Raw genomic sequence first — 57,671 nt, 5'->3', positions numbered from 1 at the left:
CAGGTGGCCTATGTGAATCTGGAGCCGAAAGTAAAAGCCACCGATTTCCTGGATACCTGTGGCGATATCACCAAGGCCAACGGTACCGATTCTTACACCCTCATGAATCAACCTGTCACCATGCTCTGTCAGCCCAGCCCTACCGATCCCAACAGGGCTCTGTTCACCTACTGTGCGGCCTGGGACCAATCGAAGACCTTGAGTTGCAGTGCGGACACCAACCCTCCCGGCGCTGTGCCCGGCACCAAATCCAAGTGTAACTGCGACAGTTTCGCCATCAACGTGTTCATCAGGCCTGAGCCGGCTGCGATCACCAAGACGGTCACCCCCGCCAGCCTGCCCGAGCCGGGTGGCGTGTTCACCTACAACCTGAGCTTTACCAACTCGAGTGCCGCCTCCCTGTATATCGCCAGCCTGAAGGATGAGATAGACATTGGCGGGGATGGCACCTACGACAAGAGCGTGGACCTCTGGGGATCCATCGAAAGCGTCGGGGCTGCGGACGGCATCTACCTGCTCAGCACCACCTGCGCGAAACCCGCCGCGGGCTCGACGACCAAGGAGGTGTTGCCCAGCGCCACTTACAGTTGCCAGTTCACCCTGCATATCAAGGATCGCAATCTGCCCGACGATCAGAGCCCCGAGAAGTACGTCGACAACATAGTGGCCCTGTTCAAGGACAAGAATGGCGGCACGGTCGGCAGCGGCAGTACCTGCCCCGCTGGCTTCCAGGCGGCGGGTAACAACTGCAGCCCGGCGAAGACGGTCGAGATCACCAACCTCCCACCGACCATAGCGGTGGAGAAAACGGCCTCCACCGACGAGGTGCTGGAACCGGGAGCCAACGTGACCTACACCGTCAAGGTCACCAACACCTCGGGTGATCATGACGACCCGCTCACCCTGACCAGCCTGATGGACGACAAATTCGGCGATCTGGATGGACAAGGCACCTGCGACCTGGGCAGCGGCGGCGTGGTATTGGCCAAGGCCTCTCCATTCGAGTGCAGCTTCACCCAGTTTGTGGGTGGCAACCAAGGCGATGTGCATACCAACGAGGCGACCGCCAAGGCCCTGGACGACGAAGGGGACGAGGCGACGGCGGCTGACAGCGCCACCGTCAACATCAATGACGTGGCGTCGACCATCACGCTGCTAAAAGATGCCTTGCCCGTCAGCGTCCTCGAAACCGGCGATTCCGCCGAGACTCGCACCGTGGCCTATACCTTCACCTTCTCCGTCGATGCCGGCGGCGTGGACAATGTCACCTTCAGTACCCTGGAGGACGACATATTCGGCAGTCTGACCAACCTGTGCATGGTGAATAAGAAGGACGGGGTAGGGATCACGCCCACCACTCTCGTCGGCTTCGTACTCAGTCCGGGACACAACGCCAGCTGTACCATCTCCAAAGAACTGCAGGGGAATGCTGGCGACAGTCACACCAACACGGCCACCATCGCAGGCAAGGATGAGGACGATGTAACAGTGACTGACAGCGACGATGCCACTGTGGCGTTCACCGATGAGGAACCCGACATCACCAGGCTGTTCGCCCTCAAGGCCGCCGGCTTTGTCCGCATCAGCAACAATGGGGTAGACACCCTGACCATCACCGCCTTGACCTTCAAGGGGGTCAATGTGGCGGATGGGAACGGGGTCTCGGGCAGCTTCACCCTCTACGATGAGCCCGGGGTGAGCACCCATGAGGCCGACGCCGATGGCTTCGGACCCTTCTCGCTCTGCACCGCAGGCGGCACCATCCTGCCCGGCGCGCACTATGACTGCGCCTTCATCCTGGAGCTCGAGCCTGGTCTGGCCGATCTTGGCAACATCAACCTGCAGGCGACCAACCCGGATCCGCTGGTGGTCACCCTGAAGGATGACGAAGACAACGAGGTCAAGGCCGAAGTGGAGGTCACCATCCAGACAGTGGAGTAATGAGTTGATAATGGCGACCAGAGTACCGGTCGGTTCGAGGGCGATGGCTGAGCCGTCGCCCTTTTATTGGGTCGGCTGCGTGGGGATGCTCGCCGCACTATGCCCGCTGGACGCCAGTGGTGCACGAGCGCTGAAGACGCCCTGCTACTGTGAGATCAACCATGCTGGCCAAGAATGTTAGCCGAGCGAGTAGCCTATTAGCGCTTATGGAACAACAGGACGAACGGCTGACGATCTCATGAAATGAATACAAACAAAACAAAATCAACCAATTACATAGTTTCACCGCCTCTGCGGCAACGAACCTCGCCAACTGGCGTCATCCTCTGTTCCATCCCTGAGACAGCCTCAACAGACCCCCTTTCGCGCTCAGTCTGCCCCGGCGCCAAACGTGCATGAAAATCCGCTTCATTCCGCTAACAACGATCCCGCTTCCCCTCATCCCATCTCAAGCATTTTCACTTTAATTTCAATTGCTTGAAATCTTGGAACGAAGCCTGCACCAATGCAGCGCCGATCCGTCTGCCCAAGAGAGCCGGACGACACGGACAACAACAAGCAAGAGGAATGCAACATGGATACCCGAGCAATGAATCTTTGGCCGCGCTGTTGGCAGCATGGTCTAAAGTTCATGGCCCTGTTGCTGGTGCTCTGTGCACCGGCACTGACCATGGCCGCCACGGCAGAATCGCCGTTCGAACTGGATGCAAATCCGCAGGATAACATCGACACCGGTGCCGTCATGAGCGATGACTGGGACACCCCGCCCGACAGCGGAGGAGCCACCAAGTTCACCGGCATCATCCAGGACACTGCCCCCAGAACCATCTTCGGCGGGGGTGATAAAGACATCCTGGACATCGACAAGTGGAGTTGGAAGGATGGCTCCGTCCCCGACAAGGATGACCTGACCCACGCCTATGCCGCCGCCTACAACGAGAATAGCGATCTGTTGCTCTACTTTGGCGCCGATCGCATCGCCAATGCCGGTGATGCCTTCATGGGCTTCTGGTTCTTCAAACAGAAGGTCACCGCCCTGCCCAACGGCAGTTTCAGCGGTAAACACACAGTGGGGGACACCCTGGTTCTTATCAACTTCCCGCAGGCGAGCAACGCGTTTCCCTACCTGGCCGTGGTGACCTGGGACCCGACCTGTAGCAAGGCCGCCAACAACAGCCCGCAGCCGGGGCAGTGCGCCGCCACCAACCTGCGACTCAGGCTGCAAGGCTCGGGCGCCAACGACGTCGTCTGCGCCAATCAGGGCGGCGCCAACCTCGCCTGCGCCCTGACCAACACGGGTGACGTGCCCGTCCCCGCCAGCACGCTGGCGAATGGTGTCAGCGGCCTGTGGAGCGACTACACCCCCAAGAGTGGCACCAAGGGAACCTTCCCCTTCGAGAGCTTCTTCGAGGGGGGGATCAACCTCAGCCAGATCGTGGGGGGCAGCGACGGCTGCTTCAGCAGCTTCATGGCCGAGACCCGCTCCTCCAGCTCCTTCACCGCGGCGTTGAAAGACTTCGTGCTGGATAACTTCGAGCTGTGCAAGGTCGAGATCACCAAAGTCTGTACCGGCGGTGACCTCAACGAGGCTGAAACCGGCTTTACCTTCAGCTTCGAGGGCACAGTCACCAACGGGGGCTTTGGCACCATCCATGACGTCGTCGTCACCGATGATAACGGCACCCCGGCCGATACCAGCGATGACTTCGTGGTCGCGAACTTCGATTCAATACCGAAAGGAGGCGTGGAGAACTACACCGGCAGCTTTGACTCCGCCGGTAACGGGCCGACCAACGGCATCAGCGTCAAGGCAGCCTCCAGCGACGGTGGCCTGCAGTCGATCACGGCTTCCACTACCGCGGCCTGTCCCAACGTCGAGAGAACCCCTGGGATCAGTGTCACCAAGGCCTGTAGCACCAAGGTCGTGGACACGGGTAGCCAGCTGGTGGTCAGGGTCGAATACAGTGGCCAGGTCTGTAACACCACAGGGGTGGGCGGCGTGCCGCCACTGAACCTGAGCGGTGTTACCGTCACCGACGATCCCAGCGGCAATGTGCATAACATTGGCATCCTGGCTGCGGCCGACTGCAAGGACTACTCAGGCTCCTACACGCCCGCCAGTGCTGGCTCGGAGAACCCGGGTTCCATCGCCTTCAGCGATACCGTGACCGCCACCGGGACAGCACCGCTAGGCTTTGGCAGCGACACAGATACGGCAACCGCCACCTGTCCGCTCTGCCCGACCTGTCCGGATTGCCCAACCCCCTCACCCTAACGGGAGCTAACAAGGTTTAACCACAGGGGCCATGGTATATGGCCCCTTTTCATGGCTGCGGCAGACCGCCGCTCTCCCCTGAGACTTCGATCTTGGTCAGCGCCATTGGCATCGACTCGAGCCGCCGGATTGCTCCGCCGCCTCCCAGGGAGGGCGCCAGGCCCAGCCAGATCTCCCGACCAATCCCACAGAATCCGCTTAGTTATCGATGCGTTAATAGCGCCAGATGTAAAAAATTCCCATTCATGCAGGTTGCCAATTGGGCCGAGGCCCAGCAAGCTAATCGGGACGACAGGAGACACGACGGCCAGCCCTCTGCTCTCCTGTTGATTTATTATTCAAATCAAAGGAGCGGTAGCGGCCGCTCAGAACCCATTTTTGGAGGGGAACATGAGTCTGATTAAAGAGTTCAAGGCCTTTGCGGCCAGAGGCAACGTCATCGACATGGCGGTCGGTATCATCATAGGTGCCGCCTTCGGCAAGATAGTCTCCTCCTTCGTGGGTGACGTCATCATGCCGCCCATCGGCCTCATCCTGGGCGGCGTGGACTTCAGCGATCTCGCCGTGACCCTGAAGGCCGCCGAAGGCGAGGTGCCCGCCGTGGTCATCGCCTACGGCAAATTCATCCAGACCGTCATCGACTTCCTGATCATCGCCTTCGCCATCTTCATGGGGCTCAAGGCCGTCAACACCCTGCAGAAGAAGCAGGAAGAGGAAGCCCCTGCCCCGGCCGGTCCCACCAAGGATCAGGAGCTGCTGAGCGAGATCCGCGATCTGCTCAAGTCCCAGCAGGGCAAGTAACCGCTCATCCTGCCCTGTGATTGAAAAGCCGCCCCATGGTCAACATAGGGCGGCTTTTTTATGACGGCGATAACGGGGTGGCCGAGCAGGCACCAGAAGACGGCAGTCCGGCTCAGGCGCGGGGATGGTGCTCGCCGTGCAGCGTCTTGAGGCGCTCGTTCGCCACATGGGTGTAGATCTGGGTGGTGGAGAGATCCGCATGACCCAGCAACATCTGCACCACCCGCAAGTCGGCGCCATGGTTGAGCAGATGGGTGGCGAAGGCGTGGCGCAGGGTGTGAGGGGATAGCTCACCGGCGATGCCCGCCCGCGTGGCGTAGAGCTTGATGCGGTGCCAGAAGGTCTGACGGGTCATCATCTGCGCCCGCTTGGAGGGGAACACCACATCCGAGCTGGTGCCACCGAGCAGCAGGGTGCGCGACTCCCGGTAGTAACGCTCCAGCCAGTGGATGGCCTCCTCCCCCATGGGCACCAGCCGCTCCTTGTTGCCCTTGCCCACCACCCGCACCAGCCCCTGGCGCAGGCTGACATGCTCGGCGGTGAGCCCCACCAGCTCGGAGACCCGCAGCCCGGTGGCATAGAGCAGCTCCAGCATCGCCTTGTCTCGCAATTCCAGCGGATCGTCCACCATGGGCGCCGTGAGCAACGCATCGACCTCGGCCTCGCTCAGATCGGAGGGCAGCTTCTTGGGCAGCTTGGGCCCCTCCAGCAGCACGGTGGGATCGTCGCTGCGCAATTCTTCGCGGTTGAGATACTGGTAGAAGCGGCGCAGGGCCGACAGGAAGCGAGCCGTGCTGCTGGGGGCAAATTGCCGATCCACCCGCCAGGCGAGGTAGTGCTGGATGTCGTCCATGCCGGCCAGCAGCAGGGAGCCGCCCTGCCCGTCCAGCCAGAGCGCAAACTTCTCCAGATCGGTGCGGTAGGAGCCGACCGTGTTGTCAGACAGTCCCCGCTCCAGCCAGAGGGCATCGAGGAAGGGCTCGATCAGGGGGTGGTCGTGGACGGCGGGGGCTGGCTTGGTCATGGTGCTGGATCTTGGGCAAACGGAGACTCATTGTAGCGGGCCCGTGCCGGCAGGCACAGGGGAGAGACGAAGAGGGGAGCTTGCCCGGTGAAGGGGGCCCGGCAATCTGCTAAACTGACCCCCTCCCCTAGGTTACCCAGCACATTGTTGCCCACTGCGATTCAAGAGAAGAGCGATGAAGATAGGTTTGTTTTACGGCTCCACCACCTGCTACACCGAGATGGCTGCCGAGAAGATCCGTGCCCTCATCGGCCCCGAGCTGGTCGATATCCACAACATCAAGGACGTGCCCCTCGCCCGTATGCAGGAGTACGACATCCTGATCCTCGGCATCTCCACCTGGGACTTCGGTGAGCTGCAGGAAGACTGGGAATCCCGCTGGGAAGACATCGCCGACCTCGAGCTGGAGGGGCGCATCATAGCCCTGTTTGGCCTCGGCGATCAGCTGGGCTACGGCGAGTGGTATCAGGATGCCCTCGGCCTGTTGCACGACCAGCTGGTGCCCAAGGGGGTCAAGCTGGTGGGTTACTGGCCCAACGAGGGTTATGAGTTCGATGCTTCCAAGGCGCTGATCGACGATGGCCGCCACTTCGTCGGCCTGGCCCTCGATGACGCCAACCAGTACGACCAGACCGAGCCTCGCATCGAGCAGTGGGTCGATCAGATCCTGAGCGAGATCCACGAGCTGCTCTGATCTCGCCTGCCCGGCGCCTCCATAAGCGAAACGACTATGTCGTCGGCTGGCCTTGGGCGATGCCAGCCAGGATGACCAGATCGAGCCCCGCATCGAGCCCTGGGTCGATCAGACCTTAAGCGAGCTCCACGAGCTGCTTTCATCTCCCCTGCCGGCGGCCTATATCTGGGCTGCCGGGCGCAGTTATCGAACCGATTACCCCAATCGGTATCATTCAATGACGCTATAGCGACTTTTTTGTGCCGGTCTGCAACAATGACTTCGACCCCAATAACACAATCAGAACGGGTCGGAAGCAAACAGGAAACAGACCAGAAAAGGATATTCCATGACCCAGATTTCTCTGCTGGCATCCACCATTGCCCGCGACGTGCTCGACCACGCGCTGGCGCTGGGCGCCGACTTCGCCGAGCTGTTTGTGGAGCGCAAGCGCCGCAGCCAGCTCAGCCTGCTCTCCAGCCAGATAGAATCCATCAGCGGCGGCCTCGATTTCGGCATAGGCGTGCGCCTGTGTTACGGCCACAAGGTGCTCTACGGCTACACCAACCTGGCCGATCGCGATGAGCTGCTGCGCATCGTCAGCCTGCTGGCAGCCAAAGACAGGCGCGATCCCGTGGTGACCGCCACCGCCTTCGACTTCAGCCGTCTCACCGACCATCACCCCATCGCCCTGCCGCTGTCGGCGGACAAGCTGCTGGAGCAGAAGATTGCCTATCTGCACGCCATGGATGCCGCGGCTCGCGCCGAGAGCAGCAAACTGAGCCAGTTCTCCGCCAATGCGCTGGGCTGGGAGCAGGAGGTGGAGATCTTCAACAGCGAAGGGCTGCAGGTGGCCGATCGTCGCCACTACAACCGCATCACGGCCCAGAGCATAGCCATGGAAGGGAGCGAGCAGAGCGTGGGCTATGAGGCCCCCGGCGCCATGATGGGCTGGGAGCATGCCGCCCTCATCGATCCGCGCGAGCTGGCCCTCTCCGCCACCCGTCAGGCGCTGGTAAAGCTGGGCGCCGCCCCCTGCCCGAGCGGCAAACTGCCGGTCATCCTGGAGAGCGGCTTTGGCGGCGTCATCTTCCACGAGGCGTGCGGCCACCTGCTGGAGACCACCTCGGTGGCCAAGAAGGCCTCGGTGTTCCACGACAAGATGGGGCAACTCATCGCCAACCCTGTGGTCAACGCGGTGGACGAAGGCTTGCAGGGCAATGCCTGGGGCTCCATCAACGTCGATGACGAGGGGATGGCGACCCAGCACACCCAGCTCATCAAGGACGGCGTGCTGACCGGCTTCCTGGCCGACCGCATGGGGGCGCTGAAGACCGGCTATGCCCGCACCGGCTCGGGCCGGCGCGAGTCCTACAAGTTCGCCCCCGCCTCACGCATGCGCAACACCTATATCGAGGCGGGTAACCACAGCCTCGAGGAGATGCTGGCGACGGTGGAGCACGGCATCTATGCCAGGCGGATGGGCGGCGGCTCGGTGCAACCGGGCACCGGCGAGTTCAACTTCAACGTGCAGGAGGCCTACCTCATCGAGCGCGGCAAGATAACCAAACCGCTCAAGTCGGCGACCCTGATCGGCACAGGCCCTCAGGTGCTGAGAGAGATCTCCATGGTGGGCCGCGATCTCGCCATCTCTGCCGGCATGTGCGGCTCCGTCTCCGGCTCCATTCCCGCCTCGGTGGGCCAGCCACAGCTCAAGGTCGACAATATTCTGGTCGGAGGTAACGCCTGATGAGCCAACTCGATATGAATCATCTGCTCGGCAGCCTGCTCAACAAGGTTGCCGATCTTGGCGCCGAGGCGGACCTCATCGCCAATCAGGACAGGGCCTTCTCCCTCAAGGCCGACAAGGGCGAGCTGGGGGAATACAAGGTCACCAGCAGCCAGCAGCTCGGCATCCGCCTCATCAAGGATGGTCGGGTCGGCATCGCCTACTCGGAATCCCTGGATGAGGTCGCCCTCGATGCCATGTTGCAGGATGCGCTCGACGCCAGCCGTTTCGCCAAGGTGGATGCAGATCAGGCTATCCGGGTGAGCAACAGCCACCTCCACACCGACTGCGCCGAGATCAACCAGCCCGACAGCACCCCGGTGGAGGAGAAGATAGCCCTGACCCTGCGCCTCGAGGCGGACATGCTCGCCTTGCCCGATGTGACCGGCGCCCCCTACAACGGCTTCTTCGAAGGGGAGAGCCGACTCTGGCTCGCCAACAGCCAGGGCAGTCTCTGCCAGCATCGGGAGTTCAGCGTCGGTTGCCACAGCTCGGCGCTGATCGAGCGTGATGGGCGCCAGTCCATGCACTATCAGGGGCAGTATGCGCGCCGCTTCGACGAGCTGGACGCGGCTCCCCTCATTGAGCAGATCCATGCCGTGGCCGATGGCCTGCTGCTGGGGGAAGCCGTGCCGAGCGGCCGCTACAGCGCCCTCTTCACCCTCAACTGCCTGGCCAGCCTGTTCGGCTGCTTCCAGGCCGCGCTGTCTGGCAAGTGGGCCCAGCAGGGGATCAACCCCTGGCGCGACAAGGTCGGCCAGGGTGTGGCCTCCCGCTGGCTCACCCTGGAGAGCCGGGTCCATATGCCGGGCGGCATGAAGATCAAGGCCTTCGATGGTGAAGGCGCCCCCACCCGGGATCTGCTGCTGATTGGCGAGGGGGAGCTCAAGACCCTGCTGCACAACAGCGCCACCGCCCACCACTTCGGTCTTCAGAGCAACGGCGCGGCGGCGCGCAGCGCCCGTGGCGCGCTGGACGTGAGCCCACGCCACCTGGTGTTTGGCACAGGTCCCCACAGCGAGGCCGAGGTCAAGGCGGGCGAGTATCTGGAGCTGGTCAAACTCGATGGCCTGCACTCGGGGGCAGATGCGGTGAGCGGCGACTTCTCGTTCGGCGCCTCCGGCTTCCTGTGCCGGGACGGCGTGCGCATCCAGCCGGTGCGTGGCATCACGGTGGCGGGTAACTTCTATCGCCTGCTGGGGGAGCTGGAGGCAGTCGGCGACCGACTGCACCACGACGATGGCAAGGGCTTCTACGCCCCGCTGATCCGCTTCGGTGGGTTGAGCATCGCCGGCAAATGACTATGCCCAGGATGAAGAGGGCTACTACGCGCCTGCGCAGAGCCGCTTCGGCGGTTTGAGCATCGCCGGCAAGTGACTACGTCCAGGATGAAGAGGGCTACTACGCGCCGGCGCAGAGCCGCTTAGGTGGCCTGAACATCGCAGGCAAGTAACTGTATATCGAGGGGAAAAGACTTCACTTCCCCACCCAAAAACGGCGCCATCAGGCGCCGTTTTTTCACTGCTGGCGCCCCTCTGCGGCCGCTCCTACCCTCTAAGAGCCACCGGCCGCATCGGCCGGGAACGTCTGGAGAATACGAAGATGGACAACACTCTGGTCTGGGCCGACATTCCGACAAGGGATCTGGATCGTGCCATGGCCTTCTACTCGGCCCTGCTCGACGTGCCGGTCACGCCAATACAGGAGGAGGAGATGCGTTTCGCCATGTTGCGCCACGATGGCAACAACGCGGCGGCCTGCCTCGGCCCCATGGATGAGTACCACCAGCCGGGTGGCACCGGCCCCCTCATCTATCTCGCCCTCGGGGATAGGATAAAAGAAGCAGAACAGATGATCCCCCGGCTCGGCGGACGGGTGCTCGAGCCCCTGCACGCCATCGGCAGCGGCCACGGCTCCCGGGTCATCATCGAAGACACCGAGGGCAACCGGCTCGCGCTCTATGCCCCGCCCGCAGCCTGAGCGGCCTGACAAACAACAACGGCGACCCTGGGGTCGCCGTTGTTGTTATCGGGTCTCTTGACGAGACGCTCAGACCTGCGGGTTGAGGCGGGTCGGCATGCCGCTACGCTGTTCCAGCACCTGCTTGACCACGTTGGAGTCACTCTCGGCGTGGGCGATGAAGCGGCTGATGGCCGGGGTCATGGGCAATGGCACCGACTCGGTGGAGTTGAACTCCGCCTCGTTGCGAGAGAGCGGCTCATGGACTTCCATGTAGCGGCCGCCATCCGGCTCGATGGTGGACTTCACCGGCTGGTTGACGAACTGGACGCGGGTACCGACCGGCACCTTGTCGAACAGGTACTTGATGTCGTCGGCGCGCAGGCGCACACAGCCGCTGCTCACCCGCAGACCGATGCCGAAGGTGGCGTTGGTACCGTGGATGGCGTAGAGGTTGCCGATGTAGAGGGCGTGCAGGCCCATGGGGTTATCGGGACCGGCCGGCCAGACCGCGGGCAGGGTCTTGCCCTGGGCGGCGTAACGACGACGGATGTTCTCGGTCGGGGTCCAGGTCGGGTTGGCACGCTTGCGCTCCACCTTGGTGATCCAGTTCTCCGGGGTATTCACCCCCAGCTGGCCGATGCCGATGGGCAGCACCTGCACCACGTTCTGGCCTTTCGGGTAGTAGTAGAGCCGCATCTCGGCCACGTTGATGACGATCCCTTCACGGGGCGCATTCGGCAGGATCAGCTGATGGGGTATGGTCAGCTTGCTGCCCGGGGTCGGCAGATAGGGGTCGACGCCCGGGTTCGCTTCCATGATGTTGGTCAGGCCCAACTGGAAGTCGGAGGCGATCTGCTCCAGCGGGCGATTGTCCGCGGGCACTACGTACTCCTGGTTCTCGCCGATCAGACGGCTGTTGTCGGCAGGCAGCGCGTACTCGACGGCTGCGGCCTGCTGGCTGACCAGGGTCAGAGTACATAAAAGGGCCGAAGCGGCAAAGCGAAGGGGATTCATAAAGTTCCTGTATGGTTTCCTGTACCTGTTGGCCTGAAGCCGGTTCATCCTCGGTCTGTCCCTTGTCACGAGTCGCTCTCGCCCGAGGCCAATACCGAGCGCGCATTCTTTCCCGAGTCGGACAAAATTTCAACTTGGAGATGGGCTTTTTAGAGGAAAAGATCTATTTATCGCCCAACTATGTCCCGTACCGGGTCCCTGACACGCTAGCATCGGCTGTCTGAGCGTAAAATGAACAAGGATACTCATCCTGCCCACCGGCTCAAATTGCATGATGGGCCTGTGACGAGTACAATCTCGCACCCCGTATATCCGCAGTATCGAGCCATTTAGTGCTCAGGGTGTACCCGCTTTGGGTGGCCGTGCGTCGAGTACGGTCGCGCAACGCCATCAACCTATACGACGCCATCAGGTGGCGCCGTCCTGATTTGCAATCAGATAGAAAGAGTCCAACATGTTCAGACCAGAATTGCTCTCCCCCGCCGGCACCCTCAAGAATATGCGTTACGCCTATGCCTATGGCGCCGACGCCGTCTATGCGGGCCAGCCGCGCTACAGCCTGCGGGTTCGCAACAACGAATTCGATCACGAGAACCTGCAACTCGGCATCAACGAGGCGCATGCGCTCGGCAAGCAGTTCTATGTGGTGGCCAACATCCAGCCCCACAACTCCAAGCTCAAGACCTTCATCCGCGACATGCGCCCCGTGGTGGAGATGAAGCCGGATGCGCTGATCATGTCCGACCCCGGTCTCATCATGATGATGCGCGAAGCCTTCCCGGACATGCCCATCCACCTGTCGGTGCAGGCCAACGCGGTCAACTGGGCCACGGTGAAGTTCTGGCATCAGATGGGCCTGACCCGCGCCATCCTGTCCCGCGAGCTCTCCCTTGACGAGATCGAAGAGATCCGCATGCAGGTGCCAGAGATGGAGCTGGAAGTCTTCGTCCACGGCGCCCTGTGCATGGCCTACTCCGGCCGCTGCCTGCTCTCCGGTTACATCAACAAGCGCGACCCCAACCAGGGCACCTGCACCAACTCCTGCCGCTGGGAGTACAAGGTGCACGAGGGCAAGGAAGATGACGTGGGCCAGATAGTCCACCGTCAGGAGCCGATCAAAGTGCGTCCGGACAACACCTTAGGGCTAGGCAAACCGAGCGATGCGCTGGTGCTGCTGGAAGAGTCCAACCGTCCCGGCGAGTACATGACGGCGTTCGAGGATGAGCACGGCACCTACATCATGAACTCCAAGGACCTGCGCGCCGTCGAGCACGTCGAGCGTCTGACCAAGATGGGGGTGCATTCCCTCAAGATCGAAGGCCGCACCAAGTCCTTCTATTACTGTGCCCGCACCGCCCAGGTCTATCGCAAGGCCATCGACGATGCGGTCGCCGGTCGTCCGTTCGATCCGACCCTGATGGGCACCCTCGAGAACCTGGCTCACCGTGGCTACACCGAGGGCTTCCTGCGTCGTCACAACCACAGCGAGTACCAGAACTACGACTACGGCTACTCCGTCTCCGACACCCAGCAGTTCGTCGGCGAGATCACCGGTCGCCAGGGCGACATGGTGGAAGTGGAAGTGAAGAACAAGTTCCTGGTGGGCAACAGCCTGGAGCTGATGACGCCCCAGGGCAACGTCAGCTTCAACCTGGAGCAGATGCAGAACCGCAAGGGTGAGCTGATCGACACGGCGCCGGGCAACGGTCACGTGGTCTATGTGCCGGTCCCGAAAGAGATCGACATCAACTACGGCATACTGCTGCGCAACCTCGGCGATCGTCAGGACACCCGTCAGCCGCACTCGGCGGCCTGAGATGGCGCTGCTCATCACCAGCAAATGCATCAACTGTGACATGTGCGATCCCGAGTGTCCGAACCAGGCCATCAGCCTGGGGGACAAGATCTACGAGATAGACCCGGATCGCTGCACCGAATGCGTCGGCCACTATGAGAAGCCCACCTGCATCAGCGTCTGCCCCATCGACTGCATCATCTGGGATCCCGCTCACGTGGAGACCGAAGAGCAGTTGCTGGAGAAGTTTGTTCTGATGCACAGGCAGTAAAATTTGCATCAGCGTCTGCGCCTTGTGGACTGCATCCTCCGGGATCCCGCTCACGTGGAAACAGAAGAGCAGTTGCTGGATAAGTTTGTCGGCATGCACAGGCCGTAACGTCGGTCTCGGCGTCTGCGGCTCAGAGACTGCATCATCCGAGACCCCGCTCATGTGGGGACCGAGGAGCGGTTGCTGGAGACGTTGGTCGACATGCACCGTCAACGAATAAAAAAAGCCGGGAGATCCCGGCTTTTTTTATGACACAACAGCGATGTCAGGGTTTGACCAGTTTCTGCAACGCCTCCAGCTTGCGCTGGGCCTCCAGCAGCTCGGCCTGCGCCTCCTCCAGCTTGGCCTGCTTCTTGGCGATCTTGTCCGGCTTGCCCGACACCCGGGCGTTCTGCAGATCGAGCAGCCGCTCGTTCACCTCTTCCTTCTGCTTGGCGACCTCTTGCTGCTGCTCCTTGAGCAAGCCGGCATCGGTGCAATGGGCCTCGATGTTGCGCAAGGCTTGCTCCAGCCCGGCCACCTGGGCCCCATTGTCATGGGCCTTGGCAAAGGCCAGCTGCTCGGTCACGGCCTGATGCTGCGCCTTGCAGCCAATTTCCTCACTGCCATAGGCCTGACCGGCCAACAACAGCATGCTAATTCCGACAAACTTCCACATAACAACCTCATGAACCTGCCATTTTTGATGGCCGCCTATCAGACCCGACTCATCACCCCGGGTCAAGCCGCAGACTCAAAGGGTACGACAGGGTTTGCGCAACATCACGCCAGTTCCCACGAGATGGCGCTACAATAACGGCTTTCAGCATGGAGTCTCACATGAAGCAACAGCTCGTCATCATCGCCAACGGTGCCCCCTACGGCAGCGAATCCCTGTTCAATGCCCTGCGCCTTGCCATCGCCCTCAACGAGCAGGGCGGCGTCATCCTGAAACTGTTCCTGATGTCCGACGCCGTCGGCGCCGCGCTGGCGAGCCAGGCGCCGGCCGAGGGCTAAAACCTGCGCCAGATGCTGGAGATCCTGCTGGCACAGGGCACCGCGATCCGGCTGTGCAAGAGCTGCACAGACGCACGCGGCATCAGTACCCTGCCCCTCATCGAGGGCATAGAGATAGGCACCCTTCCCCTGCTGGCCCAGTGGACCCTGGCGGCCGACAAGGTGCTGAGCTTCTAGCCGTCAGGAGCCGACGCCGGATCTCGCCAGGGCGGGGCGCGGGATCCGCGCTCCCCAGGCATACAGCAAGGAAGTCAGCACACAGAGCAGCGTCATCAGGATGTAGAGCGACTGCCCGCTCCACCGCTCGATGATCCAGCCTCCCAGCACGGCCCCTATGGCGCCGCCCAGTCCGGCTAAAGCGCCGGCCCCGAAATAGCTCCCCTTCAGATGAGGGGGAGACATCTGATCGATCAGCACGTTGAGCAGCGGGAACAAGATGGTCTCCCCCACACTCAGCAGCAGCACGGCCCCGATCCAGTGCGACCACTGGGCGGGATCCCCCAGCGCAAACAGCACCTGAGCCCCCAGAAACAGCATGATGCCGAGCTGCAGCCGCACCTTGCCCGGCCAGCGCGCGAGCAGATGCAGCAGCGGAAATTGCAGCACCACCACGGTCAGCGCATTGATCGTCACCAGGATGGCGACCAGCCTCGCCACCTCGGGGGTCTCGGCCCGGGTCAGGTACTGCACCAGCGGCGAATGAAACTGGGAATAGACCAGCACCATCAGCAGGTTGGCCATCACCAGCAACAGAAAGCCCCGATCCAGCCACAGCACCCTGATGGCATCGCGCAGGCCCAGCCCGCTGCTGCGCACCTCTTGCTTCCTCAGCCGACGAAAGCCCCAGACAAAGGCTGCGCCCAGCAACAGATAGCTGCCGGAGAGCAGCAGGAAGGTCTGCTGCTGGGCGCTGATGCCGAGGGTCACCCCGAGCAGAGGTCCGATCGCCGCCCCCAGGTTGAGCAGGAAGTAGCGCAGGTGCAGGGCCAGCTCGCGGGCCTTGGGGGAATCTAGGCTATCGGCCATCAGCGCCTTGCCGGGGGCATCGATGAGCCCGGAGGCGAGGCCGCTGCCGATCACCCCGAGCCCCAACCAGAGCACCGAGTGGGAGAAACCGAGCAGGCCATAGCAGAGCAGCGCGACCAGGCAGCCCGCCAGCAGGATGTTGCGCCGCCCCAGCCGGTCCGACAGCCAGCCGCCGTAGAAGCTGATCAGGGTCGAGAGCGCCGCACTCGCGCCCAGCATGGCACCTATGCTGGTGGCCGAGAGTGCATACTCCCGATAGAGCAAGATGGAGAGAAAGGGCCAGACCATGTAATAGCTGGTGCGCACCAGGAAGGTGCCCAGGATCACGGTCCAGACCAGGGGGGGAAACTGCCTGAGGAGGGCCCACGACATCGTACTGCTCCTTGTTACCCGTCGCACGGGGAGCCCACTGTTGTAGCAGAGGGGCTCATAAGAAACAACGGCGCCCGAGACGCGGGCACAAAAAAGCCGACCCTGAGGTCGGCTTCTTGACGGCACGGCAGCCTTATTCGGCAGTCGGCTCTTCGACGGCGGCAACGGCCACGTCAGCAACCGGGGCGGCGGCTTCGGTCGGTGCATTCGCTTCCTTGATGGAGAGACGCACGCGGCCTTGACGATCCACTTCCAGTACCTTCACCTTCACAACGTCACCGATCTTCAGGAAGTCGGCCACGTTCTGCACGCGGGCATCGGTGATCTGGGAGATGTGTACCAGACCGTCTTTACCCGGCAGGATGTTGACGAAGGCGCCGAAATCGGCCAGACGCACAACCTTGCCTTCATAGATGCGGTTCACTTCGATCTCGGCGGTGATGGCCTCGATGCGACGGATGGCTTCCATGGCGGCTTCGTTGGCAACGGCGGAGATGCGGACGGTGCCGTCATCATCCAGCTCGATGTTGGTGCCGGTCTCTTCGGTCAGGGCACGGATCACGGAACCACCCTTGCCGATCACGTCCTTGATCTTCTCAGGATTGATCTTGATGGTGTGGATGCGCGGGGCGAAATCGGAGATCTCGGCACGGGGAGCCTGGATGGCTTCGTCCATTACCTTCAGGATGTGCAGGCGAGCGCCACGGGCTTGCTTGAGGGCAATCTCCATGATCTCTTTGGTGATGCCTTCGATCTTGATGTCCATCTGCAGCGCGGTGATACCCTGGGTAGTACCGGCCACCTTGAAGTCCATGTCGCCCAGATGATCTTCGTCACCCAGGATGTCGGACAGCACGACGAAACCTTCTTCTTCCTTCACCAGACCCATGGCGATACCGGCAACGGAGGCCTTGATCGGCACACCCGCATCCATCAGCGCCAGGGAGGAACCACAGACGGAGGCCATGGAGGAGGAACCGTTGGATTCGGTGATTTCAGACACCACGCGCACCACGTACGGGAACTCGGCGGCGCTCGGCATCACGGCAGCAACGCCGCGCTTGGCCAGACGACCGTGACCGATCTCACGACGCTTAGGGCTACCCATCATGCCGGTCTCGCCGACGCAGTACGGCGGGAAGTTGTAGTGCAGCATGAAGCGGTCGGCGCGGTGGCCAGCCAGCTCGTCGATGTTCTGGGCGTCACGCTCGGTACCCAGGGTCGCAACCACGATGGCCTGAGTCTCACCACGGGTGAACAGGGCGGAGCCGTGAGCGCGCGGCAGGATGCCGGTGCCGACGGAGAGGGCGCGGATCATTTCCGGATCACGACCATCGATACGCGGCTCGCCACGGACCACACGGCCACGGACGATGCGGCTTTCCAGGCTGTGGAACTCTTCGCCAATCTTCTTGGCATCGTCTTCCACGCCGGCAGCGATGACCTGCTCGACCACACGCTGCTTGATGGCACCGATGGCGGCGTAACGCACGGCCTTCTCGGTGATGCGGTAGGCTTCACCCAGCTCGGCGGTGGCCAGCTCGGCAATCTTGGCCTTCAGCGCTTCGTTGGTCGCAGGCGGGGTCCAATCCCACGGCTGGGTACCCACGTCGGCGGCGAATGCGTTGATGGCGTTGATCACCACTTGCATCTGCTCGTGGCCATAGACCACGGCGCCCAGCATTACTTCTTCGGACAGGATGGCCGCTTCGGATTCCACCATCAGCACCGCGTTGGCGGTACCGGCGACGACCAGGTCCAGATCGCTCTGCGGCAGTTCCTGGGTGGTCGGGTTCAGCACGTACTGGCCGTTCATGTAACCGACGCGGGCAGCAGCAATCGGGCCGCCGAACGGGATGCCGGAGATGGCCAGTGCAGCAGAGGCACCGATCATGGCAACGATGTCGGGGGACACGGCCGGGTTCACGGACATGACGGTGGCAACCACCTGAACCTCATTGAGGAAGCCTTCCGGGAACAGCGGACGAATAGGACGGTCGATCAGACGGGAGATGAGGGTCTCGCCTTCGCTCGGACGGCCTTCGCGACGGAAGAAACCACCCGGGATACGACCAGCAGCATAGGTACGCTCCTGGTAGTTGACGGTCAGCGGGAAAAAATCACGGCCGTGATCGGCCTCTTTCTTGCCAACGACGGTCACAAATACGCAGGTATCGTCCATGCTGACCATTACGGCCGCAGTGGCTTGACGGGCCATCACACCGGTTTCCAGGGTAACGGTGTGTTGACCGTACTGGAATGACTTTACAATAGGATTCACGTGAATTTCCTTTTTACAATTTGGCTCTTTAAATTCGCGTGCAAGTATACTTGATTCGAACCAAAAGGTAAGCGGTGGCACACATTCTGTGAGGCAGGCAACGCTTTGCAGCGCGATAAAAATGATCCATAAAAAAGGGGAACCTCACGGTTCCCCTTTTTCGCGAAATCTGATGGTCGATTAACGACGCAGACCCAGCTTGGCGATCAGAGCAGCGTAACGCTGAACGTCTTTACGCTTCAGGTAGTCCAGCAGTTTGCGACGCTGGGAAACCATGCGCAGCAGACCACGACGACCGTGGTGATCCTTGGCGTGCTCTTTGAAGTGACCTTGCAGATGGTTGATCTGGGCAGTCAGCAGGGCAACCTGCACTTCGGGGGAGCCAGTGTCGTTGGCGCAACGAGCGTTGTCAGCAACGATGGAAGCTTTGATCTCAGCATTTAGAGACATGGTATTACTCCAGTAGAGTGTTTAAAGGTTCACAGCCAATCTCTAATTCAGCCGTGAAATGAGGGCGGTATCATAATCGCACCCGCCCCCTTTCGCAACGAGAAAGACGCGCGACGGGAAAGATGTGCGATGGGCAAGCTGCCCCGATACCGCCTGAGGATCACTCCTCGTCTTGTTCGTCGTGATAGCGTACCAGCCGCTTGGGGGCGACCCGGCCTTCGTCGTCGATCTCGCCGACGCCGATGAACTCGCGCTCAGGACCGACCGTCATGCGAACCTGACCGCCTTGCGGGGCACCGGCCACCTGTACGGCCTGACCCTGGTTCACATAGGCGGCCACCGCCGCCAGCATGTTCACCTCGGGCAGGGCCGCCACGGCGGTATCCATCGGCAGCAACAGGGGATCGAGCTGTTCCCGCGGCGGAATGCTCTCGACCTTGGCCTGCTCGAAGATGCACTCGAGCTGATCCAGGGTCAGCATCCGCTCATAGGGATAGTTCGCCACCTGGGTACGACGCAGCTGGCTGACGTGTGCACCACAGCCCAGCACTTCGCCCAGATCGTCCACCAGGGAACGGATGTAGGTACCCTTGCTGCAATGCACCTCCAGCCGCACCTCATCCCCTTCAAAACTCAGCAGTTTGAGCTCGAACACAGTGATGGGACGGGCTTCCCGCTCGATCTCGATGCCTTCACGGGCGTACTCATAGAGCGGACGACCGTTGTGCTTGAGGGCGGAGTACATGGACGGCACCTGCATGATGGGGCCGCGGAACTGGTCCAGCGACTCGATCAGGGTACCCAGGGCCACGTTCACCGGCCGGGTGGAGACCACCTCGCCGTCGGAGTCGCTGGTGTTGGTGCGCTCGCCCAGCTTGGCGGTCACCTCATAGCGCTTGTCCGCCTCCAGCAGATACTGGGAGAACTTGGTGGCCTCACCGAGGCAGATCGGCAGCATGCCGGTCGCCAGCGGATCCAGGGCACCGGTGTGACCGGCCTTGGCGGCATTGTAGATACGCTTGACCTTCTGCAACACATCGTTGGAGGTCAGACCGGTCGGCTTGTCCAGCAGCAGGATGCCGTGTACGTCACGACCCTTGAAACGGCGTCTACGAGACATCTCAGACTTTATCCTCTGTATCATCCGGTGCGGCTTCGTCTTCCTCACGGCCGGCTTCGGCCATGCGACGCTTGTCGTCACGCACTGTGTTGGACACCAGGTTGGAGATGCGCATACCCTCGACCAGGGTCTGGTCGTAGTAGAAGCGCAGCTCGGGCACCACCCGCAGACGCATGGCGCTGCCGAGCAGGCTGCGGATGTAGCCAGCCGCTTCGGTCAGGCCCTTGAGCCCTTCCGCGATACGCTCGGCATCGATATCCAGCTGCAAGAAGGTGACGTATATCTTGGCGTAGTTAAGGTCCTTGGACACTTCCACGTCCGAGACGGTTACCATGCCGATGCGCGGGTCTTTCACCTCACGCTGCAAGATCAGTGCGATTTCGCGCTGGATCTGCTGGCCGACCCTGCTGGTCCGGCTGAATTCTCTGGCCATATTTCTATCCTGCGATAAAAGGGGGCCGCAGCCCCCTATTTTGTCTAATGCTCGGCTTACAGAGTCCGTTGAATGACAACAGTCTCGTAAACTTCGATCTGGTCGCCTTCGCGTACGTCGTTGTAGTTCTTGACCGCGATACCACACTCGTAACCGTTGCGGACTTCGTTGACGTCATCCTTGAAGCGACGCAGGGATTCCAGCTCGCCTTCATAAATGACCACGTTTTCACGCAGAACACGGATACGGTTGGAACGCTTGACCACACCTTCGGTAACCATACAGCCGGCAACGGCGCCGAACTTCGGTGACTTGAAGACGCTACGCACTTCAGCCAGACCGATGATCTCCTGACGATACTCAGGGGCCAGCTTGCCGCTCATGGCCTGCTTCACTTCGTCGATCAGATCATAGATGACGGAGTAGTAACGCAGATCCAGACTCTCGGATTCGATGACCTTGCGCGCAGAAGCGTCGGCACGGACGTTGAAGCCCACCAGGATGGCGCTGGATGCCGCGGCCAAGGTGGCGTCGGTTTCGGTGATACCACCGACCCCTGAACCCACGATCTTGACCTTGACTTCCTCGGTAGAGAGCTGGACCAACGAATCGCAGATAGCTTGTACGGAGCCCTGTACGTCGGCCTTGATCACCACGTTCACTTCGGACACTTCGCCCTCGGTCATGTTGGCGAACATGTTTTCCAGCTTGGCCTTCTGCTGGCGTGCCAGCTTGACGTCGCGGAACTTGCCTTGACGATAGAGTGCCACTTCACGGGCCTTCTTCTCGTCACGTACGACGGTAGCTTCGTCACCGGCAGACGGCACCCCGGACAGACCCAGGATCTCGACCGGCAGGGACGGGCCCGCTTCCTTGATCTCGCGACCCAGTTCGTCACGCATGGCACGAATCCGACCGTATTCCAGACCACACAGCACGATGTCGCCCTGGCGCAGGGTACCTTCTTGTACCAGCACGGTAGCAACAGGACCACGACCCTTGTCCAGGAAGGACTCGATCACGACGCCGCTGGCCATGCCATCGACAACCGCTTTCAGCTCCAGTACTTCGGACTGGATCAGGATGGCTTCCAGCAGATCGTCGATGCCTTCGCCAGACTTGGCGGAGACGTGCACGAACTGGCTATCGCCACCCCAGTCTTCGGACATGACGTTGTAACGGGCCAGCTCGGTCTTGACGCGATCCGGATCCGCTTCAGGCTTGTCGATCTTGTTGACCGCAACCACGATGGGCACTTCTGCCGCCTTGGCGTGCTGGATGGCTTCGATGGTCTGCGGCATGACGCCGTCATCGGCAGCCACGACCAGTACCACGATATCGGTCGACTTGGCACCACGAGCACGCATGGAGGTAAAGGCAGCGTGACCCGGGGTATCCAGGAAGGTGATCATGCCACTGTCGGTTTCGACGTGGTAGGCACCGATGTGCTGGGTGATGCCACCGGCTTCGCCAGCGGCGACCTTGGCCTTGCGGATGTAATCCAGCAGGGAGGTCTTGCCGTGGTCGACGTGACCCATGATGGTCACGACCGGAGCGCGCGGCTTGGCTTCGGAGGTCTCGTCACGATCGGACAGTACCGCCTCTTCCAGCTCGTTCTCACGACGCAGCAACACCTTGTGGCCCATCTCCTCGGCGACCAGCTGAGCAGTTTCCTGATCGATCACCTGGTTGATGGTGGCCATGGCGCCCATCTTCATCATCGCCTTGATGACTTCGACACCCTTGACGGCCATCTTGTTGGCCAGCTCGGCCACGGTAATGGTCTCGCCGATCACCACGTCACGGTTCACCACGGCAGCCGGCTTGTTGAAGCCGTGCTTCATGGCGTTTGGCATGGCCATCTTGCCGCGCTTGCCTTTGCGGGCACGGGGGTTGCGGGAGTCACGGTCGTCTTCGCGGCGAGTGGCCTTTTTCGGGGCCTTGACTGCAGCAGCAGCAGTGCGACGACTGGTCTCTTCCTTCCGGTCCAACTCGTCTTCTGCGGCTTGCGCATGCTTGTTGGTGGTCAGATGGTAATCACTGCTCTCTTTGGCGCGAGCAGCTTCTTCTTCAGCCCAGCGAGGGCCGTTCTGTTCCGCCATGACGCGAGCCTCTTCGGCTTTCTTCGCGGCGAGTTCTTCTGCTTTTTGCAAAGCGGTTTGTTCCTGTTGGCGCTTCAGTTCTTCTGCTTCGCGCTTGGCCATCTTTTCTGCCTCTTGCTGAGCTGTGCTAGCGGCTACTTTGGCGGGCTGTGGAGCCTGTCGAGCCTTTGATTGTGCCTCGATCCGCGCCTTTTCCTCAGCTTCACGACGAGCCTGCTCAGCCTCACGGCGAGCCTTCTCTTCAGCGTCGAGACGGACCTTGTTTTCGGCCTCGTGACGAGCTTTTTCTTCTGCTTCCAAACGCGCTGTTTCCTCGGCTTCCGCCTGACGCTGTTCATCTTCCAGCGCCGAGCGTTTTACATAGGTGCGAGTCTTGCGCACTTCAACCTGCACTTCTTTGTTCTTGCCGCCGGTCCCTTGAACACTGATGGTGCTCTTGGTCTTGCGCTGCAAAGTCATGCGGGCAGGTGCGGTGAGCTCGTCACCTCCATGCTGTTTTTTCAAGTGAGCCAGCAGAGTCTGTTTTTCAGACTCGCTGACGAGGTCGTCGGCCTTGCTCTTGCTGATACCGGCATCGACAAACTGCTGGAGAAGACGATCAACCGGCGTGTCGATGTCAGTGGCAAGTTGTTTGACTGATACTTCTGCCATTCATTTTCCTCCGTTTGATCTTATTCAGACTGCTCTTCTCCGAACCAACAGATATTGCGAGCAGCCATAATCAGCTCACCGGCTTTCTCAGCGGTCAGCTCTTCAATGTCGGCAAGGTCGTCGATACCTTGCTCTGCCAAATCTTCCAGGGTGCCAACACCGCGCGCGGCCAGGGCATATGCCATGTCGCGACCGAGGCCAGCCAGATTGAGCAGGTCTTCGGAAGGCTCTACGCCGTCGAAGGATTCTTCTTTGGCCAGGGCCTTGGTGGTCAGGACATCCTTGGCACGCTTGCGCAGCTCTTCCACCATGTCTTCGTCCAGACCGTCGATGGCCAGCAGCTCATTGACGGGTACGAAGGCGATCTCTTCCAGAGTGGAGAAACCTTCTTCCATCAGCAGACCGGCGAAATCGTCGTCGATGTCGAGGGCGCTGGTGAACAGGGTCAGGATGCGATCGTTCTCGGCCTGGTGCTTGGAACGCATGTCCTCGACGGTCATGACGTTCAGCTCCCAACCGGTCAGCTGGGAAGCCAGACGCACGTTCTGACCGTTGCGACCGATGGCCTGGGCCAGGTTGGCGGCTTCCACGGCGATGTCCATGGTGTGGTTGTCTTCATCGACGATGATGGAGGCCACATCGGCCGGCGCCATGGCATTGATCACGTATTGAGCGGGATTGTCATCGTACAGCACGATGTCGGCACGCTCACCGCTCAGCTCGGCGGAGACGGCTTGCACCCGGGCACCACGCATGCCGATACAGGCACCGATCGGGTCGATACGACGATCGTTGGTCTTGACCGCGATCTTGGCGCGGGAACCCGGATCACGGGCGGCGCCCATGATTTCGATCATCTCTTCGCCGATTTCTGGCACTTCGATGCGGAACAGCTCTTTCAGGAAGTCCGGGCTGGAACGGCTGACGAACAGCTGGGAACCACGGGCTTCGGGGCGTACGGCATAGAGCAGGCCACGGATGCGGTCGCCCGGACGGAAGGTCTCGCGCGGCAGCATGTCGTCACGGAAGATCACCGCCTCGGCATTGCTGCCCAGATCCAGGATCACGTTGTCACGGTTGCTCTTCTTGACCACGCCACTGATGATGGTGCCTTCCTTGTCCTTGAACTGGTCAACGACTTGGGAACGCTCGGCTTCGCGCACTTTCTGCACGATAACCTGCTTTGCGGTCTGGGTGGTGATGCGGTCGAAGGTGACAGAATCGATCTGGTCTTCAACATACTCACCCACCTGGATTTCGGGGTCATCTATCTGGGCCGCTTCCAGGGTGATTTCACCGTAAGCGTTCTCCATGGAGGCCTGATCGGCCACCACTACCCAGCGGCGATAGGTGTCGTAGTCACCGGTCTTGCGATCGATCTCGACGCGAACTTCAATCTCGCCTTCGTATTTTTTCTTGGTCGCAGTCGCCAGCGCAGTCTCCAGAGCCTGGAAGATCTTCTCGCGGGGAACAGCCTTCTCGTTGGACACAGCGTCAACGACCAGCAAAATCTCTTTATTCATATCCGATAGCCTCGTTAACCAAAGTTCGGCACTATGTTCGCTTTTTGGATATTGGTGAAAGCCAACACCTCGTCCTTACCATCCACTGTCAGGGTGACCATGTCGCCCTGCACAGCTTTGATCACGCCTTTGAACTTGCGGCGGTTATTTGTTGCCATCCGGAGCGAAACCGCCGCCTCTTGGCCAACGTATTTTTCGAACTGGGCAACCTTGAACAGCGGACGATCCAGACCGGGCGAAGAGACTTCCAGGAAGTACTCCTCGGTGATGGGATCTTCAACGTCCATGATGGCGCCAACCTGGCGGCTCACCTCGGCACAGTCTTCCACCGTCACGCCTTGCTCCGAGTCGATAAAGACGCGCAAGGTCGAGTGTTTACCCGCACGGATAAACTCAACACCCCAAAGTTCAAAACCCAAGGCAACGACCGGAGCCTCGAGCAGATCGGTCAAACGTTGTTCCAACGTAGCCAAAGTCACCCTCCGAAAAACAAAAAAAGGGCATAAAGCCCAGATAGAGATCGATTCAGAGTAAATCGCACATAACAAAAAGCCCCGATGTCAAATCGGGGCTTGGCGCTTTACCCTGATTGTCGCCTCGCAGCGACCGCCTTCCTGAGCGTAGGAAATGCGTGAAATTTGGTTGCGGGGGCCGGATTTGAACCGACGACCTTCGGGTTATGAGCCCGACGAGCTACCATGCTGCTCCACCCCGCGTCCGAAATCGTGCGAGATTATAGCCACTTCACTCTCGTCATACAAGACTGACTGACTATAATATACCCGGTTACCCGAGCTCACTACTTAATTGGTGCCGTGGGCGGGACTCGAACCCGCACACCCTAGAGCACTACCCCCTCAAGATAGCGTGTCTACCAATTCCACCACCACGGCAAAAACTCTTTACTCGGGAACGTCAGTGTCTTTCTTGACTGGCGCTTTGGTCTGCTCAACTTGTTGAGTCTGTTGCAGATTTTCCCATTCGCTACCCTGTTTCACCTTGTTGCTGGACATGGAACCCAATACCAGGCTAATCAAAAAGAACAGAGTGGCCAAAATTGCTGTTGTTCGGGTCAGGAAACTACCTGAACCACCGGAGCCGAATACGGTATTCGATGCCCCTGCGCCGAAGGAGGCGCCCATGTCAGCCCCTTTACCTTGCTGAATCATCACCAGACCAATCAGGGCCAATGACACCAACAGATAAACGACTAAAAGAATTTCGTACATTTAACTTGCACCCTTTGCCGCTTCAACAATTCCTAAAAACGCCTTGTCATCGAGACTCGCACCGCCAATCAGACCGCCATCAATGTCGGGCTGGGCAAACAAATCTCGTGCATTGGCCGGTGTCACGCTCCCACCATAGATGATCCTGACTTTCTCACCTATTACCGGAGTATCCTCCGCCAAGCGACCGCGTATAAAGGAATGAACCTCTTGTGCCTGCTCGGGTGTGGCGCATTTACCTGTACCTACAGCCCAAATCGGCTCGTAGGCGATGATAGCATTATCGAAAGCCATCGCGCCATTTTTCTCTATGACGATATCCAGCTCTTCGGCGATCACCTCGAAGGTTCTTCTCGCCTGCCTCGCCGCACCTGACTCCCCCAAACAGAGGATGGGGATCAAGCCTGCCGCTCTGGCTGCCGCAAACTTCTCTGCGACGATAAAGCTGGTCTCACCAAAGAGACGCCTGCGCTCGGAGTGCCCTACCAGTACGTAACGGCACCCTGCCTCAACCAGCATCTGACACGAGACTTCACCCGTGTAAGCGCCCGATTGGTGCTGGCTCACATTCTGAGCCCCCAACTTCATCATCCTCTGCCCGTCGAGCAGCGAAGCCGTGAAGTCGAGATGCACATGGGATGGACACAAAACCACATCTACTTGCTCATCGATGCCTTGCAGGCACTGGCCAGTAAACTGTTCTAACTGCGACCTACTACCGTGTAACTTCCAGTTGGCGGCTACAATCGGCTTGCGATGTCCCATCGGCAACTCCCTTGCGAAAGCGGGCTGATAATATCCAGAGGAATGTCAGCTGACAAGCGCTATTTTTGAATTTTCGAATCGTTTGAACAAGATACAACCAGGGCGGCTAAAAAGCCGCCCATTTTGCTCATTAAAACGCCGATTCGACCTGTCGGGCAATGCGGTTCGCCATGTCGAGCACCTGTTGCTCATGCTCCCCTTCCACCATGACCCGGATCAGCGGCTCGGTGCCGGATTTGCGCAGCAAGACGCGGCCGCGACCGGCCAGCTCCTGCTCCACCTTGCTGACTTCGGCGAGCACGGCTGGCGAGGTCAGCGGATCCTTGCCTTCGGCGAAGCGCACGTTCACCAGCACCTGCGGGAACTTGCTCATGCCGGATCGCAGCTTGGCCAGCGGCATCTCGGCGGAGCACACCGCCGTCAGCACCTGCAGGGCGGCGACTATGCCATCCCCGGTGGTGGTCTGATCCAGGCAGATGATGTGGCCGGAGTTTTCACCGCCGATGCGCCAGCCCTTCTCGCTCATCATCTCCAGCACGTAACGGTCGCCCACCTTGGCCCGCGCAAACGGAATGCCAAGGGTCTGCAGCGCCAGCTCCAGGCCCATGTTGGCCATCAGGGTACCGACCACACCGCCCTTGAGGCGACCATTGCGCAGCGCATCACGGGCGATGATGTAGAGGATCTCGTCCCCGTCGATGATGTAACCGGTGTGATCCACCATCACCAGGCGATCGCCGTCACCGTCGAAGGCGACACCGAGATCAGCCTTGCACTCAAGCACCTTGGCGGCCAGCGCCTCCGGGGCGGTAGAGCCGACCCCGTCGTTGATGTTGAGGCCATCCGGGCTGCAGCCGATGGCGATCACCTCGGCACCCAGCTCGCGGAATACCGAGGGGGCGATGTGATAGGTGGCGCCATGACCACAATCCACCACCATCTTCACCCCTTCTAGGCTCAGGTGGGTGGGGAAGGTGCTCTTGCAAAACTCGATGTAACGACCGGCGGCATCGTCGATACGCTGCGCCTTGCCGAGCTCGGCCGACTCGACGCACTTGAGTTCGTGATCCAGCTCGGCTTCGATGGCGAGTTCGACGTCGTCCGGCAGCTTGGTACCATCGGCGGAGAAGAACTTGATGCCGTTATCGTAATAGGGGTTGTGAGAGGCGCTGATGACGATGCCAGCCTCGGCCCGGAAGGTGCGGGTCAGGTAGGCGACCGCCGGAGTGGGCATGGGTCCCATCAGTATGGCCTTGAGACCGGCGGCGGAGAGGCCCGCCTCCAGTGCCGACTCCAGCATGTAGCCGGAGATGCGGGTATCCTTGCCGATCAGCACCTTCTTAGTGCCCTTCTTGGAGAGCACCTTGCCCGCGGCCCAACCCAGTTTCATCACGAAATCCGGAGTGATTGGGAATTCACCCACCTTGCCGCGCACACCATCTGTGCCGAAGTACTTTCTGGTCATGGTCTGTTCTCGTTATTTTATCTGGATACGAAATCTTGTCCCGTCATTGTCATCCAGCCGACGCGCAGCGCATCCATGGTGGATCGCACGTCGTGCACCCGGATGATCCTGGCGCCATGTTGCAACCCGATCAGGGCGCAGGCCAGACTGCCGGCCAGCCGTTCATCAACCGACCGACCGAGCAGATTGCCTATCATAGACTTTCGCGACATCCCCACCAAGAGCGGCAGGCCGTAATCGAGCAACTTCTGCTGCTCGGCCAGCAGCCGATAGTTGTGCGCCACCGTCTTGCCAAAGCCATAGCCCGGGTCCAGCAACAGCTGCTGGCGCGCTATGCCCGCGGCCAGGCAGGCCACGATCCGCTCATCGAAGAAGGCCCTCACCTCCCCCAGCAGATCGTCGTAATGGGGTTCCGCCTGCATGGTTCTCGGCTGCCCCTGCATGTGCATCAGGCAGACGGGCACGTCAGCCTCTGCCGCGGCGGACAAGGCACCAGGCTCGAGCAGGGCCCGCACGTCGTTGATGAGATGGCCACCTACGGCGCAGCCTTCGCGCATCACGACGGCTTTCGAGGTGTCGAGGGAGATCATGACATCCAGCTCCTGCCCCATCCGCTCAACCACCGGGATCACCCGGTCCAGCTCTTCCTGCGCACTTACATCGGGCGCCCCGGGGCGGGTCGACTCACCACCGATGTCGATGAGCGTGGCGCCCTCCTCCACCATCTGGCGCGCATGAGCCATGGCCTGCTCCACCTGACTGAAGCGACCGCCATCGGAGAAGGAGTCCGGGGTCACGTTGAGGATCCCCATGACATGGGGGCGATCGAGGGACAGGCTGCGCCCCTTGCTGTTCAGTTGCATCTTTGCTTCCACCTGTCTAAAGAAAATCCGAGCATCCGCATAAAGAAAAACCCCGGGCAAGCCCGGGGTTTGGATCATGACAAATTATTTGGCCGGGATGTCGTTGGCCTTGTCGATGTCGGTCAGCGGTGCGCTGCTGTCATCGGCCTGGCTCTTGGCCTCAGGCTCGCTGCTCACGCTGGCGCCGCCTTGCGGGGTATCACCGTGCTCGTCGTGCCAGTTGCTGGGAGCACGCACCTCGCGACGGGCCATCAGATCGTCGATCTGCTTGGCGTCGATGGTCTCGTACTTCATCAGTGCATCTTTCATGGTGTGCAACACGTCCATGTTGTCCAGCAGGATCTGCTTGGAGCGGGCGTAGTTGCGATCGATGACCTGCTTGACCTCGGCGTCGATGACCCGAGCGGTGTCGTCAGACATGTGCTTGGCCTTGGCCATGCTGCGGCCGAGGAACACTTCGCCCTCTTCTTCCGCATAGAGCATGGGACCGAGACGCTCGGACATGCCCCACTGAGTGACCATCTTGCGGGCGATGTCGGTCGCGCGCTCGATGTCGTTGGAGGCACCGGTCGATACCTTCTCGGCACCGTAGATCAGCTCTTCCGCCAGACGGCCACCGTACAGGCTGGAGATCATGGACTCCAGATGCTGCTTGGAGTGGCTCCAGCGATCCTGCTCGGGCAGGTACATGGTCACCCCCAGCGCACGACCGCGCGGTATGATGGAGACCTTGTAGACAGGGTCGTGATCCGGCACCAGACGACCGATGATGGCGTGACCCGCCTCATGGTAAGCCGTCATCTCCTTCTCGGAGTCCCTCATCACCATGGAGCGACGTTCCGCACCCATCATGATCTTGTCCTTGGCCTTCTCGAACTCCAGCATGGAGACCACACGACGGCTCTCACGGGCGGAGAACAGGGCGGCTTCGTTGACCAGGTTGGCGAGATCGGCGCCGGAGAAGCCCGGGGTACCACGTGCAATCACAGCGGCATTGACGTCATCCGCCAACGGCACCTTGCGCATATGCACCTTGAGGATCTGCTCGCGACCACGGACATCCGGCAGGCCGACCACGACCTGACGGTCGAAACGACCCGGACGCAGCAGCGCAGGATCCAGCACGTCGGGACGGTTGGTGGCGGCGATGACGATGACGCCTTCGTTGCCTTCGAAACCATCCATCTCGACCAGCATCTGGTTCAGGGTCTGCTCACGCTCGTCGTGACCACCACCGAGACCGGCGCCACGCTGACGACCGACCGCATCGATTTCATCGATGAAGATGATGCAGGGGGAGGACTTCTTGGCCTGCTCGAACATGTCGCGTACCCGGGAGGCACCGACACCCACGAACATCTCGACGAAATCAGAACCCGAGATGGTGAAGAAAGGCACCTTGGCCTCACCCGCGATGGCCTTGGCCAGCAGGGTCTTACCAGTACCGGGCGGGCCAACCAGCAGCACGCCGGTGGGGATCTTGCCGCCCAGCTTCTGGAACTTGGTCGGATCACGCAGGTAGTCGACCAGCTCTTTGACCTCTTCCTTGGCCTCGTCACAGCCTGCGACGTCGACGAAGGTGGTCTTGATCTGATCTTCACTCATCAGGCGAGCCTTGCTCTTGCCGAACGACATGGCACCCTTGCCACCGCCGCCTTGCATCTGACGCATGAAGAAGACCCAGACACCGATCAGCAACAGCATCGGGAACCAGGAGATGAAGATGGACGTGATCAGAGACGGCTCTTCCGGCTTCTCACCCATGACCTTCACATTGTGATTGAGCATGTCGTTGAGCAGCTGGGGATCCGGCGCCGGGATGATGGTGGTGAAACGCTCACCGGTGCGCTTGACGCCATTAATGACCTTGCCATCCATCCGCACTTCACGGATCTGCTCTTGGGTCACTTCTTTAACGAAGCTGGAATAGTCCAGCTGGCGACTGGTAGTATCGCTGGGGCTGAAGCTATTGAACACCGACATCAACACGACGGCGATGACCAGCCACAGGATTAGGTTTTTCGCCATGTCACTCAAATCAATGACCTCGCAGACTGACAGTTAACGATGAGGGTTAGGGTACTACAGTTTAAAACCGGTAGCCACAATGTAGACTTCTCGTGAACGGGCACGGGAGGAGTCTGGTTTACGTATCTTGACGGCAGAAAAAAGTTTACGAATTTCATTGAGATAGGCATCAAAACCCTCTCCCTGGAACACCTTGACCACGAAACTGCCGTTGGTACGCAGGACCTGATTGCACATGTCCAGCGCCAGCTCGATCAGATACATGGAGCGTGCCTGGTCCACCTGCGGGGTACCGCTCATGTTGGGCGCCATGTCAGACATGACGACATCAACCTTGTCCGGGCCCACCCGTGCCAGCAAGGCGCCGAGCACAGTTTCCTCCCGAAAGTCCCCCTGCAGGAAATCGACACCGGCGATGGAATCCATCGGCAGAATATCGCACGCGATCACCCGCCCGTTGTCACCCACCTGATTGATGGCAAACTGGGACCAGCCACCGGGGGCCGCCCCCAGATCCACCACCGTCATGCCCGGTTTGAGCAATTTGTCCTTGCCCTGGATCTCATCGATCTTGAACACGGCGCGGGAACGCAGTCCCAACTTCTGGGCTTTTTTGACGTAATGATCGTCAAAATGTTCTTTTAACCAGCGGGTTGAACTGGGGGAATGTTTTTTCTGGGTCATGATTGTCGACTTTAAAAAACCACAAGGGTTATTAGTATTAAGGGCTAAGTGGGGGTAGAATACGCCCCTTTCAACCCTGACTTATGAAGAAATTGCCATGATTCTCAACAATAAACAGAAACAGTACCTCAAGGGCCTTGCCCACAGCCTGAAGCCGGTCGTCCTCTTGGGACAACACGGCCTGACTGAAGGTGTGCTGGCCGAGATCGATCTGGCGCTGAACCACCACGAGCTGATCAAGGTTAAGGTGTCGTCTGAAGATCGTGAGATGAAACAGCTGGTGATGGAAGCCATCGTCCGTGAGACCGGCTCCATCAAGGTACAGAGCATGGGCCATGTGCTGACCATCTATCGTCAGGCGACTGAACCCAAGATCCAATTACCGCGCAAGTAACAGGAAAGAGCATTCGCTCTTTCCTTCATTTCCCTTCTTCCCAAGTCGCTTGCCAAAATAGTCGCCAGGCCCTTAACCTGCGATGAATACTTGCGGACATCCACTATGGACAAGCATCAGATCCTCACCGAAGAAGAGCTGGCCATGCTGCAGGACTTGGGAGACACCGAGGACAAGGCCCCCGGCCAGTTCCTGCGCGGTTATCTGAACCTCCCCCTGCTCAGCCTGCTGCAACGGGCCGATCCCCTGGTCCTCGAGGCCCGGATCGCCGGCCATCAGCTGCGCTTTCCGCTGCACTGCACCGAAGACGAGGAGGGTCACACCGAGCTGCGCATCGCCGCCCCGAGCATCACCGAGTTGGGCTACCCTCATCTGCGCGCCTGGCGCCTCGATGAGAAGGCCAGCCTGCAGACGGCCGATGGCGACTATTCGGTCCACAGCCTGTCGGTCGGCGGCCTGATCGTCGAAGGGCTGCCAGCGGCGCTGACCAAGGGGGATGCCCTCAACGGCAGCCTGCAGATCGAAGGGTTGCCCCCTCTGCCACTGAGCGGCACCCTGATCAGGCGCATCCGCTCGCGCAAGCAGCGGCACGACTGGGCCCTGCAGTTCGAGCTGGACAAAACGGACCGGGAACAGCTGCGAGACTGGATCTTCCAGCGTCACCAGGACGCCTTCGTCCAGGAATACCAGGCGGACTAAATACAACAGGGGAGCCTCGCTCCCCTGTCTGTCAGTCGCCCCTCCAGCTTAGAGGTAGACAACCTCCAGGATCTCGTACTCCACATCACCGCCTGGCGTCTTGACGATGGCGACATCGTCCACTTCCTTGCCGATCAGGGCACGGGCGATGGGGGAGTTCACGGAGATCATGTTCTGTTTGATGTCCGCCTCGTCGTCACCCACGATGCGATACACCACTTCCTCTTCCGTCTCGCTCTTGAGCAGGGTCACGGTCGCACCGAAGATGACGCGGCCATTGTTGGTAATCTTGGTGATATCGATCACCTGAGCATTGGAGAGCTTGCTCTCAATCTCCTGAATGCGGCCTTCACAAAAACCCTGCTGCTCGCGAGCGGCATGGTACTCGGCGTTTTCTTTCAGATCACCATGTTCACGGGCATCAGCAATCGCTTCGATAATCTGGGGACGCAGCTCGCTCTTCAGATAGTCGAGCTCTTGACGCAGCTTTTCGGCGCCGCGAACAGTCATCGGAGTATGATTCATAGTCGAAACCTGGGTTGCTTTATAAAGAGAAGCTGCGGCAATCAAAGAGAGCCGCAGCTATCGGTTCGGATGAGGCATCTTAATATGAAGCCGCCACAAAATCCATGTCAGCCCCTGCGAGCAGGATCGCGCTTTGCGCCTAATGCTACTTCTGGCCGGACACGCCGATCGGTGCCGACACCGTCGGTTTACCCTGCATGATGGCGATCTCCACCCGCCGGTTCATGCGCCGGTTCTCCGGGCTGTTGTTCGGGACCAGCGGCTGGGAATCCGCCATGCCCTGCACCACCAGGCGTCCTCCGTCGAAGCCGGGCACCTTGATCATCTGATGGGCCACCGCCACCGCCCGTTGGGATGACAGCTCCCAGTTGGACTCGAACAGTTCGTCCTCGGTGGCGACATCGTCGGTGTGGCCGGAGACGGTGATCTCCCCCGGCACATCCTTGAGCAGGGCCGCCACCTTGCGGACCACCGGCCAGAACTGGGGCTGCAGGAAGGCCGAGCCCGCAGGGAAGGCCGCCTTCTCGCGAATGCGGATGATGATCTGCTGACCGAGCGCCTCTATCTCGATGGCCCCGTCCTGGATCTGGGCCTGCAGTTGCTCGGCCAGCATCTTGGCCAGCTCGTTGGACTGCGCCTGCGCCTTCTGGGCCAGTTGCGCGGTCTCGCCGCCACTCAGTTTGCCATCCGTCTTGTCCTTGCCACCGGCCTGATCCGCCTCACCGGGCTGGAACTCCAGCTCGGTCTGAGTCAGGTCTATGGTCTGTTGCATGATGGTATCGATGGGAGTCGGTTCGGGCCGACCCGGCCTGAACTCCTGGGCGATGACCGAGGTCCCCTTGGGAATGTCTTTGACCTCCAGGATATTCTGCACCCCGAAGGCCTTCTCCATGGAGCCGGCGATCTGCTTGAACTTCTGCACATCCATCTCGGCGAAGGAGAGCAGCAGCACGAAGAAGCACATCAGCAGCGACATCAGATCGGCGAAGGTACCCATGTAACCGGGCAGCCCGGGCGGCGGACACTTGCACTTTGACATGCGGCCTCCTACTCGAGCCCGTTGTTGCGTTTGGACTGATGCAGATAGTTCTGCAGCATCGCCTGGATCACTCTGGGATTCTGGCCATCCTGGATGCCCATGATAGCGTCAAGGATCAGGGTCCGGCTCAGGCGCTCCTCGCCGCTGCGCAGCTCCAGCTTGTCGGCGATGGGGATGGCGATCATGTTGGCCTCGATGGCGCCATACAGGGTAGTCAGCAGGGCCACCGCCATGGCCGGGCCGATGGATTTGGGGTCGCTCATGTTGGCCAGCATGGCCACCAGTCCCACCAGCGTCCCTATCATGCCCATGGCAGGGCCGAGGTCGCCGAGGGCGCGAAACACCTTGATGGCGATGACGTGACGCTCCGAGGTCAGCTCTATGTCCTTCTCCATCACGGCCCGCACCACGTCGGCGTCATGGCCGTCCACCAGCATGTCGATTCCCTTCTTCATGAAGGTGTTGGGGATCTCCGCCGCCTCCAGGGCCAGGAAGCCCCCCTTGCGCGCCGAGTCGGCCAGCTCGACCGCCTTGGTGATCAGATCATCCAGCTTGTCGCCCTTGTACATGAAGGCCTTGCCCGCCACCTTGAACGCCATCAAGAACTGGCTGAGGTTGAACTTCATCATGGCGATGAACAGCGAACCCAGTATGGTGATATAGACCGAGGGCATATCCACGTACATGGTCATGGGGCCACCCAACGACATACCGTACACCACGACCCCGAACCCCAGCACTATGCCTATCAGACTGCCTAAATCCACATCCCTACTCCTGTCGCCGAACTTGCCATTTATTTATACTTTGTTGAATTTTCTGCTATTGCGCCTCGGGCGGCAAGCCTGACACAGCTCAACGGCCGGCAAGCCATGCATGGTTGCCGGCCCGCTCTTATCGGCCGCGGTCGCGATAGTTTGAGCGCGGCGCGCTTTTCTGCCTCCCCCCGCTGCCCGGTCGATGTTAAGATGAGCCGTTTTTTTCAATCCCCGAGGATGGACATGGCCAGTAAAAAAATCGACCGTCTGAGTTTTGATGCCACCCTGGAAGAGCTGGAAGCCATAGTGCATCAACTTGAACAGGGGTCACTCCCCCTCGAGGAGGCGCTCAAGCAGTTCGAACAGGGCATCCATCTGGTCCGGGCCGGTCAGCAGAAGCTGGAGCAGGCCGAGCAGAAGATCCAGATCCTGTTGACGCAGGCCGATGGCAGCGAGCAACTGACCCCCTTTCGACCAGAGCAAGGAGAGCAGTGAGTGACGCTGGACGACTTCTCCCGCCTGCACCGTCGTCGCATCGACGACTGTCTGTCGGCGCAGCTTGACGCCTTGCCCGCCATGGCGCCTCGCCTGCGGGACGCCATGAAATACGGTCTGCTGCTCGGCGGCAAACGGGTACGCCCCTTCCTGGTCTACGCCGTCGGCGAGATGCTGGGGGTGCCGAGTGAGCGGCTCGACGGGCCGGCCGCCGCGGTGGAGTGCATTCACGCCTACTCCCTGCTGCACGACGATCTGCCCGCCATGGACAACGACGATCTGCGTCGCGGCCAACCGACCGTGCACAAGGCGTTCGATGAAGGCACCGCCATCCTGGCCGGCGATGCCCTGCAGACCCTGGCGTTCTCGATCCTGGCGGACCATCCCCTGCCCGACTCGCTTCTGGCCAACCGGGTGAAGATGTTGAGTACCCTGGCGCGCGCCTCGGGTTATCTCGGCATGTGCGGCGGTCAGGCGCTGGATCTGGAGGCCGAGAGCCGCCAGATCAGCCTCGCCGAGCTGGAGCAGGTGCACCGCCACAAGACGGGGGCGCTGATCGAGTGCGCCGTCACCCTGGGTGCCCTGTGCAAGGCCGATGTGGCCCCCGCCACCCTGGCCGCGCTGCAAGCCTATGCCGCCGCCATCGGGCTCGCCTTCCAGGTGCAGGATGATATCCTCGACATCACCGGCGATACCGCGACCCTGGGCAAGCCGCAAGGCTCGGATCTGGCGCAGGAGAAGAGCACCTATCCGGCCCTGCTCGGGCTCGATAATGCCCGTGAGCTGGCTCGCGAACTGCATGACAAGGCCTTAACAGCACTGCAATCCTTGCCCTACAATACCGACATTCTGGAAGCGTTTGCCGATTACATCATCGAGCGAACCCACTAAACGCTGGATAACAGTAACAATATGAGCGTTGATATAAGCAATTTCCCCAACCTGGCCCTCGCGGATACGCCGGTCGAGTTGCGATCCCTGCCCTTCGAGCGGCTGCCCGTGCTGTGCAACGAGTTGCGCGAGTACCTGCTGCGCTCGGTGAGCCGCTCCAGCGGCCACTTCGCCTCCGGTCTCGGCACCGTCGAGCTGACGGTGGCGCTGCACTACGTCTACAACACCCCCTTCGATCGGCTGGTGTGGGACGTGGGCCACCAGGCCTATCCCCACAAGATCCTGACCGGCAGGCGCGAACGCATTCACACCATTCGCCAGAAAGACGGCCTGCACCCCTTCCCCTGGCGCGACGAGAGCGAGTATGACGTGCTCTCCGTCGGCCACTCCAGCACCTCCATAGGTGCGGCACTCGGCATGGCGGTCGCCGCCGAGCGCGAAGGGCTGGGTCGCAAGGTGGTGGCGGTGATCGGCGATGGCGCCATCACCGCCGGCATGGCATTCGAGGCGCTCAATCACGCCGGTGACGTTCACAAGGACATGCTGGTGGTGCTCAACGACAACGAGATGTCCATCTCCGAGAACGTGGGCGCGCTCAACAACCATCTGGCCCGGCTGATGTCCGGCAAGCTCTACACCACCATCCGCGAAGGCGGCAAGAAGGTGCTGGCGGGTCTGCCTCCGGTCAAGGAGCTGGCCAAGCGGGCCGAGGAGCACCTCAAGGGCATGGTGGTGCCTGGCACCCTGTTCGAGGAATTCGGCTTCAACTACATAGGCCCCATCGACGGCCACGACATCAACGCCCTGGTCGAGACCCTGCGCAACATGCGCAACCTCAAGGGGCCGCAGCTGCTGCACGTCAAGACCAAGAAGGGCAAGGGTTACGAGCCGGCCGAGAAAGATCCCATCGGTTATCACGCCGTGCCCAAGTTCAACCCGGACGACTGTGCCCTGCCCAAGAGCGGGGGCGGCAAGCCGACCTTCTCCGCCATCTTCGGCCAGTGGCTGTGCGACATGGCCGCCAGAGACGAGAAGCTGGTCGGCATCACCCCCGCCATGCGCGAGGGCTCGGGGCTGGTCAAGTTCAGCCAGCAGTACCCGGATCGCTACTTCGACGTGGCCATCGCCGAGCAGCATGCGGTCACCTTCGCCGCCGGCCTCGCCATCGCCGGCCAGAAGCCGGTGGTGGCCATCTACTCCAGCTTCCTGCAACGAGCCTATGACCAGCTGATCCACGACGTGGCGCTGCAAGGGCTGCCGGTGCTGTTTGCCATCGACCGCGCCGGTCTGGTGGGGGCCGACGGCCCCACCCACCAGGGCGCATTCGACATCAGCTTCCTGCGCACCGTGCCAAACATGGTGGTGATGACCCCCTCCGACGAGAACGAGTGTCGCCAGATGCTCTACACCGGCTACCAGTGCAATCAGCCGACTGCGGTGCGTTATCCCCGTGGCAGCGGCGCTGGCACCGAGATCATGAGCGAGATGACGGCGCTGGAGCTGGGCAAGGGCCGCATCCTTCGTGAAGGCAAGGGCACCGCCATACTGGCGTTTGGTACCCTGCTGCATCAGGCCAAGGCCGCCGCCGAGACGCTGGACGCCACCCTGGTGGACATGCGCTTCGTCAAACCCATGGACGAGGCACTGGTGCTCGCCCTGGCCGCCACCCACTCCCAGTTTGTCACCCTGGAAGACAACGCCATCATGGGCGGTGCCGGTTCGGCGGTGAACGAGCTGCTGATGCGTACCAAGCAGTGCAAGCCGGTGCTCAACCTGGGCCTGCCCGACCGCTTTATCGAGCAGGGCACCCAGGAGGAGATCTACGCCCTGCTGGGACTCGACGACGCGGGCATCCTGGCCAGCATCCAGGCCTGGCAACAGGCCTGACGAGCCAGCACACAGATAGAAAAAGGGCGCCGAACAGGCGCCCTTTTTTATTGCTTGATGCGATCTGGATCAGGCCATCAGCCCTTGTAGATCTTCGGGTTAAACACATCCCGCAGCCAGTCGCCGAGCAGGTTGATCACCAGCACCAGCACCACCAGACAGATCCCCGGGAAGGCGGTGATCCACCAGGAGCCGGAGAAGATGTAGTTGAAGCCCACGCTGATGAGGGAGCCGAGCGACGGCTGATCCACCGGCATGCCGAGACCCAGGAAGGAGAGCGCCGCCTCACTCATGATGGCGTTCGCCACCTGCACGGTGGAGATGACCAGGATGGGCGACAGGCAGTTCGGCAAGATGTGACGGAACATGATGCGCGGGGCGCGGAAACCCATCACCTGCGCCGCTTCCACATACTCCTTCTTCTTCTCGGCCAGCACCGAGGCGCGCACGGTACGGGCGTACTGCGGCCACTCGGCGATGCCGATGATCACCACCAGCATGACGATGGCGAACTCGGAGTAGACCTCGGAGCCAAAGCTGGCCTGGAAGATGGCGGAGATGATGATCGCCACCATCATGGTGGAGAACGACAGTTGCACATCGGCGAAGCGCATCAGCAGGTTGTCGATGCGGCCACCGAAGTAACCGGCGATGAGGCCGATGACGATGCCCAGCACCAGTTGCAGCCCCACCGCGAACAGGCCTATGGTGAGCGAGATGCGGGCACCGTAGAGGATGGTGCTCCAGATGTCGCGGCCCTGGTTGTCGGTGCCGAGCCAGAAGCGCTCCTCGCCACCACTCAGCCAGGAGGGCGGCAGCTCCGCATCCATCAGATCGAAGCTGGTCTGATCGTAGACGTTGTGCGGCGCGATCCAGGGCGACAGCAGTGCGGCCAGCACGAACACCACGAACACGGCGAAGCTGAACATGGCTACTTTATCGCGCAGGAAGTAGTAGACGATGTCGGAGTTCTTGAATCGAGCCCAGCGGCTTGGGCTCGCAGTTACTGCATTACTCATGCGCTTACCCCTTCGTAGCCAGGTAGACAGCCGGGTTGATGACACGGCCAGCATGGTTGCGCCATGTCAAACAGCGGCTCACAGTCACAGCATTAGTCATGTGTTACCCCTTGGCGGTCAAGTTAACGGTCGGGTTGATAAACCCGTAGAGCAGGTCGACCAGGGTATTGGTCACCACGAAGATCAGCCCGACGAAGATGACGTAGGCGGTGATCAGCGGCGTATCGACCCGGTGGATCGCCTCGAGGAACAGGAAGCCCGTGCCCGGCCACTGGAACACGCTCTCGGTCAAGATGGTGTAGGCCACCATGGTGCCGATCTGCACGCCGCCGACGGTGATCACCGGCAGCATGGTGTTCTTGAGTGCGTGCTGATAGTAGACCTTGTTGTTGTCCAGCCCCTTGGCGCGCGCGAACTTGACGTACTCGGAGGAGAGCTGCTCCAGCATCTCGGAGCGCACCAGCCGGATAAACAGCGGCAGCATGATGGAGGAGAGCGACACCGCGGGCAGGATCAAATGCTTGATGCCATCCCAGGTGAAGAAGCCCGACTCCCAGCCCAGCAGGTTGTAGGTCTCGCCACGGCCATAGGCCGGCAGCCAGCCGAGCTGGATGGAGAACACGAACATCAGCATGATGGCGGTCAGGAAGACCGGGATCGAGATGCCGATGCTGCTCACCGCCATGATGAGCTTGGTCAGGAAGCTGCGTGGCCTTATCGCCGAGTAAACCCCCAGCGGAATGGAGACGGCGACGATGATCAGCGCGGCGGCAAAGACCAGCTCAAGAGTAGCCACCAGCTTGTCGAGGATGACCTCGAGGGCTGGTCGCTTGAAGAAGTAGGAGGTGCCCAGATCCCCTTGCACTGCGTTCTGCAAGAAGCGGCTGTATTTCACCAAAAAGGGATCGTTAAGGCCCATCTTTTCGCGCAACTCATGGCGCACGGACTCGGAGACGGATTGTCCCACCAGCTCGCGCAGCGGATCCCCCAGGTTGTCCTGGATGGAGAAGGCGACCAGGCTGATGACGAACATCACTATCACGGCCTGATAGAACCGTTTCAGCAGGAATGTAAACATGCTTGTCCTTCTACGTGGCCTGTGTCTTGGCACAGGCTTCTGTTAATGGCGGGGGCGCCGATGGCTGCCCCCGCCGGGTCCTTCCTTGCGACTCTACTTACTTGTTGACCACCAGGTCACCCAGGTAAGGGAAGTTCATCACGTTGACCACCGGCTTGATGTCGACGTTCTTCTTGGCGCCATAGGCCAGGTCTTCCCAGTGCAACGGCACATAGGCAGCGTCGTCGATCAGCATGGCTTCCACCTTCTGCAGGATGGCGGCACGCTTGGCCGGATCTGTCTCGGTGTTCGCTTCCATCACCATCTTGTCAGCTTCTGCGTTGGCATAACCGCCGCAGTTGTACTGACCCATGCCGGTCTTGGCATCCTTGGTGAAGGTCAGGAACTCGAAGAAGTTCGCACTGTCTTCGGTGTCCGCATGCCAGCCAATCAGCTGCATGTCGGAGGCGCACTTGTCAAACTCGGGCCAGTACTGGGCCACCGGCATGGTCTTCAGATCCACCTTGATGTTGATCTTGGACAGCATGGCGGAGACCGCCTGGGCGATCTTGACGTCGTTGACGTAACGGGCGGCCGGGGAGATGAAGCTCACTTTGAAGCCCTTCTCGTAACCGGCTTCCTTCATCAGCTCCTTGGCCTTGGCCAGATCATACTGGGGCTTGAGCGCCTCGTTGTAGCCGGCATAGCCTTTCGGGCTCAGCTGGCCGGCCGGGGTGCCGAAGCCTTTGTTGATCTTGTCGACTATGCCCACCTGGTTGATGGCGTAGTTGATCGCCTGGCGCACGCGCTTGTCTTTCAGCGCCGGGTTGGTGTTCTGGTTCAGCTCGATGATGATGGCACGGGTACCGGACAGGGTGACCAGCTGGGAATCCTTGCCGTTCTTCACGCGCTCCAGATCGTTCGGGGCGACCGGGTAGATCATGTCCACGTCACCACCCAGCAGGGCGGCTACGCGGGTTGCATCTTCCTTGATCGGCACCACGGTCAGGTTCTCGACGTTACCCTTGGAAGCCTTGTCCCAGTAGTTGGCGTTGCGAACGTACTCGAGCTTGACGCCCTGCTCACGGAACTTGACGCTGAACGGACCTGTACCTGAGACATGGGTGGAGGCATAGGAGCTGCCGTTCTTGACGATCTCGGCCTTGTCTTTGCCGGCTTCATCCTTGCCGGTGTAGAACTTGGAGTCCATCGGGAAGATGTAGGTGACGGTCTGCAGCACCAGCGGGAACGGCTTGGCGGTGATCAGATCGACGGTCAGGTCATCGACCTTCTTCACCTCGGCGATGGGGTCGAAGATGGCCTTGAAGTCGGGAGAGGCCTTCAGGCGGTTGACGGTCCAGACCACGTCATCGGCGGTGAACGCGTTGCCGGAGTGGAACTTGACGCCCTTGCGCAGGTGGAAACGCACTGTCTTGTCGTCGATGCGCTCAAATTTCTCGGCCAGGCGCGGCTCGAACTGCAGATCCTGGGTGTAACGCATCAGCGGATCGAACACCAGGTGAGACATCTCCAGGGTCTGGCCGGAGAGCTGCTCCTGCGGATCCAGCGAGGTGGCGTCGGAGGCGACGGCCACTGTGATGTTGGCGGCAGAGACGTTAAACGCGAGACCAGCGGCGAACAGCGCCATGGCAATCTTGGATAATCCTTTCTTCATGTCTTTCTCCATGCTTTTGGCTTTTTTATTGACACTATCGTTGATAAACAGACCGGCGAGCCGGTGCTTTCCTAGCTTGCGATTTCCAGCCCCTCGCGGGACATTCCCTTAAATTCCGGCATGAGGGAGATCAGCTTGCGGCTGTACTCATGCTCGGCATTGGTAAAGAGTTTCTCGGTCTCGGCCACCTCCACCAGATGACCGTGCTGCATCACCCCGATGCGATCACACATCTGGCGAATGACCGGCAGGTCGTGGCTGATGAACAGCATGGTGAGCCCAAGCTCCTGTTGCAAATCCTTGAGCAGGTTGAGGATCTGGGCCTGCACCGAGACATCCAGCGCCGAGGTCGGCTCGTCGCAGATGAGGAAGCGCGGCCGGGTCGCCAGGGCGCGGGCGATGGAGATGCGCTGGCGCTGGCCACCGGAGAACTCGTGGGGATACTTGACCCCTGCCCCCCGGCCGAGGCCGACGTGATCCAGCAAGTCGCTCACTATCCCTTGGATCTGGCTCTCGCTGCTGGCTAGTTTATGGAAGCGAATGGGCTCGGCGATGATGTCACGCACCTTCATGCGCGGGTTCATCGAGGAGTAAGGGTTCTGGAACACCATCTGCATCTGGCGGCGCAGCGGGCGGCGCTCATGCTCCCCTTTCAGGGCGGTGAGGTCGATCCCCTCGAACACTATCTTGCCGGTATCGGGCGGATAGAGGCCGGTGATGGCACGGGCTATGGTGGACTTGCCGGAGCCCGACTCCCCCACCAAACCGAAGGTTTCCCCCTCGAAGATCTCGAAGCTGATGTTGTTGCAGGCGCGCACATACTGGCGACGGCTCGGGAAGATGGAATTCTTGGTGACGAACCTCAGATCCACGTTCTCCACCCGCAGCAGCGCGCCTTCATAGCTGCGCTCATCCTGGCTCTGGCCGAGCCAGTGGGTCTTGAGATCGATGCTGAGATCCGGCGCGCTGGCGTCTTCGATGTAGGAGACCAGCGGGAAGCGCACCAGTTTGACGTCGGAGCGGGGCACCGCCGAGATGAGGCTACGGGTATAAGGGTGGCTGGGGCTACCCAGCACCTGTTCGGTGGTGCCGAACTCCACCAGATCGCCGCGATACATCACCGCCACCTTGTCGGTGACGTTGGAGACCACGCCCATGTCGTGGGTCACCAGCATGCAGCCCACCTGACGCTCCTTGCAGAGGTTGCGAATGAGCTGCAGGATCTGGTCCTGAATGGAAACGTCCAGCGCCGTGGTCGGCTCATCGGCGATGATGAGCTCGGGATCCCCCGACAGGGCGATGGCGATGACTACCCGCTGGCGCATGCCACCGGAGAATTGATGAGGATACTGCTTGATGCGCACGTCCGGCTGCGGGATCCCGACCGCGCCCATCAGCTCAAGCGCCTTGGCAAAGGCGGCGTCGCGGGAGAGATCGGTATTGGCCAGTATGGTCTCCACCAGCTGCTGTTCGACGGTGAACAGCGGGTTGAGGGAGGTCATGGGATCCTGGAAAATGAAGCCGATACGGGAGCCACGGATGGCCCGCATCTCGTTCTGGCTCTTGCCGGAGATGAGCTCGCCATTGAGGTAGATGTCACCCCGGGCGATGCGGCCGGGTGGGCTCAACAGATCGATGACGGCATTGCCGATGGTGGATTTGCCGGCACCTGATTCGCCGACCACTCCGACGATCTCTCCCTTTTCGACAGAGAAAGAGAGATCCTTCACCGCGGCCAGCACCCCATAGCGGGAGGGGTACTCGATCCGCAAGTTTTTCACTTCGAGCAAGGACATGGTTACCTCTGCGGGGGACATCCGTCCCAAATAATTCGTCCGTAAATCAGCCGCAGATGCTGGTTGTGCCTTGGGTACTTATCTTGAGTGCTTAGTGTGAGTAAGAAACGCTCAATCCATGAGGCAGCCAAACCAGCGATCCGGGCGGGTTTTTTGCATTTTTTTGGAATAACCCGCGAGTAAGTTAGTCGGTTTGCCCGCGGGTGTAAATGATCCAGTTATACAATTTCGCAATACTTTGCGCAGATAACACACTGACCATAGGCGTAAAATGTCGATATAAATCACATTACCAGAGATTGTGATGGCGATGCGAGCGATTGTCTTATTTAAATTTCAACAATGACGCAACAAGCAACCGTATCAACTATTCCACCTAGCCTAGCAAGGCTCGAATGAGTAGTGAATATTTATGTGAAATGATTTTTTAACGACAGCATATCTGGATGAAGGAAAAGTAAGCAGAGGTAAATAGGGGGAAAGCAGCATGTTCCGCCGCAGGGCCGATCGGCCCAAGGGACAGGAAGCGGCCATAATTGCATACAAAACAAGGGGGGCAAATCGGCCCGGCATGAAGCCGGGCCTGCACTCATCTGGTAGGGCGCTGACTCACAGGCACCAGAGTGCCAGCAGCTGCATGCACAGCAGGGCGAACAGGCCGGCGATGAGATCGTCCAGCATGATGCCGACGCCGCCGTGAATGCGGCGATCGAACCAGGAGATGGGCCAGGGCTTGAGCACATCGAACAGCCGGAACAGCACGAATCCGGCCAGTACCCACTCCCAACCGGCGGGGGCCGCTATCATGGTCACCCCGAAGCCTATCACCTCGTCCCAGACGATGGCGCCGTGATCCGGCATGCCGATGGCGTCGGTGGCCCCCTGGCAGAGCCAGATCCCCACCACGAAGCCCACCGCCAGCAGGGCGATGAACCAGGGGGTGGAGAGCCCGCTCGCCATCAGGTAGAGCGGTATGGCCACTAGGGTCCCCATGGTGCCCGGCGCCCTGGGTGACAGACCGGCGCCGAACCCCACCGCCAGCAGGTGGCGGGGATTCTTCAGGTTCAGCTTCTTCAGCTCGGGTTTTATCATGCGAAGTGATCCCAACCCTTGAGGTGAAGCTCGACCGGCAGCTCGCCCCGCACGTAGTCGATGCCCGGCTCGCCCGCCAGGATGCGACCGATGCGGGTGAACTTGACGCCACAGTTGGCGAGCGCCGTGTCCAGCACGCCGCGATGATCCTCCGGCACTGTGAAGCAGAGCTCGTAATCATCGCCGCCGGCCAGCGCCAGTTGCCAGGCATCCCGCTCGGGCACCGCATCCTGCAGCACCGGCGAGAGCGGCAGCAGGCCGAGATCGATCTGCGCCCGCACCCCGGAGGCCTTGAGGATGTGACCGAGATCCGAGGCCAGGCCGTCGGAGAGATCCAGCGCACTGTTCGCCAGCCCGCGTAGCGCCTGCCCCGCCAGGATGCGGGGATGGGGATGATCGAGGCGCGGCAGCACCGCGGCCAGCTGGTTCTCGTTGAGTGCCCGCTTGCCGAGCAGGTGGGACAGTGCCAGGGCCGCGTCCCCCAGGGTACCGGTGACATAGATGCCGTCGCCGGCCTTGGCACCGCTGCGCAGCAGCGCCCGCCCGGTCGGCACGGATCCCTTCACCGAGACGGTGATGGAGAGCGGCCCGCGGGTCATGTCCCCGCCCACCAGCGCCACGTTGTAGTATTCGGCGAGCTCGAGGAAACCCTCGGCGAAGCCGGCGACCCAGGCCTCGTTGATGGCAGGCAGGGTCAGCGCCATGGAGACCCAGCGCGGCTCGGCGCCCATGGCGGCGAGATCGGACAGATTGACCGCCAGCGCCTTGTAGCCGAGATCCACCGGATCCATGTCGGGAAAGAAATGCACGCCGCTGACCAGGGTATCAGTGCTCACCGCCAGCTGGGTATCGGCGGGCAGGGTCAGCAGGGCGCAGTCATCTCCAGGGCCCATCACCACGTCCTTGCGGGCGTGGGGGACCTTGAAGTACTTCTCAATCAGCTCAAATTCACCCATACAGTAAAAAGCCAGCGGTTAGGCTGGCTCCTCTCTTAATGCTGATGGACGGCAGGATCAACGCTTGCTCAGCGTCTTGATCACCTTGTCCAGTACACCGTTGACAAACTTGTGGCTGTCATCGGCAGCAAAGGCTTTGGCCAGCTCGATCGCTTCGTTGATCACCACACGGGGCGGCACATCATCACGACGGGTCAGCTCGTAGGTCGCCAGACGCAGGATCGCCTTGTCCACCATGTCCACTTCTTCCAGCGGACGGGAGAGGAAAGGTGAGAACACCTTGTCCAGCTCGTTGCAGTGAACGGCTACCCCGAACAGCAGATCGCGGAAATAGCTCAGGTCCACACCCTTGGTGTCCTGATCGATCTTGAACTGCTCTTCGATGTCGCCCACGTTGGCCTTGGTCATCTGCCACTGGTAGATGGCCTGGGTGGCGCAATGGCGGGCTTTACGGCGCTCGGACGGTTTCAATGTATTTATTCCTCAAGCTGTTTCAGGACGTTGATCATTTCGAGCGCGCTCAGTGCAGCCTCTGCACCCTTGTTACCCGCCTTGGTACCGGCGCGCTCGATGGCTTGTTCAATGTTTTCGGTGGTCAGCACACCGAAGGCAACCGGAATCTCATATTCCATCATTACCTGGGCCATGCCCTTGCTGCTCTCGCTTGCCACCAGCTCGAAGTGGTAGGTACCACCGCGGATGACGGTGCCCAGCGCGATGATGGCATCGTATTGACCACTCTTGGCCAGCTTCTTGATAGCCAAGGGAATTTCGACGGCACCCGGCACTCGTACCAGGGTCAGATTGCTGTCCTGGACCTGGCCTTGACGCTTCAGTACATCCACCGCACCATCCACCAGGCTTTCATTGATGAAGCTGTTGAAACGGGCAACGACAATAGCAACACGCGCCTCGGGAGCGGCGATATTTCCTTCGATAATCTTCATTGGAAATCCTGTCTCTGTGCAATCAAAAAGGGCCGGAGTCAAAAGTGCGCACATTCTAGCACAACAGACCCACGACAAAAACCATGCCCGCACGAGGCGAGCATGGTTTGGCGATTCATGCGGCCGCCACGTTGATCCGCCAGGGGAGCCCATGGCATGCCCCGGGCGGGCACGGCAGCCGCCTCCTCCTCCGTCCGGCGCTTATTCGCCGACGTACTCCACCACTTCCAGGCCGAAGCCGCCGAGGGCGTGATATTTCTTGGGGGAGCTCAGCAGCCGCATCTTGCCGACGCCGAGCGCCTTGAGGATCTGGGAGCCCACGCCGACCCGGCGCGAGGTGCCCTGCCACTTGGCCCCTTCCGGTTGCAGCCCCTTGTCGGCGGCCTCGAAGGCCTTGACCCGGGCCAGCAGCTCATCACCCTGGGCTTCAGCCCCCAGGATCACCAGCACGCCGCCCTCCTCGGCGATACGCGCCATGGACTTGGGCAAGGGCCAGCTGCGGGCGCTGTGACGGTCGGTCAGCAGCAGATCGCTCAGCACGTCGTGCAAGTGGACCCGCACCAGAGTCGGGGTATCGGCCTGGATATTCCCCTTCTTCAGGGCGAAGTGCACCTGGTTGTCGATGGTGTCGCGGAAGGTGATGAGGTCGAATTCGCCATGCTCGGTGGGCAGCTTGCACTCGGCCACCTGCTCGACCGTGGTCTCGTGCTGGTTGCGGTACTCGATGAGGTCGGCGATGGTGCCGAGCCGGATGCCGTGCTGCTCGGCGAACACTTCCAGATCCGGGCGACGGGCCATGGTGCCATCTTCGTTGAGGATCTCGACGATGACGGAGGCCGCCTCATGGCCCGCCAGCCGGGCCAGATCGCAACCCGCCTCGGTGTGACCGGCGCGGGTCAGCACGCCACCATCCTGCGCCATCAGCGGGAAGATGTGGCCAGGCTGTACCAGATCGGCGGCCTTGGCGTTCGGGGCCACCGCGGCCTGTACGGTGACGGCGCGGTCGGCGGCGGAGATGCCGGTGGTCACCCCTTCGGCGGCCTCTATGGTCACGGTGAAGGCGGTAGAGAACTGGGCGTTGTTGCGATCAACCATCAGCGGCAGCGCCAGCTGCTTGCAGCGATCCCGGGTCAGGGTCAGGCAGATCAACCCACGGCCGTAACGGGCCATGAAGTTGATATCTTCCGGCCGGACACAGGAGGCGGCCATGATGAGGTCCCCTTCATTCTCCCTGTCTTCGTCATCCATCAGGATCACCATCTTGCCAGCCTTGATATCGGCAATGATTTCCTGGGTTGTGCTCAGCGCCATGGGCTACTCCATCAACATGCTTCGGGGATTGAGCCTGCAGGCTCGACTTGATACTGCGTCATTCTGTCCTAGATGGGGGCGCAGGCCCCCATTTCAACCGGGGCGGGATCACAGAAAACCCTTTTCGTTGCCCGCCACCTCCTCACTGGAAGCCGGATTGCGCCAGCTTCTCCAGGGTCAGGCTAGAGCCGCCGCTCTCCTGCGCCTTGCCCTGCATCAGTCGCTCCAGATAACGGGCTATCTGATCCACCTCGAGGTTCACGCGATGGCCCGGCTTCCAGCGGGCTATGGTGGTCTCCTGGGCGGTGTGGGGCACTATGGTGAGGCGGAACAGGTTGCCCTGCACCGCATTGACCGTGAGGCTGATGCCATCCACCGCGATCGAGCCCTTCTCGGCGATGTAGCGGGAGAGCTCCGCCGGCGCAACTATCCAATACTCGATGGCGCGGCCGCTGCTGGACTTGCTCTTCACCTCCCCCACCCCATCCACGTGACCGGAGACCAGGTGGCCGCCGAGGCGGGAAGTCGGCATCAGCGCCTTCTCCAGGTTGACGGGATCGCCCACCTTGGCCGCGGCGAAGCCGGTGCGGGACAGGGTCTCCAGGGAGACGTCGGCGGTGTAGCTCTTGTCCCCCAGGCTCACCACCGTCAGGCAGACGCCGTTGGTGGCGATGGAGTCGCCGAGTTTTATGTCGCTGAAGTCCAGGCTGGGGGCGTGCACTGTGAGGGCCATGTCCTCCCCCTGGCGGCGCAAGGCGGCCAGGGTACCCATCGCTTCGATAATGCCGGTAAACATGCAGATCACCTTGATGATGACGGGGCCCAACCGGCCCCGGCTAAGCGTTGAAGAGTCAGACCACCCGGGCCGTGATGCGGATATCCTGCCCCACCAGCCGCACATCCTTGATGTTGAGCTTGGGTGCCAGGAACAGGCGGGTCAACTCGGGCAGATGGAACAGGCCGCGCCCCTCATCCCCCAGCAGCTTGGGAGCCTGATAGAGCACCAGCTCATCCACCAGCCCCTTGCCCAACAGGGCGCCGCACAGCCGCGGCCCCGCCTCCACCAACACTGAGTTGATGTTCTGCTTGGCCAGCAGCATGAACAGGCTGACCAGATCCAGCTTGCCATCCAGCAGCGGCAGCTCCAGCTGCTGCACCCAGTCGGGCCAGTCACCGCCGACCTTGTGACGGGCCAGCAGCACGGGCCCCGTGGTCTTGAACAGCGGCAAGTCAGGGGTCAAGCGGTTCTGGGAGTCGATGATGACCCGCAGCGGCTGACGCAGGGCCTCCTTGGGATAGACCGCCTTGACGGAGGCGGGCAGCTCGTCCCAACGCACGTTGAGGGAGGCGCCATCGGTCAGCACCGTCTCGGCGCTGGAGAGCACGGCGTCGTGGCGGGCCCGCAGGCGCTGCACGTCGGCGCGGGCCAGGGGGCCGGTTATCCACTGACTCTCGCCGCTCGCCATGGCGGTGCGGCCATCCAGGCTGGCGCCCAGCTTGACCGTCACCTGCGGGAAGGCGGTGCGCATCCGCTTGAAGAAACCCGGGTTAAGCGCCTCGGCCTCGGCGCTGAGCAGGCCGAAATCGGCCTTGATGCCGGCCTCCGACAACATGCGCAGGCCACGGCCCCCCACCTGGGGATTGGGATCCACCATGGCGGCGACCACCCGGGTCACCCCGGCCTTGATCAGCGCCTCGGCGCAGGGTGGGGTGCGACCATGATGGGAGCAGGGCTCCAGGGTCACGTAGGCGGTGGCGCCGCGGGCCTCTTCACCGGCGGCATGCAGCGCATAGACCTCGGCATGGGGTTCGCCGGCACGCTGGTGCCAACCCTCCCCGACCACCACCCCGGCCTTCACCAGCACGGCGCCGACGCAGGGATTGGGGGCCGTGGTGTAACGACCACGGCGGGCCAGTTCGAGGGCCCGACTCATCCATTGGTAATCATCTTGACTAAACATCTGGGCTCCCGTTCAAAGCGAGAAAATGGGCGTTGTAGGTTCGATTAGCGCGTCCTAATCGGACGTTGGGGAAGCTTATTTCTCCAGCTTGGCGATCTCTTCACCGAACTCACGAATGTCTTCGAAGCTGCGATAGGTGGAAACGAAGCGGATATCAGCTTGCCCACCCGATACCATCACTTTTCCAGCTTGGCGATCTCTTCGCCAAATTCGCGAATGTCTTCGAAGCTGCGATAGACGGAGGCGAAGCGGATGTAGGCCACCTTGTCGAGGGTCTTGAGCTCGTCCATCACCAGGTTGCCCACCAGCTGGGAGGCCACCTCCCGCTCACCGGTGGCGCGCAGGCGGGACTTGATGTGGTTGACCCCCTTCTCGATGGCTTCCATGCTCACCGGGCGTTTTTCCAGTGCCCGCAAGATGCCGCCCCGCAGCTTGTCTTCGTTGAAGGGCTCGCGAGAACCATTGGACTTGATGATGCGCGGCATCACCAGCTCGGCCATCTCGAAGGTGGTGAACCGCTCGTGGCAGAGCAAACACTCGCGGCGACGACGCACCTGATGGCCTTCTGCCACCAGACGGGAATCGATCACCTTGGTATCAACGGCGCTACAGAAAGGGCAATGCATCGGACCTCCGGCGCAAACAAACAGGGCACCTGCCACAAGGGGTCAGGATCTTGGTCAGCCAGTGTAACACGGCCACCCAAAACCGGTAAAAGCCCAGAAAAAACAATGCCACCCCAGGGTGGCATCGGGCTCGCTACGGCGGCGCCAATCAGTCGTCATAGGGCAAGGAGTCGGGATCCCGCCCCACATGGTCGGGCGCCGGATCCAGCACAAACTGTACGGCATCGATATGGGTGTGGCCCTGCATCAAGGCCTTGCTCACCCTGTGCATGCCATCCATGACCCGTCCCGCACTGTCCAGAATGATGGGATAGGCGAGATCGGCGGCCAGCATCAGCTGACAGTGCTCTATGATGCTGCGCACCGTGGGCCGGATGTTCCCATGCCCGTACCAGTGCTCGGAATCCAATTCGACAAGCTGTGCCAGCGGCACAGCTTGAACCGGCAGCCCGCGGCTCAGCCGCACCAGTCGGCGCACATCCCACGCCAGCAACCCCTCGGGCGCCGGGCGAAAGTGGTACTGGGCACGGATGGAGAGGATCGACTCCTCATCGCTGGCATGGGACATGGAACCTCCTCTGTCTGCCTATGACGCTCGGCCCATGGCGGCACCGAGACCCAAAAAACAATGCCACCCGAGGGTGGCATTGGTCTCACATCGGCACAACCGACTTATCAGGCATAGACCGGGAAGCGGCGGCAGATGTCCAGCACCTGCTCACGCACGTTGGCCAGCACTTCGTCGTTGGCAGGGTTGTCCAACACGTCACAGATCCAGCCAGCCAGCTGCTTGCTCTCGGCTTCCTTGAAACCGCGGCGGGTGATGGCCGGGGTACCCAGGCGCACGCCGGAGGTCACGAACGGGGAGCGCGGATCGTTGGGCACCGAGTTCTTGTTGACCGTGATGTTGGCCTTGCCAAGGGCCGCATCGGCCTCTTTGCCGGTCAGCTCGCGACCAATCAGGTCCACCAGCATCAGGTGGTTGTCGGTACCGCCGGAGACGATCTTGTAACCGCGGGCCAAGAACACCTCGACCATGGCCTTGGCGTTCTTGACGACCTGGGCCTGGTAGGTCTTGAATTCCGGCTCAAGCGCTTCCTTGAAGGCCACGGCCTTGCCGGCGATGACATGCATCAGCGGGCCGCCCTGGCCGCCCGGGAAGACGGCGGAGTTCAGCTTCTTGTACAGATCTTCGTCATCGGCGGCGGAGAGGATCAGACCACCACGGGGACCGGCCAGGGTCTTGTGGGTGGTGGAGGTGACCACGTGGGCGTGGGGCACCGGGTTCGGGTAGACGCCAGCGGCGATCAGACCCGCCACGTGGGCCATGTCGACGAACAGCCAGGCACCGATCTTGTCGGCGATTTCGCGCATGCGCGCCCAGTCGACCACACCGGAGAAAGCGGAGAAGCCGCCGATCATCATCTTCGGCTTGTGCTCAACCGCCAGACGCTCCATCTCCTCGTAGTCGATCTTGCCGGACTCATCGATGCCGTAAGGAATGATGTTGTACAGCTTGCCGGAGAAGTTCACCGGGGAACCGTGGGTCAGGTGACCGCCGTGGGCCAGGTTCATCCCCAGCACGGTGTCGCCCGGCTGCAGCAGGGCCATGTAGACGGCGCTGTTGGCCTGGGAGCCGGAGTGCGGCTGCACGTTGGCGTAAGTGGCACCAAACAGTTCCTTGGCGCGTTCGATGGCCAGGGTCTCGACCACATCGACGTATTCGCAACCACCGTAGTAACGCTTGGCCGGATAGCCTTCGGCGTACTTGTTGGTCAGCTGGGAGCCTTGGGCTTCCATGACGCGGGGGCTGGTGTAGTTCTCAGACGCGATCAGCTCGATATGTTCTTCCTGACGACGGGTTTCGTCTGTGATGGCCTGCCACAGCTCGGGATCGTAGCCGGCGATGGTCATGTCACGTTTCAACATCCGTTTATCTCCTGAAAATCGTTTGCGCGATAGATGAAGTGGGCCCGCGCATTGTAACCGGAGCGGGATCAAAGAGACAGTCCGACCACCCAAAAAAATGTTGAATCCATGTTATAAAATGCAAAGTAATTTAGGTCGGCGACGCCATTTCCCCTGCCAGCCCGTCGTGCCACTCCCCCACCGCCGCCGCAAATTGTGGCGCTGGCGCCCCCGTTTCAGACCCGCCCGTCTCCAGTTTTACGAAGTGTTCGGCAAACAACACCAGCGCGATCAACTGCCGGACCTCGGCTGGCCGAGCAGGGCCAGATCGGTATCCAGCCCCCCTGAGCGAACCCGACGACGCCCGCTCCGATGGCGGCTTCCGCCCCGTCTAGCGGGTCGGCACGGCGGCGGTCGCTCCCTGAGTCAAAATCCGAAGCGGATCACAACCGGGGCCGACCCGCTCTTGTAACATATTCATTCGAATCGAATTTTGATTGAATACTGGGCACACCGACACGGGGAACATCGCGATGGATCATCTGCTGACCTTCATCATCCTGGTTGCTTTCTTTCTGTTCTACTGGGTCTACTACACCCATCAACGCAAGCGCGTCCCGAGCACCCACTGGGAGGAGCTGCCCACCCGGGCCCAATACCTGGCGGCCCATCCGGACGCGGTGGACGGCAAGATAGTGTTCTGCTGCCACTGCGGTCACCACAAGCAGCTGGAGGTCGGTCTGGTCCATCTGGCCGACTTTCGGCGCGAGTGGGCCTGCGCCAAGTGCAAGCGGGTCCTGTTTCGCGCGAAGGACGACTAACATGGCCTGAGCCACCAACCCAATACGAGGAAGAGAGATGAGGATGCTACACGCCAGTTGCCTGTGCGGGGCCGTCGGCCTGAGCCTGCCGGATCGATTCGACTACATGGGCAACTGCTATTGCAGCGAGTGCCGCAAGTTTTCGGGGTCGGATTACGCCTCGGTCGGCGGGCTGGACGGGGACAAGGTGACCATAGTGCGGGGAGCCGAGGCCATCGCCCGCTTCCAGAAGTCGGCGGAGACCTCCCTCGCCTTCTGCCGTCACTGCGGCTCCAGCCTGTTCAGCCAGAAGCACAGCAGCGGCAAGATCAACCTGCGACTCGGCGTGCTCGATGATGTGCCGAGCCAGCAACCGGCCTTTCACATCTTCGTCGGCTCCAAGGCGCCCTGGCACCAGATCGGAGACGACTGCCCGCAGTTCGAGAGCCGGCCACCGGCCTGATCCCGTCTGCGCTTCGATGTTCTGGGACAAGCGCCCTGGTGGCCCAGACCACCAGGGCCCACACCAGGCTATCGAGCAATTCCAGGGCCAGGCGCCAGCAGTCCCCCACCGGTATCGGCGCACCGGCATCGACCCCATGCTCCCGACACTGTGAGCGGTGCCGGTCAAAACCGCCCCTTGAGTTTCCTTTATTTTTAAAGTCGTTAGAATCGGGGGCCATCCAGGCTCCCGATTGTCATCCACGGAGGAAAAATGCAGGAATTTATGGCTACCAGCGAACGCCGGGCCGAACTCTACTGGTGGTTTTCCACCCTGTTTGCCGCCGAGCTCAACGATGATCAGATCGCCGAGTATGACAGCTACGATGTGCGCAGCTTCCTGAAGAGTCTCTCCACGCTGGATCCCATGCGCGACGCCGTGGCCGAGCTCAACGACGCCATCGCCCGCCTGCTGGTGCGCCCGGATCGCCAGCGGGAGCTGGCCGCCGACTTCGCCGCTCTGTTCCTGGTCGATCCCACGCAGGGGGCCCTGCCCTACGAGTCCCTCTATCGGGGCGATGTCAGGCTGCTGATGCAGGCGCCCATGACCGAGATGCAGGCTCGCCTGCAGCGGCTGGGCATAGACGTCAGCGACAAGTACAAGGAGCCTGCCGATCACCTGGCCATCGAGCTGGACCTGATGGGCAGTCTCATCATCCGCGCCGCCGAGGCCAGCACCGCGGTCGAGCGAGCGCAGTGGCTGCAGGAGCAGGAGGCGCTGCTGCATCAACACCTGCTCGGCTGGTTTGCCGACTTCGAGCAGGCCTGCCGCAAGGCCGACCGGTTTGGCTTCTACGGCGCCAGTGCCCGCCTGCTGGGGGTCTTCCTCGGCATGGATGCCAACTACCTCAACCTTATCAAGCCAGCGCAAGCCGCCGACTGATCGGATGAAGAGGGCCCTGCTGCTCATGATCTGCCGGCGCTCGATGCCATGAAGACGGCCCTGCTGTTGATCGCCTGCTGGCTGCTCACCTTTATTCCGATGGACCAGGGCTTGCTTCCCTTGGCGGCCCTGTTGTTCAACCCGGACAGGGAGCTCTACGGCGCCGCCCAGCTCACCGGCTTCGCCGGCATACTGCTGACCCTCTATCTCGCCAACCTGGGGGTGGAGGTCGTGCTGCGCCGCCGCTTCCAGATAGCTGGCATGCTCACCCTGCTGGTGGCCTGGGCAGATTTCATCAACTGCAGCGGCAGCACCGCCCACTGGCTGCTGTTACTCGCCCTCGCCTTGCCTTTTCACCTGCTGGGTCTGCTGGTACTGGTGCGTGGCATCCAGGCATTCGGTCGCCAGAAAGGCTGACATCCCCTTGATTTGACTCCATTCCCTGGCTTGCTTTCCCTCCGGTGACTTCCTGCCATACTGACTCTCAGCAGTAAATGACAACAACATCAATTCAGGAGCCTCCATGGCAAAAGCGCTACCCGAATCGGTTCAGGATCCCTGCCTCCCGCAGCTGTCCCTCCATGAATTGCAGCAGTTATTCGATCTAGCGCCGTTTGGCATAGGGGTATTCGATCGTGAGCTCAGATGCCGCAGCGTCAATGGGACCTTCGCCGAGATCCATGGCCTTCCCCTGGCGGAACTGCTCGGCAAGAGCCTGCTCGAGATAAACCCCGGTTTCGCTCCCCTGCAGACGCCCCCCATCACTCAGGCGCTACCGCACTCCTCACTGATCCTGAAGGGGAGCAACCCCCTCCATCCGGCGTGGTCGCGATACTGGCAGGCCAGTTGCAGCCCCATGCTGGATGCCAGAGGTGCCCCGGAGAGCCTCCTCGTCACCATGCGCAACATCGACCAGGAGGCCGTCTACCGCAGCCAGGAAGCGCGGCTGCAGCAAGCCGAGGCCCGACTCCAGCACCTCGCCTACCATGATCCCCTCACCGATCTCGGCAATCGCCGCCTGTTGCAGGAGCGGCTCGCGCTGGAGCTAGAGGCAGCCAGGCTCAACCAGCACCAGCTTGCCCTGCTGTTCATCGATCTCGACGGCTTCAAGCTGATCAACGACAACCTGGGGCACGACGCCGGGGATCAACTGCTCAAGCAGCTGGCCCGGCGCATCCGCCATCGCCTGCGCCCCGACGATCTGGCCACCCGGCTCGGCGGGGACGAGTTTCTGCTGCTGATCCCCGGGGTCGAGCAGCCACAGCGCCTGGTGGCCCTGGCCGAGCAACTGCTGCTCAGCCTGCACGAGCCGGTCGAGCTGGGGCAGGAGCAGGTGGCCGTCTCGGCCAGCATCGGCATAGCGCTCTACCCGGATCATGGCCAGAGCGCGGACGCCCTCATCAGCGCGGCCGACAGCGCCATGCACGAGGCGAAGCGCCAGGGCCATAACGGCCATCTGTTCTACTCCCCCGCCATGGCCGAGCAGCGCAGGGAGCGCATGCTGCTGGAGCAGGGGCTGATCAAGGCCATGGCCCAGCAGCAGTTTCGCCTGCTGTATCAACCCATGACGGATCTGGCCAGCGATCGGCTCAGTGGGCTGGAGGCCCTGGTGCGCTGGCAGCACCCGAGCGAGGGCGTCATATCCCCCGCCCGCTTCATCCCGGTGGCGGAGGAGTGCGGCCTGATAGAGCGGCTCGGCGAGTGGGTGATGCGCACCGCCTGTCAGCAGGGTCAGCGCTGGCTGGCGAACGGCCTCTCGGTGCCCCGCCTGTCCGTCAATGTGTCGGTCAGGGAGATGCGTGCCCTCGACTATGTGGAGCGGGTGGCCGCCATCCTGGCGGAGACCGGCTTCCCGCCGGCGTTGCTGGAGCTAGAAGTGACCGAGAGCATCATCCAGAGCGTGGATCAGAGCCTGCAGCTGTTTACCCGTCTCAAGGCGCTGGGGGTGCAGATCGCCATCGATGATTTCGGCACCGGCTTCTCCTCCCTCAGCCTGCTGAAAAGCCTGCCCATCGATCGCATCAAGATAGACAGGACCTTCGTCCAGGCCCTGCCCGATGACAAGCACAGCCGGGAGCTGTGCCGCACCATAGTCCATCTGGCGGACAGTCTCGGCATGGCGGTCACCGCCGAAGGCATCGAGACCCAATCCCAGCGCCAGTTCTTGCAGTCACTGCGCTGCGAGGAGGGGCAGGGCTATCTGTTCAGCCACCCGCTGTCAAAGTCCCACCTGGCCAGCAAGCTGGCCCCAGACGGCGGCCTCCGCTGCTAGCTCCCCCATGGCGCGAAAAAGGGAGCCCCTGGCTCCCTTTCTGCTGTCATCCCCAGTGCCCAGGGGCCCCTCACCGCATCCTCTCGTCGCTATCCAAAAGTCTAATTGCCCTCACACACCAAAGGTATAAGTTGTTATCTAATCATGACGAGAATGTATTCAAAGGAGTGACAGATGAGCGAGCACAAGGTCTACCCGGTCAAGGCCCACATCAGCAAGGGCGCCCTGCTGGACAAGGCGGGTTATGAGGCCATGTACCAGGCGTCGGTACAGGATCCGGACGCCTTCTGGGGGGAGCAGGGCAAGATCCTCGACTGGATGAAGCCCTACACCAGGGTCAAGAATACCTCCTACGATCCGGGCCACGTCGCCATCAAGTGGTATGAGGACGGCCTGCTCAACGTCTCGGCCAACTGCCTGGATCGCCATCTGGTGGAACGCGGCGACAAGGTGGCCATCATCTGGGAGGGGGACAACCCGGCCGAGGATCGCAAGCTGACCTACCGCGAGCTGCATGGCGAGGTGTGCAAGTTTGCCAATGTGCTCAAGGCGCAAGGGGTCAGGCGTGGCGACGTGGTCTGCCTCTATATGCCCATGGTGCCTGAGGCGGCCATCGCCATGCTGGCCTGTACCCGGGTCGGTGCCG

General features: G+C 61.1%; 54 protein-coding genes, 2 tRNA genes and 1 pseudogene (2 of these 57 running past the window's edge). 21 read left to right on the top strand and 36 right to left on the bottom strand.

Features of this window, described 5'->3' with window-relative positions:
• The 3 genes from AACW18_RS03445 to mscL form a co-directional block, all read left to right on the top strand.
• Nucleotides 1-1,941, top strand: partial view of a hypothetical protein gene (locus AACW18_RS03445; RefSeq protein ID WP_218387845.1) — the 3' portion only. The gene continues 402 nt to the left of window position 1, outside the view; 1,941 of the gene's 2,343 nt are visible here — the last part of the coding sequence; the start codon falls outside the window, past its left edge; its stop codon occupies nt 1,939-1,941.
• A 631-nt stretch (nt 1,942-2,572) separates the two neighbouring features.
• Entirely contained in the window at nt 2,573-4,216 is a 1,644-nt protein-coding gene (locus tag AACW18_RS03440; protein ID WP_218387844.1) for a hypothetical protein, read from the top strand.
• Between the two features lie 390 nt (nt 4,217-4,606).
• Nucleotides 4,607-5,017 (top strand): large-conductance mechanosensitive channel protein MscL, encoded by a 411-nt coding sequence (gene mscL / locus AACW18_RS03435; RefSeq protein WP_033131098.1) that lies wholly within the window; start codon nt 4,607-4,609, stop codon nt 5,015-5,017.
• A gap of 112 nt (nt 5,018-5,129) precedes the next feature.
• On the opposite strand, the gene xerD is transcribed toward mscL, so the two are convergent.
• Complete coding sequence (gene xerD / locus AACW18_RS03430; protein ID WP_218387843.1) at nt 5,130-6,041, bottom strand: site-specific tyrosine recombinase XerD; 912 nt, start codon at nt 6,039-6,041, stop codon at nt 5,130-5,132.
• A gap of 175 nt (nt 6,042-6,216) precedes the next feature.
• Here xerD and fldB point away from each other — a divergent pair, with 175 nt between their 5' ends.
• From fldB to AACW18_RS03410, 4 genes are all read left to right on the top strand, one after another.
• On the top strand, nt 6,217-6,735 hold the full coding sequence (gene fldB / locus AACW18_RS03425; RefSeq protein WP_042652773.1) for a flavodoxin FldB: 519 nt from the start codon (nt 6,217-6,219) through the stop codon (nt 6,733-6,735).
• Nucleotides 6,736-7,063: 328 nt separating this feature from the next.
• Complete coding sequence (locus AACW18_RS03420) at nt 7,064-8,464, top strand: TldD/PmbA family protein (protein ID WP_218387842.1); 1,401 nt, start codon at nt 7,064-7,066, stop codon at nt 8,462-8,464.
• Complete coding sequence (locus AACW18_RS03415) at nt 8,464-9,804, top strand: TldD/PmbA family protein (RefSeq protein WP_218387841.1); 1,341 nt, start codon at nt 8,464-8,466, stop codon at nt 9,802-9,804. The genes AACW18_RS03420 and AACW18_RS03415 overlap by 1 nt, the downstream gene beginning before the upstream one ends.
• A gap of 301 nt (nt 9,805-10,105) precedes the next feature.
• Nucleotides 10,106-10,483: a VOC family protein gene (locus AACW18_RS03410; protein WP_042652776.1), complete on the top strand. Its 378-nt coding sequence runs from the start codon at nt 10,106-10,108 to the stop codon at nt 10,481-10,483.
• Between the two features lie 69 nt (nt 10,484-10,552).
• Here AACW18_RS03410 and AACW18_RS03405 read toward each other — a convergent pair whose 3' ends face one another.
• Nucleotides 10,553-11,479: a L,D-transpeptidase family protein gene (locus AACW18_RS03405; protein WP_042652777.1), complete on the bottom strand. Its 927-nt coding sequence runs from the start codon at nt 11,477-11,479 to the stop codon at nt 10,553-10,555.
• A gap of 454 nt (nt 11,480-11,933) precedes the next feature.
• On the opposite strand from AACW18_RS03405, the gene trhP reads away from it, so the two are divergent.
• Both trhP and AACW18_RS03395 read left to right on the top strand, forming a co-directional pair.
• Nucleotides 11,934-13,295: a prephenate-dependent tRNA uridine(34) hydroxylase TrhP gene (gene trhP / locus AACW18_RS03400; protein ID WP_218329561.1), complete on the top strand. Its 1,362-nt coding sequence runs from the start codon at nt 11,934-11,936 to the stop codon at nt 13,293-13,295.
• A gap of 1 nt (nt 13,296) precedes the next feature.
• Complete coding sequence (locus AACW18_RS03395) at nt 13,297-13,545, top strand: YfhL family 4Fe-4S dicluster ferredoxin (protein WP_218387840.1); 249 nt, start codon at nt 13,297-13,299, stop codon at nt 13,543-13,545.
• A gap of 265 nt (nt 13,546-13,810) precedes the next feature.
• Here AACW18_RS03395 and AACW18_RS03390 read toward each other — a convergent pair whose 3' ends face one another.
• A complete protein-coding gene (locus AACW18_RS03390; RefSeq protein ID WP_042652780.1) occupies nt 13,811-14,203 on the bottom strand; it encodes a DUF1090 domain-containing protein in 393 nt (130 codons plus the stop codon).
• Between the two features lie 161 nt (nt 14,204-14,364).
• On the opposite strand from AACW18_RS03390, the pseudogene AACW18_RS03385 reads away from it, so the two are divergent.
• Nucleotides 14,365-14,718, top strand: a pseudogene (locus AACW18_RS03385) (DsrE/DsrF/TusD sulfur relay family protein).
• Nucleotides 14,719-14,721: 3 nt separating this feature from the next.
• Here the strand turns inward: AACW18_RS03385 and AACW18_RS03380 are convergent.
• From AACW18_RS03380 to rlmE, 16 genes are all read right to left on the bottom strand, one after another.
• Nucleotides 14,722-16,146, bottom strand: coding sequence for an MDR family MFS transporter (locus AACW18_RS03380; protein WP_339381451.1), 1,425 nt, complete (start codon nt 16,144-16,146; stop codon nt 14,722-14,724).
• Nucleotides 16,073-18,220, bottom strand: a complete 2,148-nt coding sequence (gene pnp / locus AACW18_RS03375; RefSeq protein ID WP_218329564.1) for a polyribonucleotide nucleotidyltransferase — start codon at nt 18,218-18,220, stop codon at nt 16,073-16,075. The genes AACW18_RS03380 and pnp overlap by 74 nt, the downstream gene beginning before the upstream one ends.
• 180 nt (nt 18,221-18,400) lie before the next feature.
• Nucleotides 18,401-18,670: a 30S ribosomal protein S15 gene (gene rpsO, locus AACW18_RS03370; protein WP_005317514.1), complete on the bottom strand. Its 270-nt coding sequence runs from the start codon at nt 18,668-18,670 to the stop codon at nt 18,401-18,403.
• A gap of 160 nt (nt 18,671-18,830) precedes the next feature.
• On the bottom strand, nt 18,831-19,790 hold the full coding sequence (gene truB, locus AACW18_RS03365) for a tRNA pseudouridine(55) synthase TruB (RefSeq protein ID WP_042652784.1): 960 nt from the start codon (nt 19,788-19,790) through the stop codon (nt 18,831-18,833).
• 1 nt (nt 19,791) lies between these two features.
• Nucleotides 19,792-20,223, bottom strand: a complete 432-nt coding sequence (gene rbfA / locus AACW18_RS03360; RefSeq protein ID WP_042652785.1) for a 30S ribosome-binding factor RbfA — start codon at nt 20,221-20,223, stop codon at nt 19,792-19,794.
• A 56-nt stretch (nt 20,224-20,279) separates the two neighbouring features.
• Nucleotides 20,280-22,976 carry a translation initiation factor IF-2 gene (infB, locus tag AACW18_RS03355; RefSeq protein WP_042652786.1) on the bottom strand — a complete coding sequence of 899 codons (2,697 nt, stop codon included), beginning with the start codon at nt 22,974-22,976 and terminating at the stop codon, nt 20,280-20,282.
• A gap of 20 nt (nt 22,977-22,996) precedes the next feature.
• Nucleotides 22,997-24,499 carry a transcription termination factor NusA gene (nusA, locus tag AACW18_RS03350; protein WP_042652787.1) on the bottom strand — a complete coding sequence of 501 codons (1,503 nt, stop codon included), beginning with the start codon at nt 24,497-24,499 and terminating at the stop codon, nt 22,997-22,999.
• Between the two features lie 14 nt (nt 24,500-24,513).
• Entirely contained in the window at nt 24,514-24,972 is a 459-nt protein-coding gene (rimP, locus tag AACW18_RS03345; protein WP_042652788.1) for a ribosome maturation factor RimP, read from the bottom strand.
• Nucleotides 24,973-25,138: 166 nt separating this feature from the next.
• Nucleotides 25,139-25,215 (bottom strand) — tRNA-Met (locus AACW18_RS03340).
• Nucleotides 25,216-25,307: 92 nt separating this feature from the next.
• Nucleotides 25,308-25,392: transfer RNA gene (locus tag AACW18_RS03335), tRNA-Leu, on the bottom strand.
• A 9-nt stretch (nt 25,393-25,401) separates the two neighbouring features.
• Nucleotides 25,402-25,728 carry a preprotein translocase subunit SecG gene (gene secG, locus AACW18_RS03330; RefSeq protein WP_025326063.1) on the bottom strand — a complete coding sequence of 109 codons (327 nt, stop codon included), beginning with the start codon at nt 25,726-25,728 and terminating at the stop codon, nt 25,402-25,404.
• On the bottom strand, nt 25,729-26,493 hold the full coding sequence (tpiA, locus tag AACW18_RS03325) for a triose-phosphate isomerase (RefSeq protein WP_218290555.1): 765 nt from the start codon (nt 26,491-26,493) through the stop codon (nt 25,729-25,731).
• A gap of 130 nt (nt 26,494-26,623) precedes the next feature.
• Nucleotides 26,624-27,958 carry a phosphoglucosamine mutase gene (glmM, locus tag AACW18_RS03320; protein ID WP_042652790.1) on the bottom strand — a complete coding sequence of 445 codons (1,335 nt, stop codon included), beginning with the start codon at nt 27,956-27,958 and terminating at the stop codon, nt 26,624-26,626.
• A 17-nt stretch (nt 27,959-27,975) separates the two neighbouring features.
• Entirely contained in the window at nt 27,976-28,821 is an 846-nt protein-coding gene (gene folP / locus AACW18_RS03315) for a dihydropteroate synthase (protein ID WP_218387838.1), read from the bottom strand.
• A gap of 84 nt (nt 28,822-28,905) precedes the next feature.
• Nucleotides 28,906-30,858, bottom strand: coding sequence for an ATP-dependent zinc metalloprotease FtsH (ftsH, locus tag AACW18_RS03310; protein ID WP_042652792.1), 1,953 nt, complete (start codon nt 30,856-30,858; stop codon nt 28,906-28,908).
• A 45-nt stretch (nt 30,859-30,903) separates the two neighbouring features.
• A complete protein-coding gene (gene rlmE, locus AACW18_RS03305) occupies nt 30,904-31,533 on the bottom strand; it encodes a 23S rRNA (uridine(2552)-2'-O)-methyltransferase RlmE (RefSeq protein WP_042652793.1) in 630 nt (209 codons plus the stop codon).
• A gap of 97 nt (nt 31,534-31,630) precedes the next feature.
• Between rlmE and yhbY the strand changes: the two genes are divergently transcribed.
• Together yhbY and AACW18_RS03295 are read left to right on the top strand one after the other, a co-directional pair.
• Nucleotides 31,631-31,927: a ribosome assembly RNA-binding protein YhbY gene (yhbY, locus tag AACW18_RS03300; protein WP_042652794.1), complete on the top strand. Its 297-nt coding sequence runs from the start codon at nt 31,631-31,633 to the stop codon at nt 31,925-31,927.
• 105 nt (nt 31,928-32,032) lie between these two features.
• Nucleotides 32,033-32,626 carry a PilZ domain-containing protein gene (locus AACW18_RS03295; protein WP_218387837.1) on the top strand — a complete coding sequence of 198 codons (594 nt, stop codon included), beginning with the start codon at nt 32,033-32,035 and terminating at the stop codon, nt 32,624-32,626.
• A gap of 48 nt (nt 32,627-32,674) precedes the next feature.
• On the opposite strand, the gene greA is transcribed toward AACW18_RS03295, so the two are convergent.
• The 3 genes from greA to pomA form a co-directional block, all read right to left on the bottom strand.
• Complete coding sequence (gene greA, locus AACW18_RS03290) at nt 32,675-33,151, bottom strand: transcription elongation factor GreA (RefSeq protein ID WP_042652796.1); 477 nt, start codon at nt 33,149-33,151, stop codon at nt 32,675-32,677.
• A 145-nt stretch (nt 33,152-33,296) separates the two neighbouring features.
• Nucleotides 33,297-34,190 (bottom strand): flagellar motor protein MotB, encoded by an 894-nt coding sequence (locus AACW18_RS03285; protein WP_218387836.1) that lies wholly within the window; start codon nt 34,188-34,190, stop codon nt 33,297-33,299.
• An 8-nt stretch (nt 34,191-34,198) separates the two neighbouring features.
• Nucleotides 34,199-34,957: a flagellar motor protein PomA gene (gene pomA, locus AACW18_RS03280; RefSeq protein WP_042652798.1), complete on the bottom strand. Its 759-nt coding sequence runs from the start codon at nt 34,955-34,957 to the stop codon at nt 34,199-34,201.
• Between the two features lie 234 nt (nt 34,958-35,191).
• Between pomA and xseB the strand changes: the two genes are divergently transcribed.
• The 3 genes from xseB to dxs are packed head-to-tail and all read left to right on the top strand — an operon-like array spanning nt 35,192 to nt 38,221.
• A complete protein-coding gene (xseB, locus tag AACW18_RS03275; RefSeq protein ID WP_042652799.1) occupies nt 35,192-35,443 on the top strand; it encodes an exodeoxyribonuclease VII small subunit in 252 nt (83 codons plus the stop codon).
• The gene (gene ispA, locus AACW18_RS03270; RefSeq protein WP_218290550.1) at nt 35,444-36,334 is read left to right on the top strand and encodes a (2E,6E)-farnesyl diphosphate synthase; all 891 of its coding nucleotides are present in this window, start codon (nt 35,444-35,446) and stop codon (nt 36,332-36,334) included.
• 21 nt (nt 36,335-36,355) lie between these two features.
• Nucleotides 36,356-38,221, top strand: coding sequence for a 1-deoxy-D-xylulose-5-phosphate synthase (dxs, locus tag AACW18_RS03265; protein WP_218387835.1), 1,866 nt, complete (start codon nt 36,356-36,358; stop codon nt 38,219-38,221).
• Nucleotides 38,222-38,298: 77 nt separating this feature from the next.
• Here dxs and AACW18_RS03260 read toward each other — a convergent pair whose 3' ends face one another.
• The 14 genes from AACW18_RS03260 to glyA form a co-directional block, all read right to left on the bottom strand.
• Complete coding sequence (locus tag AACW18_RS03260) at nt 38,299-39,240, bottom strand: ABC transporter permease (protein ID WP_042652802.1); 942 nt, start codon at nt 39,238-39,240, stop codon at nt 38,299-38,301.
• Nucleotides 39,241-39,343: 103 nt separating this feature from the next.
• A complete protein-coding gene (locus AACW18_RS03255) occupies nt 39,344-40,318 on the bottom strand; it encodes an ABC transporter permease (protein WP_042652803.1) in 975 nt (324 codons plus the stop codon).
• A gap of 97 nt (nt 40,319-40,415) precedes the next feature.
• Nucleotides 40,416-41,972 (bottom strand): ABC transporter substrate-binding protein, encoded by a 1,557-nt coding sequence (locus AACW18_RS03250; protein WP_218290548.1) that lies wholly within the window; start codon nt 41,970-41,972, stop codon nt 40,416-40,418.
• Nucleotides 41,973-42,043: 71 nt separating this feature from the next.
• Entirely contained in the window at nt 42,044-43,768 is a 1,725-nt protein-coding gene (locus AACW18_RS03245) for a dipeptide ABC transporter ATP-binding protein (protein ID WP_042652805.1), read from the bottom strand.
• A 609-nt stretch (nt 43,769-44,377) separates the two neighbouring features.
• Nucleotides 44,378-44,860, bottom strand: a complete 483-nt coding sequence (locus AACW18_RS03240; RefSeq protein WP_218387834.1) for a phosphatidylglycerophosphatase A family protein — start codon at nt 44,858-44,860, stop codon at nt 44,378-44,380.
• A complete protein-coding gene (gene thiL / locus AACW18_RS03235; RefSeq protein ID WP_042652807.1) occupies nt 44,857-45,816 on the bottom strand; it encodes a thiamine-phosphate kinase in 960 nt (319 codons plus the stop codon). The genes AACW18_RS03240 and thiL overlap by 4 nt, the downstream gene beginning before the upstream one ends.
• Nucleotides 45,817-45,873: 57 nt before the next feature.
• Nucleotides 45,874-46,287 (bottom strand): transcription antitermination factor NusB, encoded by a 414-nt coding sequence (gene nusB, locus AACW18_RS03230; RefSeq protein ID WP_042652808.1) that lies wholly within the window; start codon nt 46,285-46,287, stop codon nt 45,874-45,876.
• 5 nt (nt 46,288-46,292) lie between these two features.
• Nucleotides 46,293-46,763, bottom strand: a complete 471-nt coding sequence (gene ribH / locus AACW18_RS03225; protein WP_042652809.1) for a 6,7-dimethyl-8-ribityllumazine synthase — start codon at nt 46,761-46,763, stop codon at nt 46,293-46,295.
• A gap of 201 nt (nt 46,764-46,964) precedes the next feature.
• On the bottom strand, nt 46,965-48,074 hold the full coding sequence (gene ribBA / locus AACW18_RS03220; RefSeq protein WP_218387833.1) for a bifunctional 3,4-dihydroxy-2-butanone-4-phosphate synthase/GTP cyclohydrolase II: 1,110 nt from the start codon (nt 48,072-48,074) through the stop codon (nt 46,965-46,967).
• Nucleotides 48,075-48,216: 142 nt separating this feature from the next.
• A complete protein-coding gene (locus AACW18_RS03215) occupies nt 48,217-48,870 on the bottom strand; it encodes a riboflavin synthase (protein WP_218387832.1) in 654 nt (217 codons plus the stop codon).
• Nucleotides 48,871-48,925: 55 nt separating this feature from the next.
• The gene (gene ribD, locus AACW18_RS03210; protein ID WP_218387831.1) at nt 48,926-50,035 is read right to left on the bottom strand and encodes a bifunctional diaminohydroxyphosphoribosylaminopyrimidine deaminase/5-amino-6-(5-phosphoribosylamino)uracil reductase RibD; all 1,110 of its coding nucleotides are present in this window, start codon (nt 50,033-50,035) and stop codon (nt 48,926-48,928) included.
• Between the two features lie 176 nt (nt 50,036-50,211).
• Entirely contained in the window at nt 50,212-50,661 is a 450-nt protein-coding gene (gene nrdR / locus AACW18_RS03200) for a transcriptional regulator NrdR (RefSeq protein WP_042652812.1), read from the bottom strand.
• A gap of 148 nt (nt 50,662-50,809) precedes the next feature.
• Nucleotides 50,810-51,229 carry a hypothetical protein gene (locus AACW18_RS03195; protein WP_218387830.1) on the bottom strand — a complete coding sequence of 140 codons (420 nt, stop codon included), beginning with the start codon at nt 51,227-51,229 and terminating at the stop codon, nt 50,810-50,812.
• Between the two features lie 107 nt (nt 51,230-51,336).
• Nucleotides 51,337-52,590, bottom strand: coding sequence for a serine hydroxymethyltransferase (gene glyA / locus AACW18_RS03190; protein WP_218387829.1), 1,254 nt, complete (start codon nt 52,588-52,590; stop codon nt 51,337-51,339).
• 512 nt (nt 52,591-53,102) lie between these two features.
• Between glyA and AACW18_RS03185 the strand changes: the two genes are divergently transcribed.
• The 6 genes from AACW18_RS03185 to acs all read left to right on the top strand — a co-directional run.
• Nucleotides 53,103-53,390: a hypothetical protein gene (locus tag AACW18_RS03185; RefSeq protein ID WP_042652816.1), complete on the top strand. Its 288-nt coding sequence runs from the start codon at nt 53,103-53,105 to the stop codon at nt 53,388-53,390.
• A gap of 37 nt (nt 53,391-53,427) precedes the next feature.
• The gene (locus AACW18_RS03180; RefSeq protein ID WP_218387828.1) at nt 53,428-53,832 is read left to right on the top strand and encodes a GFA family protein; all 405 of its coding nucleotides are present in this window, start codon (nt 53,428-53,430) and stop codon (nt 53,830-53,832) included.
• A 252-nt stretch (nt 53,833-54,084) separates the two neighbouring features.
• Nucleotides 54,085-54,753, top strand: a complete 669-nt coding sequence (gene torD / locus AACW18_RS03175) for a molecular chaperone TorD (RefSeq protein WP_218387827.1) — start codon at nt 54,085-54,087, stop codon at nt 54,751-54,753.
• Between the two features lie 48 nt (nt 54,754-54,801).
• Entirely contained in the window at nt 54,802-55,170 is a 369-nt protein-coding gene (locus AACW18_RS03170; protein ID WP_218387826.1) for a hypothetical protein, read from the top strand.
• Nucleotides 55,171-55,276: 106 nt separating this feature from the next.
• Nucleotides 55,277-57,025 (top strand): sensor domain-containing protein, encoded by a 1,749-nt coding sequence (locus tag AACW18_RS03165; RefSeq protein WP_218387825.1) that lies wholly within the window; start codon nt 55,277-55,279, stop codon nt 57,023-57,025.
• Nucleotides 57,026-57,199: 174 nt separating this feature from the next.
• Nucleotides 57,200-57,671, top strand: the 5' portion of a protein-coding gene (acs, locus tag AACW18_RS03160) for an acetate--CoA ligase (protein WP_218387824.1). The gene runs 1,475 nt beyond the window's last position; 472 of the gene's 1,947 nt are visible here — the first part of the coding sequence; its start codon is at nt 57,200-57,202; the stop codon falls past the right edge of the window.

This window comes from Aeromonas sp. sia0103 (assembly GCF_963895295.1).
Lineage (GTDB): Bacteria > Pseudomonadota > Gammaproteobacteria > Enterobacterales > Aeromonadaceae > Aeromonas > Aeromonas encheleia.
Note: the sequence above shows the minus strand (reverse complement) of the source record. Positions and strands in the feature narration are given on the sequence as shown.

Coding starts and splice junctions, on each gene's coding strand:
- greA (WP_042652796.1), bottom strand. CDS start 33,151: ATGAATCATACTCCGATGACTGTTCGCGGCGCCGAAAAGCTGCGTCAA.
- truB (WP_042652784.1), bottom strand. CDS start 19,790: ATGTCTCGTAGACGCCGTTTCAAGGGTCGTGACGTACACGGCATCCTG.
- AACW18_RS03415 (WP_218387841.1), top strand. CDS start 8,464: ATGAGCCAACTCGATATGAATCATCTGCTCGGCAGCCTGCTCAACAAG.
- thiL (WP_042652807.1), bottom strand. CDS start 45,816: ATGGGTGAATTTGAGCTGATTGAGAAGTACTTCAAGGTCCCCCACGCC.
- infB (WP_042652786.1), bottom strand. CDS start 22,976: ATGGCAGAAGTATCAGTCAAACAACTTGCCACTGACATCGACACGCCG.
- xseB (WP_042652799.1), top strand. CDS start 35,192: ATGGCCAGTAAAAAAATCGACCGTCTGAGTTTTGATGCCACCCTGGAA.
- glyA (WP_218387829.1), bottom strand. CDS start 52,590: ATGTTGAAACGTGACATGACCATCGCCGGCTACGATCCCGAGCTGTGG.
- glmM (WP_042652790.1), bottom strand. CDS start 27,958: ATGACCAGAAAGTACTTCGGCACAGATGGTGTGCGCGGCAAGGTGGGT.
- AACW18_RS03405 (WP_042652777.1), bottom strand. CDS start 11,479: ATGAATCCCCTTCGCTTTGCCGCTTCGGCCCTTTTATGTACTCTGACC.
- AACW18_RS03180 (WP_218387828.1), top strand. CDS start 53,428: ATGAGGATGCTACACGCCAGTTGCCTGTGCGGGGCCGTCGGCCTGAGC.
- fldB (WP_042652773.1), top strand. CDS start 6,217: ATGAAGATAGGTTTGTTTTACGGCTCCACCACCTGCTACACCGAGATG.
- folP (WP_218387838.1), bottom strand. CDS start 28,821: ATGCAACTGAACAGCAAGGGGCGCAGCCTGTCCCTCGATCGCCCCCAT.
- AACW18_RS03170 (WP_218387826.1), top strand. CDS start 54,802: ATGAAGACGGCCCTGCTGTTGATCGCCTGCTGGCTGCTCACCTTTATT.
- xerD (WP_218387843.1), bottom strand. CDS start 6,041: ATGACCAAGCCAGCCCCCGCCGTCCACGACCACCCCCTGATCGAGCCC.
- AACW18_RS03215 (WP_218387832.1), bottom strand. CDS start 48,870: ATGTTTACCGGCATTATCGAAGCGATGGGTACCCTGGCCGCCTTGCGC.
- AACW18_RS03165 (WP_218387825.1), top strand. CDS start 55,277: ATGGCAAAAGCGCTACCCGAATCGGTTCAGGATCCCTGCCTCCCGCAG.
- AACW18_RS03250 (WP_218290548.1), bottom strand. CDS start 41,972: ATGAAGAAAGGATTATCCAAGATTGCCATGGCGCTGTTCGCCGCTGGT.
- AACW18_RS03195 (WP_218387830.1), bottom strand. CDS start 51,229: ATGTCCCATGCCAGCGATGAGGAGTCGATCCTCTCCATCCGTGCCCAG.
- AACW18_RS03240 (WP_218387834.1), bottom strand. CDS start 44,860: ATGATAAAACCCGAGCTGAAGAAGCTGAACCTGAAGAATCCCCGCCAC.
- AACW18_RS03255 (WP_042652803.1), bottom strand. CDS start 40,318: ATGTTTACATTCCTGCTGAAACGGTTCTATCAGGCCGTGATAGTGATG.
- rbfA (WP_042652785.1), bottom strand. CDS start 20,223: ATGGCCAGAGAATTCAGCCGGACCAGCAGGGTCGGCCAGCAGATCCAG.
- AACW18_RS03185 (WP_042652816.1), top strand. CDS start 53,103: ATGGATCATCTGCTGACCTTCATCATCCTGGTTGCTTTCTTTCTGTTC.
- secG (WP_025326063.1), bottom strand. CDS start 25,728: ATGTACGAAATTCTTTTAGTCGTTTATCTGTTGGTGTCATTGGCCCTG.
- AACW18_RS03260 (WP_042652802.1), bottom strand. CDS start 39,240: ATGAGTAATGCAGTAACTGCGAGCCCAAGCCGCTGGGCTCGATTCAAG.
- ribBA (WP_218387833.1), bottom strand. CDS start 48,074: ATGGCGCTGAGCACAACCCAGGAAATCATTGCCGATATCAAGGCTGGC.
- AACW18_RS03410 (WP_042652776.1), top strand. CDS start 10,106: ATGGACAACACTCTGGTCTGGGCCGACATTCCGACAAGGGATCTGGAT.
- nrdR (WP_042652812.1), bottom strand. CDS start 50,661: ATGCATTGCCCTTTCTGTAGCGCCGTTGATACCAAGGTGATCGATTCC.
- tpiA (WP_218290555.1), bottom strand. CDS start 26,493: ATGGGACATCGCAAGCCGATTGTAGCCGCCAACTGGAAGTTACACGGT.
- AACW18_RS03245 (WP_042652805.1), bottom strand. CDS start 43,768: ATGTCCTTGCTCGAAGTGAAAAACTTGCGGATCGAGTACCCCTCCCGC.
- mscL (WP_033131098.1), top strand. CDS start 4,607: ATGAGTCTGATTAAAGAGTTCAAGGCCTTTGCGGCCAGAGGCAACGTC.
- AACW18_RS03395 (WP_218387840.1), top strand. CDS start 13,297: ATGGCGCTGCTCATCACCAGCAAATGCATCAACTGTGACATGTGCGAT.
- ribD (WP_218387831.1), bottom strand. CDS start 50,035: ATGTTTAGTCAAGATGATTACCAATGGATGAGTCGGGCCCTCGAACTG.
- trhP (WP_218329561.1), top strand. CDS start 11,934: ATGTTCAGACCAGAATTGCTCTCCCCCGCCGGCACCCTCAAGAATATG.
- yhbY (WP_042652794.1), top strand. CDS start 31,631: ATGATTCTCAACAATAAACAGAAACAGTACCTCAAGGGCCTTGCCCAC.
- torD (WP_218387827.1), top strand. CDS start 54,085: ATGCAGGAATTTATGGCTACCAGCGAACGCCGGGCCGAACTCTACTGG.
- AACW18_RS03420 (WP_218387842.1), top strand. CDS start 7,064: ATGACCCAGATTTCTCTGCTGGCATCCACCATTGCCCGCGACGTGCTC.
- AACW18_RS03380 (WP_339381451.1), bottom strand. CDS start 16,146: ATGCACCGACCGAAGCCGCCGCCCCGGTTGCTGACGTGGCCGTTGCCG.
- rlmE (WP_042652793.1), bottom strand. CDS start 31,533: ATGACCCAGAAAAAACATTCCCCCAGTTCAACCCGCTGGTTAAAAGAA.
- nusA (WP_042652787.1), bottom strand. CDS start 24,499: ATGAATAAAGAGATTTTGCTGGTCGTTGACGCTGTGTCCAACGAGAAG.
- AACW18_RS03295 (WP_218387837.1), top strand. CDS start 32,033: ATGGACAAGCATCAGATCCTCACCGAAGAAGAGCTGGCCATGCTGCAG.
- AACW18_RS03390 (WP_042652780.1), bottom strand. CDS start 14,203: ATGTGGAAGTTTGTCGGAATTAGCATGCTGTTGTTGGCCGGTCAGGCC.
- dxs (WP_218387835.1), top strand. CDS start 36,356: ATGAGCGTTGATATAAGCAATTTCCCCAACCTGGCCCTCGCGGATACG.
- ribH (WP_042652809.1), bottom strand. CDS start 46,763: ATGAAGATTATCGAAGGAAATATCGCCGCTCCCGAGGCGCGTGTTGCT.
- AACW18_RS03285 (WP_218387836.1), bottom strand. CDS start 34,190: ATGTCAAAGTGCAAGTGTCCGCCGCCCGGGCTGCCCGGTTACATGGGT.
- rpsO (WP_005317514.1), bottom strand. CDS start 18,670: ATGTCTCTAAATGCTGAGATCAAAGCTTCCATCGTTGCTGACAACGCT.
- AACW18_RS03440 (WP_218387844.1), top strand. CDS start 2,573: ATGGCCCTGTTGCTGGTGCTCTGTGCACCGGCACTGACCATGGCCGCC.